Origin of the sequence: Amycolatopsis sp. NPDC049868 (genome assembly GCF_044461365.1) — a bacterium.
Taxonomy (GTDB): domain Bacteria; phylum Actinomycetota; class Actinomycetes; order Mycobacteriales; family Pseudonocardiaceae; genus Amycolatopsis.
This window is the reverse complement of the sequence record NZ_JBITKV010000009.1, coordinates 115344-172807: the sequence shown is the minus strand read 5'-3', so window position 1 is coordinate 172807 and position 57464 is coordinate 115344. Positions and strand designations below refer to the sequence as shown.

50 protein-coding genes and 1 riboswitch (2 of these 51 cut by a window edge) are annotated in these 57464 nt (G+C 69.3%); of the genes, 23 read left to right on the top strand and 27 right to left on the bottom strand.

Features of this window, described 5'->3' with window-relative positions:
- On the bottom strand, positions 1-3651 hold the 5' portion of the coding sequence (locus ACIBTM_RS31680; RefSeq protein WP_395880817.1) for an SDR family oxidoreductase. It extends 2658 nt beyond the left edge of the window; 3651 of the gene's 6309 nt are visible here — the first part of the coding sequence; it begins with the start codon at positions 3649-3651; the stop codon falls past the left edge of the window.
- 303 nt (positions 3652-3954) lie between these two features.
- On the opposite strand from ACIBTM_RS31680, the gene ACIBTM_RS31675 reads away from it, so the two are divergent.
- Entirely contained in the window at positions 3955-4755 is an 801-nt protein-coding gene (locus ACIBTM_RS31675) for an SDR family oxidoreductase (RefSeq protein WP_063274361.1), read from the top strand.
- Between the two features lie 2 nt (positions 4756-4757).
- Positions 4758-5723, top strand: a complete 966-nt coding sequence (locus ACIBTM_RS31670; RefSeq protein WP_395880816.1) for an aldo/keto reductase — start codon at positions 4758-4760, stop codon at positions 5721-5723.
- Positions 5724-5804: 81 nt separating this feature from the next.
- Here ACIBTM_RS31670 and ACIBTM_RS31665 read toward each other — a convergent pair whose 3' ends face one another.
- A complete protein-coding gene (locus ACIBTM_RS31665) occupies positions 5805-8381 on the bottom strand; it encodes a glycoside hydrolase family 3 protein (RefSeq protein WP_395880992.1) in 2577 nt (858 codons plus the stop codon).
- A gap of 159 nt (positions 8382-8540) precedes the next feature.
- On the bottom strand, positions 8541-8756 hold the full coding sequence (locus ACIBTM_RS31660) for a hypothetical protein (protein WP_378370682.1): 216 nt from the start codon (positions 8754-8756) through the stop codon (positions 8541-8543).
- A gap of 141 nt (positions 8757-8897) precedes the next feature.
- Between ACIBTM_RS31660 and ACIBTM_RS31655 the strand changes: the two genes are divergently transcribed.
- A complete protein-coding gene (locus ACIBTM_RS31655; RefSeq protein ID WP_395880815.1) occupies positions 8898-9704 on the top strand; it encodes an NmrA family NAD(P)-binding protein in 807 nt (268 codons plus the stop codon).
- On the opposite strand, the gene ACIBTM_RS31650 is transcribed toward ACIBTM_RS31655, so the two are convergent.
- Positions 9694-10644 carry an Lrp/AsnC family transcriptional regulator gene (locus ACIBTM_RS31650; RefSeq protein ID WP_395880814.1) on the bottom strand — a complete coding sequence of 317 codons (951 nt, stop codon included), beginning with the start codon at positions 10642-10644 and terminating at the stop codon, positions 9694-9696. The genes ACIBTM_RS31655 and ACIBTM_RS31650 overlap by 11 nt on opposite strands.
- A 67-nt stretch (positions 10645-10711) precedes the next feature.
- Between ACIBTM_RS31650 and ACIBTM_RS31645 the strand changes: the two genes are divergently transcribed.
- Positions 10712-12022, top strand: coding sequence for an MFS transporter (locus tag ACIBTM_RS31645; protein WP_395880813.1), 1311 nt, complete (start codon positions 10712-10714; stop codon positions 12020-12022).
- On the opposite strand, the gene ACIBTM_RS31640 is transcribed toward ACIBTM_RS31645, so the two are convergent.
- Complete coding sequence (locus ACIBTM_RS31640; protein ID WP_395880991.1) at positions 12003-12479, bottom strand: RrF2 family transcriptional regulator; 477 nt, start codon at positions 12477-12479, stop codon at positions 12003-12005. The genes ACIBTM_RS31645 and ACIBTM_RS31640 overlap by 20 nt on opposite strands.
- A 113-nt stretch (positions 12480-12592) precedes the next feature.
- Here ACIBTM_RS31640 and ACIBTM_RS31635 point away from each other — a divergent pair, with 113 nt between their 5' ends.
- Positions 12593-13324, top strand: a complete 732-nt coding sequence (locus ACIBTM_RS31635) for an SDR family oxidoreductase (protein ID WP_395880812.1) — start codon at positions 12593-12595, stop codon at positions 13322-13324.
- 74 nt (positions 13325-13398) lie between these two features.
- Here the strand turns inward: ACIBTM_RS31635 and glpD are convergent, their stop codons facing one another.
- From glpD to ACIBTM_RS31620, 3 genes are read right to left on the bottom strand one after another with little or no spacing between them, the layout of a single operon-like run.
- A complete protein-coding gene (gene glpD, locus ACIBTM_RS31630) occupies positions 13399-15111 on the bottom strand; it encodes a glycerol-3-phosphate dehydrogenase (protein ID WP_395880811.1) in 1713 nt (570 codons plus the stop codon).
- Between the two features lie 5 nt (positions 15112-15116).
- A complete protein-coding gene (gene glpK, locus ACIBTM_RS31625) occupies positions 15117-16634 on the bottom strand; it encodes a glycerol kinase GlpK (protein ID WP_395880810.1) in 1518 nt (505 codons plus the stop codon).
- 12 nt (positions 16635-16646) lie between these two features.
- The gene (locus tag ACIBTM_RS31620; RefSeq protein ID WP_037339527.1) at positions 16647-17468 is read right to left on the bottom strand and encodes an MIP/aquaporin family protein; all 822 of its coding nucleotides are present in this window, start codon (positions 17466-17468) and stop codon (positions 16647-16649) included.
- 151 nt (positions 17469-17619) lie between these two features.
- On the opposite strand from ACIBTM_RS31620, the gene ACIBTM_RS31615 reads away from it, so the two are divergent.
- The 5 genes from ACIBTM_RS31615 (at position 17620) to ACIBTM_RS31595 (ending at position 23522) form a co-directional block, all read left to right on the top strand.
- Positions 17620-18387, top strand: coding sequence for an IclR family transcriptional regulator (locus ACIBTM_RS31615; protein ID WP_016335197.1), 768 nt, complete (start codon positions 17620-17622; stop codon positions 18385-18387).
- Between the two features lie 13 nt (positions 18388-18400).
- The gene (gene glpK / locus ACIBTM_RS31610) at positions 18401-20353 is read left to right on the top strand and encodes a glycerol kinase GlpK (RefSeq protein ID WP_395880809.1); all 1953 of its coding nucleotides are present in this window, start codon (positions 18401-18403) and stop codon (positions 20351-20353) included.
- 159 nt (positions 20354-20512) lie between these two features.
- Entirely contained in the window at positions 20513-20782 is a 270-nt protein-coding gene (locus tag ACIBTM_RS31605) for a hypothetical protein (protein WP_395880808.1), read from the top strand.
- Between the two features lie 306 nt (positions 20783-21088).
- The gene (locus ACIBTM_RS31600) at positions 21089-22636 is read left to right on the top strand and encodes a purple acid phosphatase family protein (protein ID WP_395880807.1); all 1548 of its coding nucleotides are present in this window, start codon (positions 21089-21091) and stop codon (positions 22634-22636) included.
- 142 nt (positions 22637-22778) lie between these two features.
- A complete protein-coding gene (locus ACIBTM_RS31595; RefSeq protein ID WP_395880806.1) occupies positions 22779-23522 on the top strand; it encodes a hypothetical protein in 744 nt (247 codons plus the stop codon).
- On the opposite strand, the gene ACIBTM_RS31590 is transcribed toward ACIBTM_RS31595, so the two are convergent.
- On the bottom strand, positions 23479-24114 hold the full coding sequence (locus ACIBTM_RS31590) for a MerR family transcriptional regulator (RefSeq protein ID WP_395880805.1): 636 nt from the start codon (positions 24112-24114) through the stop codon (positions 23479-23481). The two genes, ACIBTM_RS31595 and ACIBTM_RS31590, sit on opposite strands and share 44 nt — an antisense overlap.
- 345 nt (positions 24115-24459) lie before the next feature.
- Here ACIBTM_RS31590 and ACIBTM_RS31585 point away from each other — a divergent pair, with 345 nt between their 5' ends.
- The 4 genes from ACIBTM_RS31585 (at position 24460) to ACIBTM_RS31570 (ending at position 27475) form a co-directional block, all read left to right on the top strand.
- The gene (locus ACIBTM_RS31585) at positions 24460-25323 is read left to right on the top strand and encodes an alkaline phosphatase family protein (protein WP_395880804.1); all 864 of its coding nucleotides are present in this window, start codon (positions 24460-24462) and stop codon (positions 25321-25323) included.
- Between the two features lie 91 nt (positions 25324-25414).
- Complete coding sequence (locus ACIBTM_RS31580) at positions 25415-26404, top strand: TolB family protein (protein ID WP_395880803.1); 990 nt, start codon at positions 25415-25417, stop codon at positions 26402-26404.
- A 9-nt stretch (positions 26405-26413) separates the two neighbouring features.
- Complete coding sequence (locus ACIBTM_RS31575) at positions 26414-26962, top strand: cysteine hydrolase family protein (protein WP_395880802.1); 549 nt, start codon at positions 26414-26416, stop codon at positions 26960-26962.
- A 12-nt stretch (positions 26963-26974) separates the two neighbouring features.
- Positions 26975-27475 carry a VanZ family protein gene (locus ACIBTM_RS31570; RefSeq protein WP_395880801.1) on the top strand — a complete coding sequence of 167 codons (501 nt, stop codon included), beginning with the start codon at positions 26975-26977 and terminating at the stop codon, positions 27473-27475.
- Here ACIBTM_RS31570 and ACIBTM_RS31565 read toward each other — a convergent pair.
- From ACIBTM_RS31565 to ACIBTM_RS31550, 4 genes are all read right to left on the bottom strand, one after another.
- Positions 27439-29130, bottom strand: a complete 1692-nt coding sequence (locus ACIBTM_RS31565) for an NAD(P)/FAD-dependent oxidoreductase (protein ID WP_073844227.1) — start codon at positions 29128-29130, stop codon at positions 27439-27441. The genes ACIBTM_RS31570 and ACIBTM_RS31565 overlap by 37 nt on opposite strands.
- Positions 29127-29882, bottom strand: a complete 756-nt coding sequence (locus tag ACIBTM_RS31560; RefSeq protein WP_395880800.1) for a carbon-nitrogen hydrolase family protein — start codon at positions 29880-29882, stop codon at positions 29127-29129. The genes ACIBTM_RS31565 and ACIBTM_RS31560 overlap by 4 nt, the downstream gene beginning before the upstream one ends.
- Positions 29883-30000: 118 nt before the next feature.
- Positions 30001-32037 carry an acyltransferase family protein gene (locus tag ACIBTM_RS31555; RefSeq protein ID WP_395880799.1) on the bottom strand — a complete coding sequence of 679 codons (2037 nt, stop codon included), beginning with the start codon at positions 32035-32037 and terminating at the stop codon, positions 30001-30003.
- A 190-nt stretch (positions 32038-32227) separates the two neighbouring features.
- Positions 32228-32791 carry a DinB family protein gene (locus ACIBTM_RS31550; RefSeq protein WP_350585257.1) on the bottom strand — a complete coding sequence of 188 codons (564 nt, stop codon included), beginning with the start codon at positions 32789-32791 and terminating at the stop codon, positions 32228-32230.
- Positions 32792-32883: 92 nt separating this feature from the next.
- Here ACIBTM_RS31550 and ACIBTM_RS31545 point away from each other — a divergent pair, with 92 nt between their 5' ends.
- Complete coding sequence (locus ACIBTM_RS31545) at positions 32884-33831, top strand: helix-turn-helix transcriptional regulator (RefSeq protein WP_395880798.1); 948 nt, start codon at positions 32884-32886, stop codon at positions 33829-33831.
- Positions 33832-33976: 145 nt separating this feature from the next.
- On the opposite strand, the gene ACIBTM_RS31540 is transcribed toward ACIBTM_RS31545, so the two are convergent.
- Complete coding sequence (locus tag ACIBTM_RS31540; protein ID WP_395880797.1) at positions 33977-35794, bottom strand: NAD(P)-binding domain-containing protein; 1818 nt, start codon at positions 35792-35794, stop codon at positions 33977-33979.
- A 158-nt stretch (positions 35795-35952) separates the two neighbouring features.
- Between ACIBTM_RS31540 and ACIBTM_RS31535 the strand changes: the two genes are divergently transcribed.
- Entirely contained in the window at positions 35953-37155 is a 1203-nt protein-coding gene (locus ACIBTM_RS31535) for a transcriptional regulator (RefSeq protein WP_395880796.1), read from the top strand.
- A 54-nt stretch (positions 37156-37209) separates the two neighbouring features.
- Here the strand turns inward: ACIBTM_RS31535 and ACIBTM_RS31530 are convergent, their stop codons facing one another.
- The 3 genes from ACIBTM_RS31530 to ACIBTM_RS31520 form a co-directional block, all read right to left on the bottom strand.
- Positions 37210-37719 (bottom strand): SRPBCC family protein, encoded by a 510-nt coding sequence (locus tag ACIBTM_RS31530; protein WP_395880795.1) that lies wholly within the window; start codon positions 37717-37719, stop codon positions 37210-37212.
- Between the two features lie 85 nt (positions 37720-37804).
- Entirely contained in the window at positions 37805-38263 is a 459-nt protein-coding gene (locus ACIBTM_RS31525) for a hypothetical protein (protein ID WP_395880794.1), read from the bottom strand.
- A gap of 3 nt (positions 38264-38266) precedes the next feature.
- Entirely contained in the window at positions 38267-40609 is a 2343-nt protein-coding gene (locus ACIBTM_RS31520) for a molybdopterin oxidoreductase family protein (protein WP_395880793.1), read from the bottom strand.
- A 193-nt stretch (positions 40610-40802) separates the two neighbouring features.
- Here ACIBTM_RS31520 and mptB point away from each other — a divergent pair, with 193 nt between their 5' ends.
- Entirely contained in the window at positions 40803-42242 is a 1440-nt protein-coding gene (gene mptB, locus ACIBTM_RS31515) for a polyprenol phosphomannose-dependent alpha 1,6 mannosyltransferase MptB (RefSeq protein ID WP_395880791.1), read from the top strand.
- Here the strand turns inward: mptB and ACIBTM_RS31510 are convergent.
- Complete coding sequence (locus ACIBTM_RS31510) at positions 42146-42691, bottom strand: SRPBCC family protein (RefSeq protein ID WP_395880790.1); 546 nt, start codon at positions 42689-42691, stop codon at positions 42146-42148. The genes mptB and ACIBTM_RS31510 overlap by 97 nt on opposite strands.
- Positions 42692-42750: 59 nt before the next feature.
- Here ACIBTM_RS31510 and ACIBTM_RS31505 point away from each other — a divergent pair, with 59 nt between their 5' ends.
- A complete protein-coding gene (locus ACIBTM_RS31505) occupies positions 42751-43332 on the top strand; it encodes a TetR/AcrR family transcriptional regulator (protein ID WP_395880789.1) in 582 nt (193 codons plus the stop codon).
- 2 nt (positions 43333-43334) lie between these two features.
- On the opposite strand, the gene ACIBTM_RS31500 is transcribed toward ACIBTM_RS31505, so the two are convergent.
- Positions 43335-44237: a LysR family transcriptional regulator gene (locus tag ACIBTM_RS31500; RefSeq protein WP_395880788.1), complete on the bottom strand. Its 903-nt coding sequence runs from the start codon at positions 44235-44237 to the stop codon at positions 43335-43337.
- A gap of 81 nt (positions 44238-44318) precedes the next feature.
- Here ACIBTM_RS31500 and ACIBTM_RS31495 point away from each other — a divergent pair, with 81 nt between their 5' ends.
- Positions 44319-45530 carry an MFS transporter gene (locus tag ACIBTM_RS31495; protein WP_395880787.1) on the top strand — a complete coding sequence of 404 codons (1212 nt, stop codon included), beginning with the start codon at positions 44319-44321 and terminating at the stop codon, positions 45528-45530.
- 79 nt (positions 45531-45609) lie between these two features.
- Positions 45610-45678: riboswitch (guanidine-III (ykkC-III) riboswitch) on the top strand.
- 11 nt (positions 45679-45689) lie between these two features.
- On the top strand, positions 45690-46004 hold the full coding sequence (locus ACIBTM_RS31490; protein WP_360091863.1) for a multidrug efflux SMR transporter: 315 nt from the start codon (positions 45690-45692) through the stop codon (positions 46002-46004).
- A gap of 179 nt (positions 46005-46183) precedes the next feature.
- Here the strand turns inward: ACIBTM_RS31490 and ACIBTM_RS31485 are convergent, their stop codons facing one another.
- Both ACIBTM_RS31485 and ACIBTM_RS31480 read right to left on the bottom strand, forming a co-directional pair.
- Positions 46184-47509, bottom strand: a complete 1326-nt coding sequence (locus tag ACIBTM_RS31485; RefSeq protein WP_395880786.1) for an alpha-lytic protease prodomain-containing protein — start codon at positions 47507-47509, stop codon at positions 46184-46186.
- Positions 47510-47642: 133 nt separating this feature from the next.
- Entirely contained in the window at positions 47643-48626 is a 984-nt protein-coding gene (locus ACIBTM_RS31480) for a LysR substrate-binding domain-containing protein (RefSeq protein ID WP_395880785.1), read from the bottom strand.
- Positions 48627-48788: 162 nt separating this feature from the next.
- Between ACIBTM_RS31480 and ACIBTM_RS31475 the strand changes: the two genes are divergently transcribed.
- A complete protein-coding gene (locus ACIBTM_RS31475; RefSeq protein WP_395880784.1) occupies positions 48789-50099 on the top strand; it encodes a hypothetical protein in 1311 nt (436 codons plus the stop codon).
- A gap of 7 nt (positions 50100-50106) precedes the next feature.
- Here the strand turns inward: ACIBTM_RS31475 and ACIBTM_RS31470 are convergent, their stop codons facing one another.
- The 4 genes from ACIBTM_RS31470 to ACIBTM_RS31455 form a co-directional block, all read right to left on the bottom strand.
- Positions 50107-51294: a cation:proton antiporter gene (locus ACIBTM_RS31470; RefSeq protein ID WP_395880783.1), complete on the bottom strand. Its 1188-nt coding sequence runs from the start codon at positions 51292-51294 to the stop codon at positions 50107-50109.
- Between the two features lie 90 nt (positions 51295-51384).
- Positions 51385-53661, bottom strand: coding sequence for a protein translocase subunit SecD (gene secD / locus ACIBTM_RS31465; RefSeq protein WP_395880782.1), 2277 nt, complete (start codon positions 53659-53661; stop codon positions 51385-51387).
- A gap of 54 nt (positions 53662-53715) precedes the next feature.
- Positions 53716-54102: a hypothetical protein gene (locus ACIBTM_RS31460; protein WP_395880780.1), complete on the bottom strand. Its 387-nt coding sequence runs from the start codon at positions 54100-54102 to the stop codon at positions 53716-53718.
- A gap of 29 nt (positions 54103-54131) precedes the next feature.
- Positions 54132-54707 (bottom strand): TetR/AcrR family transcriptional regulator, encoded by a 576-nt coding sequence (locus tag ACIBTM_RS31455; RefSeq protein WP_395880779.1) that lies wholly within the window; start codon positions 54705-54707, stop codon positions 54132-54134.
- Between the two features lie 81 nt (positions 54708-54788).
- Here ACIBTM_RS31455 and ACIBTM_RS31450 point away from each other — a divergent pair, with 81 nt between their 5' ends.
- Positions 54789-55118 (top strand): rhodanese-like domain-containing protein, encoded by a 330-nt coding sequence (locus ACIBTM_RS31450; protein ID WP_016335231.1) that lies wholly within the window; start codon positions 54789-54791, stop codon positions 55116-55118.
- Here the strand turns inward: ACIBTM_RS31450 and ACIBTM_RS31445 are convergent.
- Positions 55109-55759 (bottom strand): maleylpyruvate isomerase family mycothiol-dependent enzyme, encoded by a 651-nt coding sequence (locus tag ACIBTM_RS31445; protein WP_395880778.1) that lies wholly within the window; start codon positions 55757-55759, stop codon positions 55109-55111. The two genes, ACIBTM_RS31450 and ACIBTM_RS31445, sit on opposite strands and share 10 nt — an antisense overlap.
- Positions 55760-55865: 106 nt before the next feature.
- Here ACIBTM_RS31445 and ACIBTM_RS31440 point away from each other — a divergent pair, with 106 nt between their 5' ends.
- Positions 55866-56285 (top strand): RidA family protein, encoded by a 420-nt coding sequence (locus ACIBTM_RS31440; protein ID WP_395880777.1) that lies wholly within the window; start codon positions 55866-55868, stop codon positions 56283-56285.
- A 108-nt stretch (positions 56286-56393) separates the two neighbouring features.
- On the opposite strand, the gene ACIBTM_RS31435 is transcribed toward ACIBTM_RS31440, so the two are convergent.
- A protein-coding gene (locus ACIBTM_RS31435; RefSeq protein WP_395880776.1) for an Ig-like domain-containing protein crosses the window boundary here: on the bottom strand, positions 56394-57464 show its 3' portion. It continues 5301 nt past the right edge of the window; only the last 1071 of its 6372 coding nucleotides appear in the window; the start codon falls outside the window, past its right edge; it ends in the stop codon at positions 56394-56396.

The window sequence follows — 57464 nt, the reverse complement described above, 5'->3', positions numbered from 1 at the left end:
GAGCGCCACCAAGGTCGGCGTGTCGAACGCGCCCGCCACCGACAGCGCGGTCAGTTCGCCGTAGCTGTGCCCCGCCAGCAGATCCGGCCGGACACCGAGATCGGCGAGCAGGCGGCAGACCGCCGATTCGACGAGCCCGAGCGCGGGCTGGGCGACGCGCGTGTCCTTGAGCGCCTCCTCCTGCGCGGTGCGGGCGTCCTCGGTGAAGGCACGCGGCGGGAACGTGGTCGCGGCGACGTCGGGCGCGAGCCCCAGGACATCGGTCAGCTCGGGGAAGTGCACGAACAGCTCCGCCAGCATCCCCGTCCGCTGGCTGCCCTGGCCGGGGAACAGGAACGCGACCGCGCCGGCCTCGGTGTCTTTCGCGACGAACCCTCCGCCGTTCTCGGCGGCGTCACGGAGTTCGGCGACGTCGCTCGCGACGACCGCGAGGCGTACGGGCTCGGATCCGCCTCGTTCGGCGGCGAGAGCGGCGATCTCCCGCAACGGACGTCCTTCGTTGGCCGTCAGCAGATCCCGCAGCGCGGTACGAGCGGTCTCCACGTCCGGGCCGCGGAGCAGGACCAGCTCGGCGTCCCAGTCACGCGGGCCGTGCCGCCGTCCCGGCGGGACGCCCGGGGCGGCGAGCACCGCGTGGAAGTTGGTCCCACCGAACCCGAACGCGCTCACTCCGGCGAACTCGCGGCCACGCGGAACCGGCGTCGGCCGGGCGCCGGTGGAGAAAGTGAAGGGACTGCTCTCGGCGTCCCAGGCGGGGTTCGGCCTGCTCAGGTGCAGCGTGGGCGGCACGACCTCGTGCCACAGCGCCAGCGCCGCCTTCATCAGGCCCGCCAGCCCCGCGGCGCATTTCGTGTGCCCGATCTGGCTCTTCACCGAACCCAGCGCGCACGTGCCCGGCGCGGCACCCGCGGCGAGGAAGAACTCGGTGAGCGTGGTCAGTTCGGTGGCGTCGCCGACGACCGTGCCCGTGCCGTGCGCTTCCACCAGCGAGACGTCCGCCGGTGACACCCCGGCGTCGCGATAGGCCCGCGCGAGAGCCCGCCGTTGTCCCTCGGGACGCGGCGCGGTGAGGCCCAGCGCCTTGCCGTCGCTGGCGGCGCCGACACCCTTGACCACGGCGTAGACCCGGTCGCCGTCGCGTTCGGCGTCGGACCGCCGCTTGAGCACGAGGCACGCCACGCCCTCGCCGAGCGCGATCCCGTCGGCCGACGCGTCGAACGGGCGGCACCGGCCGGTGGGCGACAGGGCACCCGCTGAGGTGAACATGAGGTAGTCGTTGACCCCGTTGTGCAGGTCGACGGCACCACACAGGACCATCGAGCTCGTGCCCGACCGCAGTTCCTTCACCGCGAGGTCCAGCGCGGCCAGCGAGGAGCCGCACGCGGCGTCCACCGTGTAGTTGGTGCCGCCCAGGTCGAGCCGGTTGGCGATCCGGCCGGAGATGACGTTGGCGAGTGTGCCGGGGAACGAATCCTCGGTCAGCTCCGGCAACTGCGCGAGGAGTTCTTCCGGGACGTCTTCGAGATAACTCGGGAGCAGCGCGCGCAGGACACCGGCGTTCGCCAGGTCTCCCCCGGCTTCGGCGCCGAAGATGACACTGGTGCGCTCGCGGTCGAAGCCGCCGTCGCCGTAGCCCGCGTCTTCGAGGGCACGGCGCGCCGTCTGCAGGGACACCAGCTGGGCCGGATCGATACTGCCCATCGACTTGGGCGGGATGCCGTACGCGAGCGGGTCGAACCGCACCGGCGGAAGGAAGCCGCCCCATTTCGACGTCGACTGGTCCGCGTAGATTTCCTTGTCCCAGCGCTGATCCGGCACCTCGGTGACGGCGTCCGCGCCGTGCAGGACGTTCGACCAGAAGGCCGGGAGGTCGGGTGCGCCGGGGAACACGCAGGCCATCCCGACGATCGCGATATCACCGTCCACAACGGACTCTTCGACGGGGGTGCGGGCGGCGAGCAGTTCCGCCGCGCCTTCGGTGACTTCCCGGTGCAGGGCGGCGATGTCGGTGCGATCCTCGCGCAAGACGGTCACCTGCCCCGCCATGTACATCCCCTCGGCGAGCTGACCGAGCGTGTCGACCTCGACGAGCGCGTCGCCTTCCCGCCGGATGCCCTTGCTGGCGATCCGCAGCCGTCCGGTGTTCAGTTCCTCCAGCCGTTGCCATGCCTCCTGTGGCGGGACGCCGTCCGCGCGGAGCCCGGCCTTCAGCGCGGCGAACTCGTCGGTGTACGGGCTGGGCAGGCAGCGGGTGAGGTGGCCGGGCGCGGTTTCGAGGGTGACCGTGGACCCGGCGTCGAGCACCCGGTCCTGGAAGGTCTCGGTGATGGCGCCGTGGGCCACGGCTTCTTCGGTGAACAGGTACGCGGTGCCCATCAGGACACCGATGCCGATGAGCGGCTCCGCCATCGCCGAGACCATGGCGGCGGAGCGGGCGTCGTGGATCCCGCCCGCGAACAGCACCTCGACGTCCTCGGCGCCGTGTTCGCGCAGGACGTCCAGTTGCTGTTCCCACAGCACGAAGCTCGATCGCGGGCCGATGTGCCCACCGCATTCGGCGCCCTCGAAGACGAACCGGCGGATCCCGGCGTCGAGGAACTGACGCAGCAGGATCGGTGACGGCACGTGGAGGAAGGTCGCGATGCCTTCGGACTCCAGCGCTTTGGCCTGGGCGGGTTTCCCGCCCGCGATCAGCACGCAGCGCGGGCGCGCCGCCCGGATCGCCGCGAGCTGCTCGGTGCGCAGGTCCTCCGGAACGAATCCGAGGATGCCCGCTCCCCAAGGCCGGTCACCGAGCGCTTCGGCGGTGCGGCCGAGCAGTTCGGCGGTCTTGGCACCGTTCGCGGTGGCCACCGCGACGAACGGGAAACCGTCGTGCGCGGCGACCGCGGCGGCGAAACCGGGCTGGTCGCTCACCCGCGTCATCGGTCCCTGCACGACCGGCAGCCGGGTCCCCAACGTGCGGCACAGCCGTGCGCCTTGGTCCGCGGGGATCGCGGACGGCGCCGCGAGCGACCGCACGACCGAACGGACAGCGCTTTCCGCGTCCTCGAAGCGATTCGCGAACAACGCGCTGAGCCCGTCGTCCGACCTGGCGAGTTCGTTCCGGCCCGCCGCGGGTACGTCGGCCTCCGGGAACAGGCCGAGTCCGTCGAGCACCACACCCGCCGCGCCACCGGCGATCGCGGCCACCGCCGTGCGCGGCCCGATACCGCCGAACGCCCACACCGGGACGTCCTCGCCGAATCGCTCCAGCAACCGCTGCAGCAGGACGAACGTGGTGAGATCGGAGCCGCCCGCTTCGGCGCCCTTCGCCACCAGACCGGAGGCGCCGGCGTCGAGCACTCGGACGGCCTGCTCGACACCGGTCACCTCGGCCAGCACGGGGAGGTCGGCCCTGCCCCGCCAGACCGCCCCCTCGGCCAGCAGCACGAGCCCCGCGCCGCTTTCCCGCACTTCCTCTTCCCGTATGGGCCGGCCGGCCGGGATCCGGACACCGAACGGGAACCTTCCGTCCACTGTAGACGCTGTGGAGCTGATCTCCACGATCCCGAGGCCTCCGCCCCTGGCGACGGCGGCCGCCAGCCCCGGATCCGGACGTCCGAGCGGGTTGACGCCGAGTACCCGCGTGCGCGCCGTCGCATGACTCACCGGCGGACCTCCTGTTCGGCTGGGGCTGGTCGAACCTCGCCGGGTTCGGCGATCTTTCAGCGGGATTCCCAAGAAATAACCTACTTGCCGCAGAGAGCGCAATACTCTCGTGTGAAAACTCGGAAAACAAGGGAACGCATGCTAAAGTCCGGCGCCGGAAACAAATATGTCGACACCTTCAGAACAAGTCTCTGACCTGCACTTTTATCACGGTCGTCGGCGATTTGAACAACGCATTGCTCACCGGCATGACAAAACAGAAGAATTGTCATCGAACGCAGAATCGATAACCATGGAGCGCATGTGGAAGTGACAGGACGGGTTGTCGTGCTGACCGGCGCGGCACACGGTATCGGCGCCGCCATGGCCAGGCGGTTCGCCGCCGAGGGTGCCGCCGGGGTGGTGGTCTCCGACCTCGATCTCGAGGGCGCGGAAGAGGTCGTCGCCGGGATCACCGCCGCGGGCGGCACCGCGATCGCGCGCCACGCCGACGCTTCGTCCAAAGAGGACTTGAAGATGCTGGTGACCGAAGCCCGCGCGGCGTTCGGCCCGGTGGACCTCTTCTGCTCCAACGCCGGTGCCGCGTTCGGGACGGGGGTGCACGCCGCGGACGAACAGTGGACGCGGTCGTGGGCGATCAACGTCATGCAGCATGTGCACGCCGCACAGGTCGCGCTCCCCGCGATGCTGAGCCGGGGCCACGGATATCTGCTGATCACGGCCTCGGGCGCGGGTCTGCTGGGCACCCCCGGCGACGCGCCGTACTCGGTGACCAAGCACGCGGCCGTCGGGCTCGCCGAATGGCTGGCCATCACCTACCGCCCGCGCGGGGTGCGGGTCAGCGCGCTGTGCCCGCTCGGCGTGCGGACCGCGCTATTGGAACCGGGTATCGCCGCCGGTCACCCCGCCGCGCTCGCGATCGCCGCCGCCGCGCCCCTGCTGGAGCCGGAGGACGTCGCGGAGTCCGTCGTGCACGGGCTGGCGTCGGAGGAGTTCCTGATCCTGCCGCACGAATCGGTGCGGGAGACCTACGCCCGCAAGGCGGCCGGGCTCGACGAATGGATCGACCGCACCATCCTCGAAACCGGCGCACGGAAGAGGTGACCATGGAGTACCGCAGGCTCGGCGCGAGCGGGCTGTCCGTCAGCGAGATCTCCTACGGCAACTGGCTCACCCACCCCGACGGCGGGGAATGCGTGCAGGCCGCGCTCGACGCGGGCATCACGACCTTCCACACCGCGGCCGCCTGGGACGGCGGTGCCGCCGAAGAGAACCTCGCCGCGGCGCTGCGCCACGCGCGCCGTGACGATCTCGTCCTGTGCACCGGTGTCTTCTGGCCGGAAGGTCCGGGCGTCAACGACGCCGGCCTCAGCCGCAAGCACCTGGCCACGTCGGTGAACGGCTCGCTCCGGCGCCTTGGCACCGACTACATCGACGTCTACCAGTTGCTACGCTTCGACTACCGCACACCGCTGGAGGAGACGTTCCTCGCGCTGTCGGATCTGGTGCGGCAGGGGAAAATCCTCTACGCCGGCACCGCGGAATGGACGGCGGAACAGCTGCTGGAGGCGCGGCCGATCGCCGAGCGGCACGGCGTCCCGCTGGTGGCGAACCAGCCGCACTACTCGATGCTCTGGCGGGTCGCCGAGGCGCAGGTCATGCCGGTGTGCGAACGGTCCGGGATCGGCCAGTTCGCGTCGGTCCCCCTCGCTCAGGGCGTGCTGACCGGCAAGTACCGGCCGGGCGAGATCCCGCCGGGCTCACGCGGCGCGAAGGCCGTCGAGACGCGGCCGTTGCTCCTACCGGACCTCCTCGAACGCGTCGGCATGCTGCGCGGCGTCGCCGACGAGGCCGGGCTGACCATGGCCCAGCTGGCGCTCGCGTGGACGTTGCAGCACAACACCGTCGCTTCGGTGGTGATGGGCGCGAGCACCGCCGCGCAGGTGACCGAGAACGCGAAGGCGGCCGGGGTGGTGCTGGACCTCGACGCGCTGACCCGGATCGATCACCTGCTGGGCAGCTTCGTGCAGACGGATCCGCGGCTGACCTGGTCACCTCCCGCAACCACCTGACGTGTGCTTCCCAAGTACATGAAGGCCCCCTTCCTTGCGCTAGACGCAAGGAAGGGGGCCTTCATGTACTTCAACAGCGGGTCAGCTCAGGCTGGAGCAAGGCCTAGCGTCAGGATCCTGCGCACCCTTGGGCACCCACCGCACGTTCGCGAACGAAGCCGAGAACCGGCCGTCGGTGTACACCAGGAACGGCGTGTTGACGTTCTCCAGATCCAGACCGTTCGCGAAGCACGACACCGGGATCTTCACCGTCGACTTCGGCGCCCCCGCCAGGTCGGTGAACAGCTTGGTCGCGTTCACCTCGGAGAAGCACGGGTAGACGCAATGCATGCTGATCACCGTCCGGTTGGCAGGCGCCTCGTGCACGACCGTGTCGAACTCCAGCGCCGCGTCGGCGTTGAGGTAACCCCGCAGATCGTTGGTACCGGCCGGGTTCTGGAAGTAGATCTGCGCCGGGCCGGTGCCGGTCCAGGTCGACTTGAGCCCGTCCTGCTGGACGTTCACATCCGACTGCACGACCGCGATCTCGGCATGTGCCGCGGTGCCGTCGGGCCCGATCTCGGTGCCGCCCCAGTTCTCCGCGGAACCGATGAAACCCTTGTACGGCGCGACATCGGTGCGGTTGAACACCTCTAGATCCTCGGTCGCGGTGCCGCCGCCACCGGTCGAGCCGCAGGTCACCGGCCCGGCCGTCTCGTCCAGCCGCCCGACGGTGACCCGCTGCCCGGTCTTGAGGCCGTAGCCGAGTTTGAACAGCGGGTCGTAGTCCGCCGAACCCGCGTTCAGCGGCGTCTGGCACGCGCTCTTCGGCCACGAGTACGGCAGCGTGCCCTTGAAGCCGCCCTTGACCAGGACATCGGCGACGCCGCCGCCTTCGGTACCCGGCAGCCAGGCCGCGACGAACGCGTCCGAGCGGTTGATCTCCTTGTTCATGTACAGCGGGCGTCCACCGACGTAGACGGTGACGACCGGAGCGCCCTTCCCGTGGACCTTGTCCAGCACGGCCAGGTCCTCGGGGTAGAGCTTCGAAGCCTCCAGGGTCTTGCGCGTCAGGTCGCCGACGCCTTCCGCGTACGGGGTCTCGCCGATGACCGCGATGACCGCGTCGTAGCCCTTCGGGTCGGCCTCGCCCTTCTCGTCGAAGGTGACATTGACGTCGCCGAGCTGCTGCTTGAGCCCGGCGAGGATCGACGTGGCGTTCGGGAAGTCGGCGTTGGTGTTGCCGGTCCCCTGCCAGCTCAGCGTCCAGCCGCCGGTCTGGTTCTGGATGCTGTCCGCGCTCTTGCCGACCACGAGGACCTTCGACTTCGGCTTGAGCGGCAGCACGTTGCCGTTGTTCTTCAGCAGCGTCTGCGAGGAGCGCACCGCGTCACGCGCCAGCCAGGTCTCCTTCAGCGCCTCGTCGGAGTTGGCGTAGGACCGGTCCGACGGCTTCTGCGACTCGTACAGCCCGGAGCGCAGCTTGACACGCAGGATCCGGGTCACCGCGTCGTCGATCCGCGCGAGCGGGATCTGGCCGCCCTTGACCTGGTCGACGGTGTTGGTGATGAACGCCTTCCAGTCGTTCGGCACCATCACGATGTCGATACCGGCGTTGATCGCCTGCGGGCAGGAGGCGTTGGTGCAGCCGGGAACCTGGCCGATGCCGTTCCAGTCGGACACGACGAGGCCGTCGAAGCCCATCTTGCCCTTGAGGATCTGGTTCAGCGCCTTGTCGCTGCCGTGCAGCTTGCCCTCGCCGATGCCGAGTTCGGCGTTGGTCCAGCTGTTGAACGACACCATCACCGTCTGGGAGCCCGCGGCGAGCGCGCCGTAGTAGCCCTGACCGTGGACGTTGATCATCTCGGCCTCGGACGACGGGTTGACGCCCTGATCCTGCCCCTTGAGGGTGCCCCCGTCACCGATGAAGTGCTTGGCGGTGCCGATCACGCCGTTGTAGCCGATGCGTTTGGCCGCCCCGTCCTGGAGACCGTTGATCGCCTCGTAGCCGTAGGCCCTGGTGATCCGCGGGTCCTCGGAGAACCCTTCGTAGGTACGTCCCCAGCGGTCGTCCTTCACGACGGCCAGCGTCGGCGCGAAGGCCCAATCCTGGCCGGTGGCGCGGATCTGCCGGGCCGTCGCCGCGGAGATGTCGCGCACCAGGCACGGGTCGTGCGCCGCGCCGAGCCCGATGTTGTGCGGGAAGACGGTGGCCCCGTACACGTTGTTGTTGCCGTGCACGGCGTCGATGCCCCAGATCACCGGGATCTTCGTCCTGCTGCTCTTCGCGGCGTCCCAATAGGAATCGGCGAGCTTCAGCCAGTCCTGCTGGGAGGCGTGCTTGTCCTTGTTCGGCCACGAGCCGCCGCCGTTGAGGACCGAGCCGATCGAGTACTGCCGGACCTCGTCGGGGGTGATCGCGGCGATCTCGGGCTGCGTCATCTGCCCGACCTTCTCTTCGAGGGTCATTCCTTCGAGGATCCGGGCGATCCGCTGTTCGTCACCGGCCTTGCCCTTGAACCGGCTCTCGACCTTCGGCCAGTCGGCGAGCGTCGGCAGGCTCTTCTCGATGCGGGCGCAGCCGTCCCGGTCGAGCGCGGGTTTCCCGATCACCGGCTGCTCGGCGGCGACGGCGGCGGGCGTGGCCACCACGGCCCCGCCGAGCAGGCTGAGACTCATCAAGGCGATCAGCGGACTTCGGCGCGCACGAGCACGTCTTGCCATGGTCTGGTCCATTCTGCGGGAGGCGGGGACCGGCCGATCCTCACCGGCCCCGGCGGCGGCGTCAAGAGTTTCCGGCCGATATGCCGACTGTTAATTTTTGCCGTAAACTAAGACTCACCCGGCCACCCGTCGCCGATTGCGCCGCTTGGCGGTGTACGGCAGCGCGAACAGGTAGAGCCCACTGAACATCAGCAGGAAGAGCGGCGGCAGTGGCGTGTACAGCACCCATTCCGCCGGGTCGCCCTGTGCCACCACGACGAAGCAGACGATGACGGTGGCGACGAAGACGAGGGACGTCCACCGGTGGAACGTCCGAATCCGCTTGCTCACGAGAACCTCCTGGAGTCGTTTTGCCTGTGGCGAAGACGCTAGGGATCCCGTGGGCACCATCGCTTCTCGATTCCTGATCGGTCCGCTTGACCTCCACATTACTTGAGCTTTTACCTTCACGGAGAACGAAGGGAAGCACTCATGACCGTCTTGGTAACCGGGGCCACCGGGAACACCGGCCGCCACGTGGTGGCCGAACTCCTCCGCCGCGGCGAACACGTCCGGGCACTCACCAGGAACCCCGCCGAAGCCCGGCTTCCGGCGGGTGTCGAACTCGCGGAAGGCACCCACACCGCGCCCGAGACCCTGACCGAGGCCTTGGCAGGCGTCACCAAGCTGCACATCACCGTCACCGCGGGACTCGCCGACGTCGGCGCCGATCTGGTCAAGCGCGCCGTGGACGCGGGCGTGCGCCGGATGACCATCGTGTGGGGCGGTTACGTCGGGCCGACGGAACAGGCCATGGCCGAATCCGGGGTGGAATGGACACGCCTGGAGCCGCAGGAGTTCATGTCCAACGCCCTGACCTGGGTCGACTCGGTCCGCGCCGAAGGGGTGATCCGCGAGCCGTTCGACCTGCCGAGCGCCGTGGTGCACGAGGGCGACATCGGCGCCGTCGCGGCGACCGCGCTCGCGGAGGACGGACACTCCGGCAAGGTCTACAACCTCACCGGTCCGCAGGCGCTGACCACGAGCGAACGGATCGCGATCCTCGGCTCCGCGGTCGGCCGTGACATCACACTGGAGAAGATCACGCGGCGGCAGGCGATCGACCGGCTGCTCGCCGAAGGTGTCTCGGTCGCGGACGCCGAGTACGTCGTCGGCTGGCACAGCGATCCGCCCGTGGAGGCGCGCACCGTCGTCGACACGATCGAGAAGGTGACCGGACGGCCTGCCCGTACGTTCGCGCAGTGGGTCGCCGAGCACGCCGAGCGGTTCAGGGCGTGAGCGGTCCGACCGCCTTCACGATTTCCAGCACCGGCGCGGTGTGCACCGTGTGGATCGCCCGCAGCGCGCCCAGCCGGTGCGTGAGGTAGTGGTGCAGCGCGGCGGGATCCGGGCACAACGCCTGCGCGGCCAGGTTGGTGGGCCCGGTCGTGGCGACGACGACGGCCAGTTCCTCGTGAGTGGCCAGCGTCGTCGCCACCTCGTCGAGATCCGCCGGCGCGACGGCCATCCACAGGAACGCCTGAGTGGTCACGCCGTACAGGGCCGCACTGATCTCGACGTCGAAGAAGAGCGTGCCCCGTGCGCGCAGATCCGCCAGCCGACGGGCCGCCGTCGCCGGGGCCAGGCCCGCCGCGGCGGAGAGGTCCGCGATGCTCGCCCGGCCGTCGTGCCGGAGGGCGGCGATCAGCGCGTGGTCCGCCGCCGTCGGCTGGCTCTCCTCGCCAACGGATTCCGGCGGTCGCAACGCTTTCTGCTGTTCCTCGGTCAGCGCGGCCACCCGGCCGCGCCACGCCGTCGGGCCGCCGAGGTAGGTGTGCAGGATGAAATGCGCGGACACCGCCGTGACACTCGCGGCGCGCGGGATGTCGTGCAGCAGCATGGCGCTCTGCGCGTGCCGCGGCGTGTGCGCGATCGTCACGATCTCCGTGCCGCCGGAGGTGAGCTTGACCCACGACGTGTCCGGCCGCCGGGCCAGCGAACGAGCGAGCGTCCGTGCGGCCGCGGGCTGCGCGCTCAGGCGGACGAGCCACTGCGTCAGCCCCGTCCGGTCGGGATCGGGCAGACCCACCACGCGTAACCCGGCTTCGGCCCGGAGCCGCTGATAGCGCCGAGCGATGGTCTGGGTCGAGACACCGAGCACCGCCCCGATCCGGCTGAACGGCGCACGGGCGTCGATCTGCAACGCGTGGAGCAAAGCACGGTCTATGTCGTCGAGCATGGAATATTTCGTCCATTCGAGCCGGTCTTCGGGGAACAAAAGTCATCTTCGCCGCACCATCCTGGTCATGCAACTGACGAAGACCAGAACCGTTCCGCTCGCCACGCTGCTCGCGGCGGAGGCGATGAACGTGCTGGACGCGACGATCACCCAGGTCGCCGGTCCGGCGATCCACGCGGACCTCGGCGGCCCCGCGTCCGCCATTCAGTGGTTCGGCGCCGCGTACACGCTTCCGTTCGCGGTACTCCTCATCACCGGCGGCAGGCTCGGTGACCTGCTGGGCCGCCGCCGCGTGTTCCTGTCCGGCGTCGCGGTGTTCGCGCTGGCTTCCCTGTGCTGCGCGCTCGCGCCGGGCACCGGCGTGCTCATCGGCGCGCGAGCGGTGCAGGGCATGGCGGCGGCACTGGTGATCCCGCAGACCTTCGGATTGATCAAGGCCTTGTTCTCCGGCCCGACGCTGGCGGCGGCTTTGGGCTGGAACGGACCGGTGGTCGGCCTGTCCGCCGTGAGCGGACCGTTGCTCGGCGCCTTGCTGACGGATCTGGTGTCGTGGCGGGCGGCGTTCCTGGTGAACGTGCCGATCTCGATCGCGGTGCTCGTGGCGGGACGACTGCTGCCGGAGGACCGTGCCGAGCATCCGGTCCGGCTGGACGTGCCGGGCACCTTGCTCGTTTCGCTCGGCGTCGGGCTGCTCGTGTACCCACTGATCGACAGGTGGAATTGGGGTCTCTTCACCGCCGGCGCCGCCACGCTGGTGTTGTTCGGGTTCCATCAGCGGAACCGACGTCATCCGCTGGTCGAGCCGAGCCTCTTCGAGCACCGCGGTTTCCCCGCGGCGCTGGCGGCGTCGACCCTGTTCTTCGCCGTGATGAACGGGGTGATGCTCGTGGTGGTCCTGCACCAGCAACTCGACGAGGGTCTCGGCGTGCTCACGTCCGGGCTGACACTGCTGCCGTGGTCGGGCGGGCTGGCGCTTTCTTCGTGGGTGGCAGGCCAATGGCTCGTTCCCCGATTCGGATCCCGTGTCGCCTTCGCCGGTCTGGCACTGCTGCTCGCGGGAATCGTGCTCGCGATGACGGGCCCGCTGCCGCTCGCGCTCGGGATCGGCGGGCTCGGCCTGGGGCTGTTCACGGTGCCGTTCTTCACCGCGGCGCTGTCCGTCGTCCGTCCACAGGAGACCGGATCCGCGGCGGGCCTGCTGAACGCGGTGCAGCAAGTCGGCGCGACGCTGGGCATCGCGGTGTTCGGCACCGTCTTCCTGCACGGCCATTCCGTGGTGCGGGCGTTCACGCTCGCGGCGGTACTGGTGGTGGCGACCATGGCCGCGACCGCGCTGATGCCCCGAACCGGCTCGCTCGCTAACCCTCGGCGGCCTTGAACCACGCACCGATCCCGGCGAGCGCGCCCGGACCGTAGTCACCCCGGACGTCGTCGGCCAGGTCCGCGATGGAGACGGCGCGCAACGCCGCCCGCCATTGGATTTCGGCGTTCGCCATCGCGCGGCTGATGGCGCACGGCGTCGTGCACGCCTCGGGCGGCGTCGCCATCGGGCCGCGCTGCCGGATCTCGGTGCAGACGAAGGCAGGGCCGGGTCCGTCGATGGCCTCGACGACGTCGAGCACCGTGATCTCCGAAGGCGGCCTGGTGAGGACGTAGCCACCGGCCTTCCCCTGCACCGACCGGATGAGACCGGCCCGGGAAAGGGCCTGGAGCTGCTTCGCGAGGTAGCTCGGCGAGACGTCGTGCAGCTGCGCCAGGCGCGCGGCGGGCGCGGGTTCGTCGACGGAGGTCAACACGACACAGCAGTGCAGGGCCCACTCGACCCCACCGGACATCTTCACCCGGGTGACTCTAACCCGGCTCTTGACTCGGACACAATATGTCCGAGTATTATCTCGGACACGAGGTGTCCGGGTTTGCGGGCGCCGCCGACGAAGGGCATTGGGTCATGAAATTCGCGATCATCGGCGGGACCGGGCTGATCGGCTCGCAGGTCGTGCGCATCCTGAACGAGGCAGGGCACGAGGCGGTGCCGCATTCGCCGTCCACCGGGGTCGACCTGCTCACCGGCCAGGGCCTGGACAGCGCGCTCGACGGCGCCGACGTGGTCGTCAACCTCACGAACTCGCCAACCTTCGACGACGCCTCCCCCGCGTTCTTCCGGATGTCGATGGACAACCTCGTCGCGGCCGCGAAGAAGGCGGGCACGGGGCATTTCGTGATCCTGTCGATCGTCGGCGTCAACCAGGTGCCGGACCTCGACTACTACCGGGCGAAGACCCTGCAGGAGGACATCCTCAAGGAGAGCGGTGTCCCCTACTCGATCGTCCGCGCCACCCAGTTCATGGAATTCGTCGGCGCGGTGCTGTCCTGGACGTCCGACGAGACCGTCGTCCGCCTGCCCAGCACGCCGATCCAGCCGATCGCCGCGGCGGACGTCGCCGCCGCCGTTTCCGAGGTCTCGGCGGGAAAGCCGTTGAACGGAACCCTCGACGTGGGCGGCCCGGACGTCTACCCGCTCGACGAACTGGGCCGGATCACCTTGTCCGCCAAGGGAGATACGCGTCCGGTGACCGTCGACGAGACGGCGGGCATGTTCTCCGCGGTCAAGGGTGACGTGCTCACCACGAAGGACGGGGCGCGCATCGCCGCGACCCGCTACCTCGACTGGCTGAAGTAGCGGCGAAGCGCGTGAAGGCCCCCTTCCCTCGACTGAGCCGAGGGAAGGGGGCCTTCACGCGCTTCAGCCCGCGGTCAGCTGGGCAGCAGCGCCGGAGCCGCGAGACGGCTGGCGTTCGCCGCCTCGTCGTCCGGCTGGGCCTGCGCGGAGCGTTCCGCCTCGACCCGCGCGAGGTAGTTGGCGACCTCGCGTTCCTGCTTGTGCGAGTCCCAGCCCAGCAGCGGCGCCATCAACCCGGCCACCTCCGGCGCCGCGGTCACGCCGCGATCCCGCTCCTCGATGGAGATCCGTGTGCGTCGCGTCAGGACGTCCTCCAGGTGCAGCGCGCCCTCGTGGGAGACCGCGTAGACGACCTCCGCCTTGAGGTACTCCGCCGTCCCCGGGATCATCTCGCCGAGTTCGGGTCGTTCCGAGATCGACTCCAGGATGTCCTCGATCGCCGTGCCGTAGCGCTGGAGCAGATGCTCGATCCGGCCGATCGGCAGGCCCGCACGCTGGGCGAGCGAGTGCCGCGCTCCCCACAGCTCGTGATAACCCGTCGCGCCGACGATCGGCAGCCGCTCGGTCCACGACGACGGCGCCGGGCGGCCGAGGTCCTCCACCGCGACGTCGACCGCGTCGGCGGCCATCACGCGGTACGTCGTGTACTTGCCGCCGGCCACGATCACCAGACCAGGCACCGGATGCGCCACGGCGTGCTCCCGCGACAGCTTCGTCGTCGACGTCGCCTTCGCGGCCAGCAGCGGCCGAAGCCCGGCGTACACGCCTTCGATGTCGTCCGCGGTGATCGGCGTGCGCAGAACCGCGTTGAGGTGGTCGAGCACGTAGTCGACGTCCGCTTGGCTGGCCGCGGGGTGCTCGCGGTCGAGGTCCCATTCGGTGTCGGTGGTGCCGACGATCCAGTGCCGTCCCCACGGGATGACGAACAGCACGCTCTTCTCGGTGCGCAGGATCAGCCCGGTGTCCAGGTCGATCTTCTCGCGCGGCACCACCAGGTGGATGCCCTTCGAAGCGCGCACGGTGAACGGCGCGGGGATGCCCGCCGCTTCGGCCATGTCATCGCTCCACACGCCGGTGGCCGCGACGACCGTCTTCGCCCGGACCTCGATCTCGGCACCGCTCTCGCGGTCGACGACCTTGGCTCCGACGACGCGTTCGCCGTCGCGGATCAGCGACGTGACACGGGCGCGAGTAAGGACGGAAGCGCCCTGTTCCGCCGCCGTCCGCGCGATCGTCATCGTGTGGCGGGCGTCGTCGACCTGCGCGTCGTAGTACTGGATGGCGCCGATCAGGGCGTCGTCCGCGAGGCCGGGAGCCACCTTGCCCGCGCCGCGTTTCGACAGATGCCGGTGCCGCGGCAGGGCGCGCGCTCCGCCGAGGGTGTCGTAAAGCGTGACACCCGCGCCGATGTAACCGCGTTCCCAGACGCGGTGCTTGAGCGGCACCAGGAACTTCACCGGCCGGACCAGGTGCGGCGCGAGGGTCTGCAGGAGCAGGCTGCGTTCCTTCAGCGCCTCGCGGACCAGCTTGAAGTCCAGGTTCTCCAGGTAGCGCAGCCCACCGTGGATCAGCTTCGAAGACCGGCTCGACGTCCCGGCGGCGAAGTCGCGGGCCTCGACGAGCGCGACGGACAGTCCGCGCGACGCCGCGTCGAGCGCGACGCCGGCCCCGGTCACTCCCCCGCCGACGACCAGCACGTCGATCTCCTCACGAGCGAGCTTGCGCAGCGTCTCGGCACGGTAGACCGGGGAAAGCGGTACGGATGTCACCTTGTTCCTCCTGTTCATCGGGCTCACTCGACCTCGACCCAGTCCAGCGTGCGGCCGACGGCCTTCTGCCAGCCCGCGTAGCCCTCGGCGCGCTGTTCGTCCGTCCACGACGGCTCCCAGCGCTTGTCCTCGTTCCAGTTCTGTTCCAGCTCGTCGGTGCTCTTCCAGAACCCGACGGCGAGCCCGGCCGCGTAGGCGGCGCCGAGCGCGGTGGTCTCCGCGACGACCGGCTTCGACACCGGCACGCCGAGGATGTCGGCCTGGAGCTGCATGCAGAGTTCGTTGGCGGTCACGCCACCGTCCACACGCAACACGTCGAGCGTGACGCCGGAGTCGTTCTGCATGGCCTCGACGACGTCGCGGGTCTGGTAGCAGATCGCTTCGAGGGTCGCCCGCGCCAGATGCGCGTTGGTGGTGGCGCGGGTGAGGCCGACGATCGCGCCGCGCGCGTCGGAACGCCAGTACGGGGCGAAAAGCCCGGAGAACGCGGGGACGAAGTAGACGCCGCCGTTGTCCTCGACCTGACGCGCGAGGCTCTCGCTCTGCGACGCGCCGCTGATGATGCCCAGCTGGTCGCGCAGCCACTGCACGGCGGAACCCGTGACGGCGATGGAGCCCTCCAGCGCGTACACCGGTTTCTCGTCACCGAACTGGTAGGCCAGCGTCGTGAGCAGCCCGTGCTTCGAGCGCACGACCTCGTGCCCGGTGTTGAGGAGCAGGAAGTTGCCGGTGCCGTAGGTGTTCTTGGCCTCGCCGGGGCGGAAGCACACCTGGCCGACGGTCGCCGCCTGCTGGTCGCCGAGCACGCCGGTGATGGCGACCTCGCCGCCGAGCGGGCCGTCCGCGCGGGTCACACCGAAGCGGCCGTTGTTCGAAGACGGCGCGATCGACGGCAGCATCTGCTTGGGGACGCCGAAGAACGACAGCAGTTCGTCGTCCCACTCCAGCGTTTCCAGGTCCATGAGCATGGTGCGCGACGCGTTGGTCGGATCCGTCACGTGCACGCCGCCGTCGGGTCCGCCGGTGAGGTTCCAGATGAGCCAGGAATCCGTGGTGCCGAAGAGCGCGTCACCCTTTTCGGCGTCTTCGCGGACACCGTCGACGTTCTCCAGGATCCACTGCAGCTTGCCGCCGGAGAAGTAGGTCGCGGGCGGGAGACCGGCCTTGCGGCGGATGACGTCGCCCTTGCCCTCGCGTTCCAGTGCCGAGGCGATCCGGTCGGTGCGGGTGTCCTGCCACACGATGGCGTTGCAGTACGGGCGGCCGGTGCGGCGGTTCCACACGACGGTGGTCTCACGCTGGTTGGTGATACCGAGCGACGCCAGGTCGGCGGCGGTCAGTTTCGCCTTGTTGAGCGCGGTGGCGATGACCGAACGGGTCCGCTCCCAGATCTCGGTCGCGTCGTGTTCGACCCAGCCCGGCTTCGGGAGGATCTGCTCGTGTTCGAGCTGGTGGCGGGCGATCTCGTTGCCGCCGTGGTCGAAGATCATGAAGCGCGTGCTGGTGGTGCCCTGGTCGACGGCGCCGATGTAATCAGACATGGGTTTCTCTCCTTAGGAAACGCGCTCGATGTCCTTGGCGGGCAAGGCTTCCGGTGCCGGTTCGGCGGGCAGGTAACGCTCGATGAAGAACTTGTAGATCGCCCCGCCGATGACCGCACCGATCACCGGGGCCACGATCGGGATCCACCAGTAGGGATAGCCGTACTGGTCGGTGAACGCGGTGTCGTAGCCGGTGAGCCAGGACATCAGGCGCGGACCGAAGTCGCGGGCGGGGTTGATCGCGTAGCCGGCGTTGGTGCCCCAGGCCATGCCGATCGCGACCACCAGGAAGCCGACGACGACCGGGGCGAGGTTCGCGGCGGGCGCGGTGTTGCGCAGGTCGGTGATGGCGAAGATCACCAAGGCGAGGATGGCCGTTCCGATGATCTGGTCGCGGAAAGCGCCCCAGTCACCCACGGGCAGGGTTCCGTTACCCGGAAGAGTGGAGAACACGCCCTGGGTCTTGATCGTCAAACCGGGGTCCGCGGCGTTGAGCACCTCGGTGTAGTTCCAGCGCACCAGCAGCGCGGCGAGGAACGCGCCGGCGGTCTGCGCCAAGGCGTACGGGGCGACCTTGCGCCACGAGAAGCCCTTGAACACCGCGAGCGCCACGGTGATGGCGGGGTTCAGATGCGCGCCACTGATCCGTGAAGCCACGTAGATACCCAGCGTGACACCGATTCCCCACGCCCACGCGATGCTGTCGTGGTCCCCGATGCCCGCGGCGACGACTTGAGCCACCACCCCGCAGCCGAACAGGATGAGGATCATCGTCCCGACGAACTCCGCCGCCAGTTCGCCCGCCAGTCCGCGAGCTTTGAGGTTTCGCACCATTGCTTCCTCCACAAAGGACACCGTTGCCCTGTTGAGGCCGAAGTTAAGTTCGCGGAAACGCGGGGTCAACGGACACCGGTCGGCATTGTCGAACGTCCGAAGACGATGTTCGACATTGTCGAATCAGGGCCGGTCGGGCTACGGTTGAGCCGTGCCCGGTCCGATCCAGTCCATCGAGCGCGCCGCCGCGATCCTGCGGCTGCTGGCGCGCGGTTCAGGCCGTCTCGGGGTCGGCGAGATCGCCGATTCCCTCGAACTCGCCAAGGGAACGGCGCACGGGATCCTCCGCACCCTGCAGGGGGTCGGCTTTGTCGAACAAGACCGTGACACCGGGAAATACCAACTGGGCGCGGCGCTGCTCCACCTGGGCACGAGCTACCTCGACGTCAACGAACTCCGCTCCCGCGCGATCAACTGGGCCGACGCGCTGGCCGCGCGCAGCGGTGAAGCCGTCCGCATCGGCGCGCCGCTGGAGGGCCGGGTCCTGGTGGTGCACCACGTGTTCCGGCCCGACGACAGCCTGCAGACGCTCGACGTCGGCACGCTTCTGCCGCTGCACGCGACGGCGCTCGGAAAAGTCCTTCTGGCCTATGACACCGGTCTCGTGGCATCGTTGCGCACCGGCGGACCGGAGGCCTACACCCGCCGGACCCTGGTCACCCAGACCGCGATCAAACGCGCCTGCGGCAAGGTGCGCGAGGCGGGCTGGGCGAGCGAGAACGGCGAGATGATCACCGGCGAGGCCGGGATAGCCGCGCCGATCCGCGGCCACGGCGGCATCGTGGTCGGCGCGATCGGGGTCTCCGGCGCGGCGGAACGGATCTGTGAAGCCGACGGCAGCCCGATCCCGCGGCTGCTCGGCCACGTGCGCGACGCGGCACGGGCGGTCTCCCGCGATCTCGGCGCGTCCCGATGGTGATGGAGGTGCTCGCGTGGTCCAGCGCTACGTGATGTCGATCGACCAGGGCACCACTTCGACGCGGTGCATCCTGTTCGACGCGCGCGGCAGGCTGGTGTCGGTCGCGCAGCGCGAACACCAGCAGCATTTCCCGCGGCCGGGCTGGGTCGAACACGACGCGACGGAGATCTGGCGCAACGTCGGCCGGATCGTGCCGCAGGCGCTGGCCGACGCCGGCGTCGAGGCCGCGCAGGTGGTCGGCCTCGGCATCGCGAACCAGCGCGAGACGACGGTGCTGTGGGACAGGCACACCGGCAACCCGGTCGGGCGAGCGATCGTCTGGCAGGACACCCGCACCGACGCGATGCTCGAACACCTCGCCCGCGAGCCGGGCGCCGACCGCGTCCGGCGGCTGTGCGGGCTGCCGCTGGCCACGTACTTCTCCGCGCCGCGCATCCGGTGGATGCTCGAACGGACCCCTGGCCTGCGGGAACGCGCCGAACGCGGCGACGTCCTGTTCGGGACGGTGGAGAGCTGGCTGATCTGGAACCTCACCGGCGGTCCCGAGGGCGGCGTCCACGTCACCGACGTCACCAACGCCTCGCGCACCATGCTGATGAACCTGCGCACGCTGTCCTGGGACGACGAACTGCTGGACTTCTTCGACGTCCCGCGCGCCATGCTGCCGGAGATCCGCCCGTCGACCGAGGTGTACGGCACGACGTCGCGGGTCGTTCCGGGTATCCGGATCGCGGCGGCGCTCGGCGATCAGCAGGCGGCGCTGTTCGGCCAGACCTGCTTCGCGCCCGGCGAGGCGAAATGCACGTACGGAACCGGCAGCTTCCTGCTGCTCAACACCGGCCCGACGCCGGTGCTTTCGACCCACGGCATGCTGACCACCGTCGGCTTCAAGATCGGCGACGAACCCGCCGTGTACGCGCTCGAAGGGTCGATCGCGGTCACCGGCTCGCTGGTGCAGTGGTTCCGCGACGGGCTCGAACTGATCGGCAGCGCGCCCGAGATCGAGACGCTGGCGCGGACGGTGGAGGACAACGGCGGCTGCTACATCGTGCCCGCCTTCTCGGGCCTGTTCGCGCCGCACTGGCACAGCGAGGCGCGCGGCGTGATCGCCGGGCTGACGTCGTACATCACCAAGGGGCATCTGGCCAGGGCCGTGCTGGAGGCGACGGGCTGGCAGACCCGGGAGGTGGTCGACGCGATGAACGCCGACTCCGGGCTCGCGCTGTCGACGCTCAAGGTGGACGGCGGGATGACCGCCGACAACCTGCTGATGCAGTTCGTCGCCGACGTCCTCGACGTGCCGGTGGTGCGTCCGATGGTCGCGGAGACGGTGTCGCTTGGCGCGGCGTACGCGGCCGGATTGTCGGTCGGTTACTGGCCTGACCTGGAGGGGCTGCGCCGGAACTGGCACCGCGCCGGGCAGTGGCTGCCGACGATGGACCCCGCCCGCCGCGACAGTGAGTACTCGCATTGGCGCCAGGCCGTGGAGCTGACGTTCGGCTGGATGCGCCCCGGCCCGACGGCCGCTCCCCCGGGTTCCGACCTGGTCGAGGTCGTCCTGGCCGATCACCGCCGGATCGAACAGCTGTTCCGCGACCTCCGCAACGACGAGGCCGACCGGCAGGCGCTGATCGCGGAGCTCTCGGCGTCCTTGGTCGCCCATGCGATCGCGACGGAACGGATCGTCCGTCCCGATGCGACGGAGAACGGCCTCGCGGACGAGCTGCTGGCCGTACTGGAGTCCACTGACTCCGAGAAGGCCTTGGTGGCACTGGAGAATTCGGTGGACGCGCATATCCGCGCGGAGGAACGCGGGTTGCTGAACGAACTCCGGCGCACACTGTCCACTTCGGATCGCACCGGCCTCGGCCGGGCGTTCGTGGCCGAGCGGCAGCGGCAACTGGACCTCGGCTGCGGGTCCGTGGCGCACGTCCGCGAGCAAGGTTCCCGGCTGCGCCTCTCGTGACGTGCTAGCCTGTCGCCGTGCGCCGCTTGAACCGACTCGTAGTCAAGCGCGCCGGCTGAACCAGGTCGCCGGCGCGCATTCCGGCGACCCCTCGATACGGGGCATCTCCCGGGACCTGGCCCTCCATGGCCTGTACGTTCCCCGCCTTTGGAGACCACGATGTCGATCACCGCTTTCCAGGTTCCCGCCCCTCGCTCGTCCATGCTGGTCCGCCGCCGGATCGCCACCTATTTCGTCGGCGGCGTCGAACAGATCCCCGGCCTGCTCGCCGCGCTCGGCTGCCTGGTCCACGACCTGTCCGTCGACGTCCGCGACGGCGTCCGGGAAAGCACCATGACCTGCGCCGTCCTGATCGACGCGGCCGAGGTCGAACCCCTGCTGGCCCGGCTGCGGGGACTCTCCTCGGTCGTCTCGGCCGAGCTGGTCTGACCGCCGCGTGATCAGAGCCGGAACTCACGTGATTGCACGGCGATCTCGCGTGATTGAGCGGCGATCACGATGATCGCCGCCTGATCACGCATGATCGCTGTCCAATCACGCGTGTGCGCTGTCTGATCACGCGTGATCGCCGTTCGGGCACAAAGTCCCCTATGCCCGGAGTCACTTGCACAGTTCCGTGCAGCCGGTCATCGGATGGCCATACATCTCTTGACTTAGTTAAGAAGCCTTCTTAACTTCGATTTCATGGCCGAAACTTCTCGAAACAGCAGGTCCGAAGCCTATCGTCGGCTCAGCTTGGCCGAGAAACACGACAAGTTCGTCAATAAGTACTCGCGGCGGACCCTGTTCCGGGTGGGCGCGGTGAGCGGCGCGGCACTCGCCGCCGGCGGCGTCCTGCTTCCGGGCGCGGCCGCGGCCTCCCCCGGGCCGACGGTGCTGCTCAACGCCGACAAGGTCGCCGGTTCGGCGCTGCGCCCGTTCGGACGGCACCTCGCCTACGGGGCCGACCCGTCCCAGCAGGTCGTCGTCTCCTGGCAGGTACCCGCGGCGGTGACCGCGCCGTTCGTCCGGATCGGCACGGTGCCCGGCGACTTCAGCCCGCCGATCCCGGCCGAGGTCCGGGCGCTGACCAGCCAGATGTCCTGGCAGCATCCGGTCGAGGAGGTTCCGCCGAACAGCCCGAAGTCGATCACCCAGTACTACCTCCACGCCCGGATCGACCGCCTCCTGCCCAACACCACGTACTACTACGTCGTCGGCCACGAGGGCTACGACCCGGCCACCCGGCTCGGTGAGATGGCGAGTTTCCGCACCGCTCCCGCCCCGGGCGGCGACGGCACGTTCTCCTTCACCGCTTTCGGCGACCAGGGTGTCGGCTACAACGCCGTCGCGACCAGCAGCCTGATCGCGGGCCTCGATCCGGCCTTCCACCTCGCCATGGGCGACCTGAGCTACGCGCTCGAAGGCGAGGGCGGGCACCCGGAGGAAGACAAGTACGACGCACGGCTCTGGGACTCCTTCTTCGTGCAGAACGAACCGGTCACCGCCGGGATCCCGTGGATGATGGCGCTCGGCAACCACGAAATCGAGGGCTGGTACTCCGAGGACGGTTACGGCGGCGTGCGGGCGCGCTTCACCATGCCGGACAACGCCTGGGACGGCTCCACCTGCATCTACTCATGGCGTTATCAGAACGTCGGGATGATCAGCCTGGATGGCAACGATGTCTGCTACAACAGTCCGTCCAATCTGGACTACACCAAGGGCAAGCAGCTCAAATGGCTCAGCAGGACACTCGCCGCCTTTCGCGCCGATCCCACGATCGACTTCATCGTCGTCTACTGCCACCAATGCACGTATTCCACCTGTCATTCCAACGGTGCCGAACTCGGCGCGCAGACGGATTGGGCACCGCTGTTCGACAAGTACCAGGTCGATCTGGTGCTCAACGGCCACAACCACATCTACGAACGCACCGACCCCATCCGGGCGGGCAAGGCCGTCAAGAAGGTGCCCTCGCGTGGGACCACCGACCCGGTCAAGGACGGGACCACCTACATCACGGCGGGCGGCGGTGGCGGGAGCGTCTCCGAGTTCCCCGCGCCCGACACGTACCTTGGCCATGAGACACCCAACGACTCCCCTGTCCCGATGAAGTACTCCGAACGGGACGGCCAGGATCGCACCAAGAAGGTCACGTGGTCCCGTGTCCGGTTCCGCGGCTACAGCCTGGTCGCGGTCGACGTCGTCGCGGGCACGGGCACCACACCGCCCAAAATGGACGTTCGCGCGATCAGCGCCGACGGCACCCTCGTCGACCAGATCATCGTGCGGCGTTCCTGACCGGCGGCTTTTCCTCTCGTTACAGAGTCATGACAAGAACAAGACGGGGCCACGATGATCGTCTCTGAACATCGGCACCATGTTCGACCAACGAACCAGGCCCATCGCAGTGCCCGGGGCGAATCGGCGACCAGGACTTCGCGTGACGATCCTGATCGCCTTCCCGGTGATCGCCGCGATCCTCGGCTACGTGATCTTCCAGTCCGTCGCGGACGGCGAGACCGCTCCGGAGAGACGCGACGCCACCGTCGTCTTCGACCGCAAGTCGGGCGAGCAGGTGATCGGCGACCGCGGCTCGGAGAAATTCCGTACGGCGTCGGTGGTGAAACTGTTCATCGCACTGGACGCCGTCACCCGCAAGGCGAGCAAGGCCGACGAAGCCCAGCTCCACCGGATGCTGGCGAAGAGCGACGACGCCGTCGCCAACACGCTCTGGACCAGGAACGGCGGCCCCGCGATAGTCACCAGGACGGTGGCGGTGGCGGGCCTGAAGAACACCATCCCGCCCGCCGACGCGGGGCGCTGGGGCGACACACTGTCCACAGCGGACGACATCGCCGCGGTGTACCGCCACATCCTCGGCCTGCCGAAGACCAAGAGGAACGTGATACTCAAACCGCTCCGGGAAGCGGCCCGTACCGCCGCCGACGGGTTCGACCAGCACTTCGGCATCCCCTCGGCGTTCGGCGACCGGCCGTGGGCCGTGAAACAGGGCTGGGCCGCCGGGCGGGGCTCGGTGGACGCGCATACGACGGGGCTCGTCGGTGAAGGCGACCGCTACATCGTCGTCATCCTGTCCGGTTCCGCCGAAGGCACCGACCTCGACGCGGCGACGGCCGCGGTCACCTCGATGGCCAGGTCCCTGGCTCCCCGACTGGGAAAGTGACTTCGGCCGCGTTCTCCACAGCGATCTTGAAAGCGCTTACAAGAAGGTCGGCGAAACAGGTTCGGGGAGCCGCCGAGTCCCCTCCTGTCTGGGCTTTCAGCGTGGCCAGCTGCTCGCCGGCCAGCGGCGCGACCCGGTCCATGAACTGTCCGAGGAACCGCAGGGCGGCGACGGGCGGGATCCCGGCCACGGCGAGGTCCGCCACCGCGCGCGAAACGGACGGGCGGACGACGGCAGGGGCTCCCGTGCCGTCCCTGCCGAGCACACCGTGGCGTTCCAGGCACCGGGCGACGGCGGGCTGGTCGCGGGCGATATCCGCCATCGCCGCGTCCAGCTGCTCGGCGCGGTCCACTGTGGTCGTTCCGAGCATCGCGGCGATGGACACCAGGTTGAAGCCCTGTTTCTGCAGCATCGTGATACGCCGCAGGCGCCGCAGATGGGCCGGGCCGTAGTAGGCGGACCTGCCGTGCCGGACCGGCGGGGCGAGCAGGCCCCGCGTCTGATGGGCCCGGATATTGCGCGCCGACATGCCGACGATCGTGGAAAGTTCTTCGATCGTGTATCCGGCCGGCCTCGGCGAAAAGGACTTCACGCCGACAGTTTAACCAATGGTCGGATGAGTACACCACAGAGCCGGGGTAACGGCGGCATCACCGTCAACCGGCTGAATCATCGAGTTGCCATAAGTTCATCGGTTCCAGGCGTCGAGCGCAAGGTCAACGGCCGAGTTACATGGTTTCGTGTCAAGCAATGCCGGTTTTGGGGCGTTCCACAGTGCCCGGCTACTCCAGTCAGGCGATCTTGATGGGCTGGCGACTTCTTTGCCGTTTAAATGCACCCGAGACATCAGATGTCTCAACTCTGTCGACGTCCGCGGAGCGCCGCTGAACCCGATGGTTGGTCGTCAAAGTTTCAACCTTTTTCCCAGGAGGTTCCCATGTTCTGGAAACGGATCGCGGTCGCGGCCGTGGCCGCGACCGGGTTGGCCACGGCGCTGGTGGTGTCCCATCAGGACACTCCCGCCGCCGCGATAGAGCCCGTCGCGGCGAAAGTGCCCGCGTTCGACCACATCGTCCTCGTGATGTTCGAGAACAAGGATTACAAGGAGATCAGCGGCAGCTCCAAGGCACCGTACTTCAACAAACTCGCCTCGCAGGGCGCCAAGTTCACCAAGGCGTACGGGACGACGCATCCGAGCCAGCCGAACTACATCGCCCAGTTCGCGGGTTCGACGCACGGTGTCGACAGCAACAAATGCCAGGATCTCGGGAACAAGGAGAACATCGCCTCCCAGTTGGCGGGGATCGGCAAGAAGTTCGTCGGCTATGCCGAAAGCATGCCTTCCGACGGCTACACCGGCTGCACGAAGGGCAAATACGCCCGCAAGCACAACAGCTGGGTCAGCTTCAGCAATGTCCCGTCGTCGGCGAACAAAAGGTTCTCGTCGTTCCCGAGCGACTTCACCAAGCTGCCCCACGTCGCTTTCGTGACCCCGGACCTGTGCAGCGACATGCACGACTGTTCGGTCGACACCGGCGACAAATGGCTGAAGAACAACCTCGACGCCTACGCGCAGTGGGCCAAGACGCACAACAGCCTGCTGATCGTCAATTTCGACGAGGACAGCGGGACGTCGGTGAACCAGATCTTCACGACGTTCGTCGGCGCCCACGTGAAGCCGGGCAGCTACAGCGAATCCATCAACCATTACTCGATCCTCCGCACGATGGAAGCGTCGTTCGGCCTGCCGGGCATCGGCAACGCGGCAGGCAAGTCCCCGATCACGAGCGTGTGGCAGTAGCCGGGTGAACCCGCGGGCGTGTCCACTGTGGACGCGTCCGCGGCACGCCGCCACCTTCGTTCTCTCGACTCCACCGCAGGAAGGCACGACCGTGAACACCCGCACCCGCGTCCTGATCGCCGTCACCGGAGTACTCACGCTGACCGCGGCCGCCGTGATCTACGTCGGGGTGGCGGGCGCGCGCAACCAGGACACCGCGTCGGCTGGCACCAGCGGCGCCGTCACCCTCGAAGGCGGGCGTTTGCTCTTCCGCAGCACCGCCGACGCCGACCGTGGGCACGTGTCCAGCGTCAGCGCCGCCGACCCCGGCGGCGCACGCGCGGTGTCGACCGTGTCCTGCAGCCGGGTCTACGCGGCGGGCGGCACCGGGATCTGCCTGCGCCCGGAGACCGGCCTGACCACCTACCAGCTCGCCGTGCTCGACGACCGTCTCACGGTCAAGCAGGAGATCCCGCTGGTCGGACTGCCCAACCGGGCGCGGGTCTCGCCGGACGGGCGGCGGCTGGCGTGGACGGTGTTCGTCACCGGCGATTCCTACAACGGCGGCCGGTTCTCCACCCGCGCCGGCACCCTCGACCTCACCACCGACAGCGTCGAGGGCACGCTGGAGGACTTCGCCGTGACCGTGGAAGGCAAGCCGTACAAGGCGGCCGACTTCAACTTCTGGGGCGTCACGTTCACCCGGCAGCCGGGCCGGTTCTACGCCACCATGTCGACCGGTTCCCACCGGTACCTCGTCGAAGGCGACTCGACGGCCCGGACCGTGAAGACCTTGCGGGACAACGTCGAATGCCCGTCCCTCTCCCCCGACGAGACCCGCGTCGCCTACAAGGCCGCCATCGACGGCGATCCCGCGAAGGGCTGGCGGGTGTCGGTGCTCGACCTCGCGAGCGGCACCGTGACGCCGCTGGCCGAGACCAGGAACGTCGACGACCAGCCCGCGTGGCTCGACGACCGCACCGTCGCCTACGCCCTCCCCCGCACCCAAGGACATTCCGACGTCTGGGCCGTGTCCGCCGACGGCTCGGGCGCGCCGCGGCTGCTCATCCCGGAGGCCGACTCGCCCGCCGCGCTGTCCTAGGCTCTCGGCATGAGGGCCGCGCTGCTGATCGTCGACATGCAGGAAATGCTCGTTCCCCTGGTCTGGCGTGGCGAGGAACTGGCGGCCCGGATCGCCGCGCTCGCGCGCCGGGCCAGGTCGGAAGGCGTTCCGGTGATCGCGCTACGGCAGATCGGCGCTCCCGGCACCGACTTCGACCCCGCGTCGCCGGGCACCCGGATCAGCGCGCTGCTCGGCCTCGAACCGGTCGACGTGGTGGTCGACAAGACGGCGACGGATTCCTTCTACCGCACCGGGCTGGCGGGGCTGCTCGTCGACCGGGCCGTCGACACCGTGGTGCTGACCGGGCTGGCCACCGACTACTGCGTCGACGCGACCGCCCGGTCCGCGCAGAGCCACGGCCTGGACGTCGTGCTGGTCGGTGACGGCCACGCTCCGTCGGCCGACGGCGACCCCACCACCGGGCTGACCGCCGAACAGGTCGTCGCCCGGCACAATCTGCTGTTGAGCACGGCGATCCACCCCGGCGGGCGGCTGCGCGTGGTGCCGTCGGCGGAGGTCGAGTTCACCGGACCGTAGGATCGGCCCGCCATGATCACGAACTTCCTGCTCGACCACTCCGCCCTCGTGCCGGTGGCGATCCTGCTGGTCGCACTCGTCTGCGCCGTTCTCGGCCACCTGTTCGCGGGCAGGCGACGAGTCCTCTGGGCGCTCGCGGGAGTGGCGCTGGTACCGGTCTTCGCGCTGACACTGGTGCCCACCCGGCACACGATCGACGAGATCCTGTGCACGGTCCAGTTCTCCCTGCCCACGCTCGGCTCGGTGGAGCTCCTGGCCAACGTCGCGCTGTTCCTGCCGCCGGTCTACTTCGCCGCGCTGGCGTCCCGGCGCCCCGTGACGATGCTCGCGGCAGGCTCGGCGCTGTCCGCGGTGATCGAGGCCCTGCAGGCGTTCGTGCCCGCGATCGGCCGCGCGTGCGACACCAACGACTGGCTGATGAACACCATCGGCGCCCTCCTCGCGGCGGGCATGGCGTGGCTGATGAGCCGCCGTGTTCAGTCGGGCAGCTCCACGGGCGCGATGTCGTCGTAGACGTCGCCGGGCCCCGGGTTCGCCGGATCCGTCTCGCCACCGAAGTGGTGCAGCACGCCCCACACCGCGTTGAGCGCCGTCTGAACGGCGCCTTCGGCCCAGCCCGCCGTCCACGAGACGTCGTCGCCCGCCAGGAAGAGGCCGCGGTGACGCTCCTCCAGCCGGTCCTGTTTGAAGTGGGTGAACAGCCGGTGCTGGTAGCGGTAGTGACCGGGCAGGTTGGCCTTGAACGCACCCATGAAATGCGGTTCGGCCTCCCAGGACACGGTCACCGGGTCGCCGATGATATGCCGCCGGACGTCGACGCCGGGGTAGATCTCCTTCAGCGACTGCAACATCACCTCGACCCGCTCGGACACCGAAAGCGGCAGCCACTTCAGCGAATCGTCGGCCCAGGTGTAGGACAGGCAGATCACCGCGGGCGCGTCCGGATCGTCGCCGAGCAGGTACGTGCCGCGCGGCATGCGGTCGGTCAGCGTCATGCTCATCGTGTCGCGCCCGGTCTCCGGGTCCTTGTCCAGCCAGAACGGCCGGTCCACCGGGACGAAGACCTTCGAGGACTCCATGTAGTGCGTGCGCTCGATCGCCGTCCAGTGGTCGATCGGGAACAGCGCCTCGTCGCATTCGATCTTCGACAGCAGCATCCAGCTCTGCGCGGTGAACACCGCCGCCGGATAGGTGCGGATACGGCCTTCGGTGTCGGTCACGGTGATGTTGTTCGGCGCGGTCCGGTGCAGCCGGGCGACGCCGGGGTTCGGGCTCCCGCCGTGCAGCGAACTCAAACTCGTTCCGGCGGGCCAGAACGCGATGTCCTCGGGTGCGTGTTCCCACAGCCGCAACGGAAGCCGCCTGCTGCCGCCGACGATGCTGCGGTGCTCGTCGTCGGCGCCGGTGTAGACCACCCGCAGGATCTCCAGGATGGAGTTCGGGAAGTCGGTGTCCCAGCCGCCGGTGCCGAAGCCGACCTGCCCGAAGATCTCGCGGTCGCGGAACGAGGCGAACGCGGGCGAATCGCAGAGGAAACCGTAGAAGGTCTGATTGTCCAGCTTCGGGACGAGCTCGTTCCACAGCCGCTTGATCGTCTTCACGTCGCGGTCGCGGATCGCCTTCTGCATCTCGGTGAACGCGGCCTGCTCGGACAGCGTGCTGTCCCACGCGGCCGCGACCTTGCCGAAGACGGCGGGAAGTTCGTCCGCCGTGCGCGCGTAGTGGCTCTCCCCCTTGAGATCGACGACGGTGCTCGGCGTACCCGGCGCCAGCGGGTTCGGGAACGGCGTCGTCTCCAGGCCGACCTTGTCGATGTAGTGGAACAGCGCGGTCGATGCCGGCGGGAAACGCATCGCACCCATCTCCGCGACGACGTCGTCCGGACAGCCGGGGAAGTTCACCGTGCGCAGGCGGCCGCCGATCTCGGCGATCTCGTACACGACCGGGCGCAGGCCGAGTTTCATCAGTTCGTACGCGGTGACGATGCCCGAGAGGCCGCCGCCGATCACCGCCACCTCGGTGCCGTGCCGCTCGGCCGGAAGGGAGCCGAGCCCAGCGGGGTGGGCGAGGAAATCGTCGTAGGCGAACGGGAAATCCGGGCCGAACATGGTGATCGGGCGGCCCGCCGGTTCGTCGTGGTGGATCGCGGTCGGGAGGGCGGAGGTCATGCGGAAAGTCCTCGGTAGAGATCGGGCCGCCGGTCGGCCAGGTGGGTGTTCTCCAGTCGCGACGCGACGAGCGCGTCACGGGTGACTTCGGCGCTGATCAGCTCCGGACCGGCACCCGCGCCTGCGAGCACTTCGCCGGTCGGGGCGACGACGCGGGAGCGGCCGCAGTAGGTCAGTTCCTGTTCGGTGTCGCACCGGTTCGCGTACGCGACGAACAGCTGGCTCTCGTAGGCGCGGGCGGGCACCAGCGTCTCCGCGACCAGTTCGTACGGGCTCATCAGCGCGGTCGGCACCACGAGCAGTTCGGTCCCGGCCAGCGCGTGCGCGCGTACCAGCTCTGGGAACTCGACGTCGTAGCAGATCAGCAGGCCGATCCGGAGACCGTCGAGCTCCGCCTGCACCACCGCGTCGGCGCCCGGTTCGAACCAGTCGCGGTCGATGTCGCCGAACAGATGCGTCTTGCGGTAGTTCGCCAGGCGCTGTCCGCCGCGGCCGATCAGCTGGACGCTGTTGTACACGCGGCCACCGTCGGACTCGGGGTATCCGTAGGCCAGTGCGACGCCGGATTCCCTTGCCAGCACTGACATCCGGGCCGCTGTCGGACCGTCGGCGGGCTCGGCGAGCTCATGCGACCGGGCGCCGATGTGGTAGCCGGTGGTGATCATCTCGGCAGCGATCACGAGATCGGCGCCGGACGCCGCGACGGCGGACGGCAGCTCGGCGAACGAGCCCTGATGGACGGCGACCCTCATGCCGACGACGATATCCGCCGCTTCGATGCACCGATAAGGGCGATTCGTTGCGCAGGAGATTGGCAGACCGGCGAGTCAGTGCAGTCTGACGCAATTCAGCGGCGATTTGTTGTCCACGTCACCCGCCCGGCGGCGGTTCCTCCATATGCTCGTCCGCCCAGCCGAGCGCCTCGGAGATCGCCTTCTCCGCGATGGCCGACAACGTCGACATATAGGTACTGCTGACGTGGTTGTCGTCGAGGTAGACGAGCACGTTGCCGATCACCGGCGGGCAGACCTCGGCCGTGCAGAAGTAGTCGCTGAAATCGACGAACCGCACGTTCGGCGGCAGATCCGGCAGCGTCTCGTACGGCGGCTCCGCCGCATAGAGGTCGTAGCGCGGCGTGGCGCACTCGGGCGACTCCGCGCCACGGCTCTCGACGCACGCCGACGGCGACTGGCCGAAGCGCGGGTTGTCCCGCACCGCCAGTACCGGGATGCCCACCTCGTCGACCTTGCGCCACTGCGCGATGTAGCCGGCGGGAACCCGTTCTTCGACACCGACCTTCACGTCCCTCGTGCCGATCGTCATCACCGCGTCGGGGCGGGTCGTGACGATCTCGTCCACCACGGCGGTGTTCCAGTCGATGCAGGACTGGTCGCCCGGCACCGCGTCGGAGTCGGTGGAGAACGGGCAGCCGCCGCGGAGAATCGACGTGACCTCCCAGTTCTTCTTCTCGGCGACCGGCAACAGGGCGCCGAGGAACTGCCCGGCGTGCGAATCGCCGGTGACGACGATCCGGCGAGCGGGATGTCCCGTGGTCTCCGACGTACAGACTTCGAGATCGGCGTTACGCGGCGAGGCTCCGCAACGGGCGGGGTCGATCCCCGCCCAGTCTTCGGACACCGCGACGAACGACGGGACGAGCGCGGCGTCGGCGGCACCCCAGTAGGCGAACCCTTCGGTATGCGCGAGCGCACCGGGATGGTCCGGGTCGTCGACCGCGATCGAGTAGTTCTCCGCCTGGCTCACGCTCACCCACTGCCAGGCGCCCGTCGCGGCGAGGACGGCCGCGAGCGTCGCGGCGCCGAACCGGTAGGCACCCCATCGGTTCCCGGCCCCGATCGCGGACACCCGGACCGGTTTCTCGACCAGGTGGTGGGTCAGCACGGCCAGGACGAACGCCAGCGCGATGATCACCGCGCCGCCGCGCAAGCCGACCTCTTCCCGGTCGCGCGCGACGAGGTAGAACACCAGGACCGGCCAGTGCCAGAGGTAGAGCGCGTAACTCAGGTCGCCAAGGTACTTCAGCGGGCGGCTGCTGAGGAAACGATCGGCTCCGCCGCTGAACGCGGTGTCCCCCGCGAGGATCACCAGCGCCGCCGAAAGCGTCGGCCACAGCGCGAGATACCCGGGAAAGACCGTCCCGACCTGGAGCACCAGCCCGCAGGAAACAAGCCCGGCGACCCCGGCCCAGCCGAACACGACACGCGCCGGCCGGGGCACCTGGATCCGGTCGATGAGCAAGGCGAGCAGACCACCGAGCGCGAACTCCCAGACCCGCGTCAGCGAATCGAAGTACGCCAGCGGCTGATCGACCGCGGTCAGCCACACCGAGTACGCGAGCGACGCCGCGAACACCACGCCGAGGGTGGCAGACAGCAGCGGAAGCACGTTCCGGCCCGCTCGCTTGGCGATCAGGAGCACCAGGCCGACCAGCAACGGCCAGACCACGTAGAACTGCCCCTGGATCGACAACGACCAGAAATGCTGGACGACGCTCGCCGAGTTGTGCTGCGCGAAGTAGTCGGCGGAATCCGCCGCCAGCTGCCAGTTCTCCAGGTACAGCGCGGAGGCGACGACCTCCTTGATCGTCTGGAACCAGCGGTTCTGCGGCAGCAGCACCATGCTCACCGCGACGACGAGCAGCAACACGGTGAGCGCGGCCGGGAACAGCCGCTTGATCATCCGGCCCCACATCGGCCGGTATCCGATCTTCCCGCGCGACGCCGCGCGGTAGAGCTGACCGGTGACGAGGAACCCGGAGATCAGGAAGAACGCGTCGACGCCGCCGGAGATCCGGCCGAGCCACACGTGGTAGACGACCACCAGCACACACGCGAGCGCGCGCAGTCCCTGGATTTCCGGGCGGAACCGCCGTTCCGTCTCGCGCACACAACCACCACCATGATCACCGGCCGCCGACGGGCGGGGACCCTACGGCAGGAAGCTGTGAGCAAGCTATGCCCCCTCGCCGGTCGCCACGCCGGCGCGGCTTCGGCGAGACCCACGCGTGTGTCGCGAAAGCCACTTTCGAGACGTGTGATGTCCCGAAAGTGGCTTTCGCGACACGATCGCACGAGGGTCAGGTCGACTTCTGGCCGTCGATGCTCTCGCGCAGGATGTCGGCGTGCCCCGCGTGCTGCGCGGTCTCGGCGATGACGTGCGCCAGCACCCGGCGCACGCTGCGCACCGCGCCCGGCGGGTTCCAGGGCGCCTCCGGCAGCGGATGCGTCGCGGAAAGGTCCGGGATCGACGAGACGATCTCCGTCGTCCGCGCGGCCACCTCCTCATAGCGCGCGAGGATCCCCGCCAGGGTGTCGCCGGGCAGCATCCTGAAGTTGTTCTGGTGGTCGATCGCCCACTGCGGGAACTCGCGGGCGGTCCCGGCGCCGATATCGGCCCAGGTGACGCCTTCCGGCAGGTCGTAGGTCATCGCGGACGGACCCTCGACCACGAACCGCAGCCACATCTCCTCGATCGAGGCGACGTGTTTGATCAGCCCGCCGAGGCTCAGCTCGCTGACCGTCGGATGCGCGTCGAGCTGCTCGTCCGTGAGTCCCTGGACGGTGGTGGTCAGCGTGGCGCGGACGGTGTCGAGGGCTTCGAGCAGGTCGGCGCGCTCGGCGTCGAGGATGGTGGCGGTCATCGGGCCCTCCGTGTTGTCGTTTTCTGGCACAAGACGACTCTCGCAGGGGTAGAGGACAGGTTGTGGCCGCTACTCAAGGCATCATGGAAAACATGCCGAAGACCTCCGCGCGACTGCTGTCGATGCTCTCGTTGCTGCAGGCCCGTCGCGATTGGCCGGGCGCGCTGCTGGCCGAGCGACTGGACATCAGCCCGCGCACCGTGCGACGCGACGTCGACAGGCTTCGCGAGCTCGGCTACCCCATCGCGACCATCAAAGGGCCCGACGGCGGGTACCGGCTCGATGCCGGGTCCGAGCTGCCGCCGCTGCTGTTCGACGACGATCAAGCGGTCGCGCTGGCCGTCGCGCTCCAGATCGCCACCACCAGCGGCGCGGGCATCGAGGAGGCCGCGATGCGGGCGCTGCACACCGTCCGGCAGGTGATGCCCTCGCGGCTGCGGCGCCGGATCGACACGCTGCGCGTCACCGCCGTCGAATCACCCGCGAGCCGCTCGGAGCCCCGCGTCGACGGCGATGTGCTGTTCGCGCTCGGTGCGGCGGTGCACGCCCGCGAGGTGCTGCGGTTCGACTACGCGGACGAGCGGCGCCGGGCCGAACCGCATCACCTCGTCACCTGGCGCGGCCGCTGGTACCTCGTCGCCTGGGATCTGGATCGCGCGGATTGGCGCACCTTCCGGGCCGACCGGATCTCCCCGCGCACCCCGGCCGGACCGCGGTTCACGCCGCGCGAACTGCCGGCCCCCGACGTCGCCACCTTCGTCGCGAGCCGGTTCCGTGGCTCGTCCGACTCCGGCGAGTGGCCGTGCCGCGGGGAAGTCGTCCTCCACCTCCCGGCGGCCACGGTGTCCCACTACGTCCGCGACCGTGTCGTGGAAGAACTCGGGCCGGATCGATGCCGTCTGGTGCTGGGGTCCTGGTCGTGGGCCGGTCTCGCGGCGAGTATCGGCCGGTTCGACGCCGATATCGAGGTCGTCGGGCCTCCCGAACTGCGGGAGGCTTTCGCCGTCCTGGCCCGCCGTTACGCGAAGGCCGCCCGCTGAACACGGGTACGACGCCGGGCCCGCACCGGGTCTGGGGAACGGTGCCCGACGTCGTCGACCGCCCGTGGTCCGGGGGCGGTGCCCCTCGGCGCCGGGCCCGCCCGAGGTCCGGAGGCGGTGCACGGCGGCCGAGGCCTTGAGGCCGTCACGACTTGTGGTGAACCTCCTGGAGCCCGAACACCGGCGTCGGGATGCCCTCGTAGCGCGCTTTCAGTTGCAGCGCCAGGTATAGGGAGTAGTGCCGCGACTGGTGCAGGTTCCCGCCATGGAACCAAAGACCGTCCTTCTGCGTGGGCTTCCACATATTGCGCTGCTCCCCCTCCCACGGACCGGGGTCCTTCGTCGTCCCGGAGCCCAGGCCCCAGCATTTGCCGACGAGGTCCGCGGTCTCCTGCCCGACCAGATCCGCGACCCAGCCGTTCATCGAGCCGTAGCCGGTGGCGTAGACGACGAGGTCGGCCTCCAGTTCCGTGCCGTCGGACAGCACCACCGCGTCACGGGTCAGATGATCGACCTGGCCATGGGCCAGCTTGATCTTCCCGTCGGCGACCAGTTCCGACGCACCGACGTCGATGTAGTAGCCGGAGCCGCGGCGCAGGTACTTCAGGAACAGGCCGGATCCGTCGTCGCCCCAGTCGTGCTGGAACCCGGCGGCCTCCAGCCGCGCGTAGAAATCCTTGTCCCGCTCACGGATCGCGTCGTACACCGGGATCTGGAACTGCGGCATGATCCGGTACGGGATCGACGCGAAGATCATGTCCGCCTTGTCGGTGGTGATCCCCGAGCGCACCGCGCGTTCCGAGTACAGGTCGCCGAGTCCCAGCTCCATGAGCGAATCCGACTTCACCACATGCGTCGACGACCGTTGCACCATGGTGACGTCGGCGCCGTGTTCCCACAGCGCCGCGCAGATGTCGTGCGCGGAGTTGTTGGAGCCGACCACGACCGCCTTCTTGCCTGCGTAGGAATCCGGGCCAGGGTGCTGGGACGAATGGTGCTGATCGCCTTCGAATTCGTCCATTCCCGGGAACGACGGGAGATTCGGCTTGCCGGACATCCCCGTCGCGAACACGACGTGCCGCGGGGTGAGCACCAGTTCCTCGCCCTCGCGGACGACGGTCACCAGCCACTGCTGCTTCTCCTCGTCCCAGGAGGCCGAGGTGACTTCGGTGCTCGTCCAGTACGGCACTTCCATGAGCCGCGTGTACATCTCGAGCCAGTCGGCGATCTTGTCCTTGGGCGCGAACACCGGCCAGTTGTCCGGGAACGGCAGATAGGGCAGGTGGTCGTACCAGACCGGGTCGTGCAGGCAGAGGTTCTTGTACCGCTTGCGCCACGAGTCGCCCGGCCGCTGGTTGCGTTCCAGGACGAGCGTGGGCACGTCGAGCTGCCGCAGCCTGGCGCCGAGCGCGATCCCGCCCTGGCCGCCGCCGATGACGACGACGTACGGCTGCTGCTCGTAACCGAGCCGGGTCTGTTCCTCCTCGCGTTTCTCCGCCCACGACTTCCGGCCGCGGACGACGCCGTGCTCGACGCCCTTCGGCCGCTGATCGTTGCGACGTTCCTCGAAACCTTTGAGCTCACGCAAACTGGTCAGCAGTGTCCAGGCGCCTTCGTCCTTCAGCCTCAAATGGCCCTTCGCGCGACCGGTCGCGGTTTCGAATTCGAGCCACGCATCGATCACGCCGTCGGCTTCGGTCGGCGTTTCGGTCGTGCGGAACCCGGAAGGATCGATCCGATCCAGACAGTCGCCGAGCAGGCCGGCCACCTCGTCGCGACCTTCGACCGTCTTGATCGTCCAGGTGAAGGCGACCAGGTCACGCCAATAGCTGTCGACGGCGAAAAGGGCGGCGGCGGCTTCGATGTCGCGCTCGGCGAGGGCCGTTTCGAATCGGCTCAGCCAAGCGTCCACCCGAGCCTGCGGCGAGCCCGTCGCCTCGATCCGGTCCACCGTCTGTGTCATGGCCACTCCTGAACGTCGGCGTTCGGCTGTTACCCCGATCACACGCCGCGGCCGGGTGCGGCGGCAAGGGTTGCAGCGAGTTGCAGCGCGGCCTCCTTGGCGCGCCTCGTCCGCCGGACCTATGCTGGTCAGTCGACGCGATGGTGCGGAGGTGGCGTGTGAGCGTGCACAGCTCGGTCCCACCAGGTGCCGACCTGCCGATGCACGCCCGCGACCTGATCCGCATGCACGAGGCCGTGATCGGCGGTGGTCGCCCGCGAGTACGGCCGCGACCGCTGGTGTCGCGCTCGTGGTCACGGATGCTGAGCCTGGGACTGGCCGCCGACGGGGTGAACGCCCGGGATTCGGTGCCGCTCGACGAAGTCACCCGCCGCCGGCGCGCCTCCCCGCTGCGGTTGGTGGTGGACGACCTCGGACAGGTGGTCGGCGCGACGGCCGACACCGCGAACATGCTGCTCGTGGTGACCGACGCCGACGGCGTCATCCTCTGGCGGGTGGGTTCGCCCGCCGTGCGGCGCCGGGCCGACACCCTCGGCTTCACCGAAGGCGCCGTCTGGACCGAGACCAGGGTCGGCACCAACGCGATCGGCACCGCGCTCGCCGAGGCCGCGCCGGTGGAACTGCTCGCCGGGGAACATTTCGAACAAGGCCAGCATCCCTGGTACTGCACCGCGTCGCCGGTGCACGATCCGCGCACTGGCGAACTGCTCGGCGTGATCGACGTCAGCGGTCCCGCCCTGACCTTGCACCCGGCGATCGGCGCGCTGGTGGAGACCGGGCGGCGGCTGGTCGAATCCGAACTCTGGCGGCACCACCAGCAAGGTCTCGACCGGTTGCGCCGGACCGCCGAACCGGTGGTCACCGGCGTGGGCGGCCCGGTGCTGCTCGTGGACGACGACGGCTGGGTGGCCCACTCCGCCGGGGTCGCCTCCGGCGCGCGGATCGCCGCGCCGTCGGAGGGACAGATCCTCGCCGTGCCCGGACTCGGCGCCTGTCTGCCCGAGCGGCTGGGCGAAGGCTGGCTCGTCCGCCCCGCCGACACCGCGCGCCAGGTCCGGCTGGATCTCGAACTGGGCCACGCGCCGATGCTGCGGATGGCCTCGGGTGACGTCGGCTGGGTCCGCACCGTGACACCCCGGCACGCGGAGATCCTGATGCACCTCGACACGGCGGGCCTGTCCGGGCTTTCGGCCGAGGCGCTCAGCAGGGCGCTCTACGGCGACGCCGAACACCTCGTCACCGTCCGCGCCGAGGTATCCCGGCTGCGACGGCTGCTGGGGGCCATTGTGGACACCCGGCCGTACCGGCTGGCCTCGGGTGTCACTCTGACCGTCCATAAAGGACTCGAAGTCGGCGGCTGAACCGCGCCCGGCGCCACTCTCCCGGCCGACACCAGACGGCGGGCCGGGTCCCCGTCAGCGATGCCACTCCCGGCCCTCGAGCCGGGCCTTCACCCGCTGCAACGTGGTGGCGATATTGGCCCGGTTCGTCCCGGCGCGATCCGGCTCGCCGGTGATGAAAATGGCGATCGGGACGAACCACGGCGGCACCCGCAGCCAGTTCGTCACGGTGAGACGGCTGCCGTCGCCTTCGGGGACGATGTCGTACTCCCACCGGGAAATCGGCACGCGGAACGGCGTGCGCACCCGGTACGCGAACCTCCGCCCGGGTTCGGCCTCGGTGATCTCGGCGTGGGTCACCCAGCGCCGCCACCCGTTGCGGTTGCTGCCGGCGAACCAGTTCCCGACGCGTGCCTCCGTCGCGCCGCGGATCCAGCGTGCCTCGCGCAGTTCCTCGGTGCACCGCGCCATCGAGACCGGATCGCTGACGAGCCGGTACACCTGCTCGGGGGTGGTGCCGATCGTGACCTCTCCGGTCGCGATCGGTTCGCTGTAGGTCAGGCTGTCCCTCGGCCTCGTCGCCATCGCGCCTCCCAGTCGACTTCGCCAGCCCACCAGCAGTAGCCGCCCCGGTCAAGCCTGAAGCCGTGAGCACAGCACGGACGCGGAATCATCGTGCGGCGATGAGCGCTTGGGGAGCGGCTTGCTTCATCCGCGTACGAAGCCAGCTCAGTTGCCGCGCGGTCTCCTGTTCGTGCTCCTCGACCAAGTCGAGCAGTTCCCGGTCACGCAGGCCCTGGGCGGCCTGGCCCACGACGGTCCACGTGATGTCGGTGAACGACGAGAGGGCGTAGAGGTCCTGCAGGTCCCTCAACAGACCGACCCCGCCGCTGCGAGTGCCTTCCAGTCCTGCGGCGTGGAGCCGCTCGGGCTCCTCTTCGCGGTCTTCGCCGTACCGCTCGACGATCGGGGCGAGTGCCTCGGTCTGTCGGTCTATCCGCCCGGCGAGCACCAGGCACGTGTGCTCGACGTCGGGCTCCTCGCCGTGGCCGCGGCCGGCCTCCCGGAAGGCGTCGGCGAGGGTGTTCAGCGAAGTGTGCAGAAGCCCGAGGTACGTGGCGAGATGCATGGGTCAGCCCTCCACCTTGCGGACGCGGACGGCACCGATCTTGAACAGCGGCTGCTTGGACACCGGATCCCATTCGGTCATGGTCAGTTCGTTGGCGGCGCGGGGACGACCTTCGCCGCCGGTGTCCCAATAGCCGTAGTGGAACGGCAGGAACACGACGCCGGGACGGACACGGCCGATCCGCGCCGGCACCTCGACGCCGCCCCTGACGGACTCGACCCGGACCAGATCCCCGTCCGTGACACCGAGCTCGGCGGCGTCGGCGGCGGCGAGCTCCGCCCAAGGTTCCGGCGCGGCCCGCCGGAGTTCCGGGGCACGGCCGGTCTTCGTCCGCGTGTGGAAGTGGTACACCGTGCGCCCGGTCGTGCAGACGAACGGATACCGCTCGCCGGGCTCCTCCGGCGGAGATGTGTACTCCGCGGCCTTGAGGAACGCGCGCCCGTCCGGCCGCAGGGCTTTGTGCTCCTGAGGCGAGACCGTTCCGCCGGCGAGCAAGTCGTGACCGAAGTCCTCGCAAGCGTCCGTCCTCGTGGGGAACACACCGTCGGTGTAGAGCCGTTCGGTGCCGTCCGGCCGCTCGCCGTCGCACGGCCATTGGATCCCGCTGCCGCCACGGAGCCCGTCGTACGACAGGCCGCTGTAGTCGCACAACCGGCCCCGGCTGCACTCCTGCCAGGCACGGAAGGCGTCCTCCGGAGTCCGCCAGCCGATCAGCGGATCGCCGTCACGGTCACGGAAATCCATCCGCCGCGCGTAGTCGAGGAAGATGTCCAGATCGGCACGGGCCTCGCCGGGCGGCTCGACGGCCTTCTCCGACAGATGCACCGTGCGGTTGGCGTTGGTGAAGGTCCCCTGTTTCTCGCCCCAGAGCGCGGCCGGGAGGACGACGTCGGCGAATTCGGCCGTCTCGGTCCGGAAACCGTCCTGCACCACGACGAACAGGTCCTCCTTTCCGAGGATCTCGCGGATACGCGGCAGTTCCGGCATGGAGACGGCGGGATTCGTCGCCGAGATCCACAGGAATCGGATCGAGCCCTGTTCGGCGTACCGCCAGATCTGCATGGCGTGCGTCGGCGGTGCCCAGTGCGGGATGGTCATCTCGTCGACGTTCCACAGTTCGGCCAGCTGCCGGACGTGACCGGGGTTCTCCCAGTTGCGGAACCCGGGAAGGTCGCCGTCGGCACCGCATTCGCGGGTGTTCTGCGCGGTGGGCTGGCCGTTCATCTGCAGCACTCCGCCACCCGGCTTGCCGAGCATGCCCCGCAGCAGATGGAGGTTGTTGACCTGGCAGGCCGCGGCGGTGGCCTGATGCGACTGGTAGAAGCCCTGCAGCACGGTCGACAGCACCCGCTCGGACGTGCCGAAGATCTCCGCGGCCCGCACCAGTGCGTCCGGCTCGACCCCGCAGATCTCGCCGACGCGCCCTGGGGTGTACGGCTCGACGGTCTTTTCTAGTTCGGAGAAGCCGAGGGTGTGCGCGGAAACGTAGTCCTCGTCGATCCACTTGTTCACGATCAGTTCGCGGACCAGACCGTTCATCAGCGCCTGATTGGTGCCGGGCAGCGGCGCGAGATGGAGACCACCGGACTCCACCGCCGCCTCGGCGACCTTCGTCCGCCTCGGATCGACGGCGACGACCACGGGCGGCTCCGGCCCGGCGAGCCGGTCGAGGGCCCGGCTCCACAGCACGGTCTGTGTCTCGGCCATGTTGTGGCCGAAGAGGAAAAGCGCGTCGCAGTGGTCGATGTCGGCGTACGTCCCGGGCTGGCCGTCGGAGCCGAAGCTCTCCTTCATCGCGGCGGCGGAGGTGGCCGTGCACAGCCGGGTGTTGCCGTCCATATGCGGTGTGCCGAGGCCGGCTTTGCCGATGACGCCGAGCGTGTAGTACTCCTCCAGGAACAACTGACCGCTGGTGTAGAAACCGTGCGACAACGGCCCGGCCTCGTCCAGTAGTTCCGTGGAGCGCCGCACGATCAGGTCCATCGCGGCGTCCCAGCCGGATTCCACCAGTTCACCGTCGCGACGGATCAACGGCCGCGTCAACCGGTCCTTCCCGCTCCATTGCCACGACCCGTAGAGCCCCTTGGGCCCCATCCGGCCGTGGTTGACCAGGTCGGTCTCACGTCCGCGGACGCCGACCATCCTGCCGTCCTTCACCGCGATGTCGCACGCGCAGCCGTTGCTGCACAGGACGCAGGCCGACCGGACCCAGCGATCCACATCGGATTCCGTGACACCCGCCTCGAGATGGATGTCCGCTCTGCGGGGCCAAGCGGCCCCTCGCGGGAACGGGGTCCGTTCTCCCCAGACCTCGGCGATTCGCTCCGGTACCGCGTCTGCGTTCATGCGGAAGCCGTACCACGCCGCTCACTAGCCGAAACACCGGGCAAAGCGGGCGATCGGTCCACAGTGGACGCTGTGAGCGACCACCACCTCTCCGGCGCGGGGTACACCCTGGCGGACGCGGTCCCGCGGCGCCGGAGGCGGATTCCCGTCCGATCGGCGGAACCACGTTTCGCGCTTGCAGTAGTTTGGCCGCATGCAGAACGTCTTGCCCGCGCCGGAGAAGACCGGGCTGAACATCTCGGCGTTGCACTGGGCGGGTTTCCTCGGAATCGCCGTGCTGGTGCTGGTCACGTCCGGGATCGGCCTGCCCTCGGTGCTGGTGGTGGCGCTGGGCGTCGCCGGGATGGCCACCCTCGTGCTGTCCTGGCTCGGCATCGGGCGGCTCGCCGCCGGGCTGCCCGAGCGGCGGCTGTACTGGATCGCGGTCTCGTGGTGCGCGCCGCTGCTCGTCGCGCGTCCCCTGTTCAGCGGTGACATCAACAGCTACCTGGCGCAAGGCCTGATCGCGGCCAAGGGGCTGGACACCTATCTCGTGGGGCCCGCCGAGGCGCTCGGCGCCGATTCCCCGGTGACGATGGCGGTCAGCCACTACTGGCGGGACACGCCCGCGCCGTATGGTCCGGCGTTCGTCGCGCTGGCCCGCACGATCGCCCAGGTCGCCGGGGACGCCTTCGTGCCGACGGTGCTGCTCCACCGGCTGCTGGGCCTGATCGGCATCGTGCTCATGGCGTGGGCGCTCCCCCGCCTCGCCCGCCGCGTCGGGGTTTCGCCGTCGATCGCGTTGTGGCTGGCCGTGCTCAACCCGCTGGTGCTCTGGCACGTCGTGGCGGGGGTGCACAACGACGGGCTCATGGTCGGGCTGATGGTCGCCGGGCTGGAGCTCGTCCTCATGGGCGCGGCGAAGACCGGCGCGGCCCGGCCCGCCCTGATCGCGGCCGGCGTGCTCACGGTGAGCGCGGCCGCGAACATCAAGATCGTGGCCGTGGCGGGTCTGCTGTTCGTCGGCGTCGACCTGTTCCGCCGGGCGACACCCGCCGGCCGGGTGGCGGTCGCGCTCGGGCTGCCCGCCGGATTCGCCGCCGTCACCGCGGCGATCTCACTCGGCAGCGGGCTCGGCTTCGGCTGGGTCCGCGTGCTGTCCGGGGTGTCGGGCCAGGTCCACAGCTGGATGGCGCCCACCAACGAACTCGGCTTCCTCTTCGGCGGGATCGGCAAGATCTTCGGGGCCGACCTGACCGACAGCGCGATCAAGGTGTTCTCGCTCATCGGAGCCATCCTCGGTCTCGCCGTCGGCGCCAGGCTGCTGTGGCTCACGTACCGGGAGAAGCTGCACCCGCTCCACGGCGGGGGGCTGACCTTCGCCGCGATGCTGGTCTTCGGGCCGGTCGTGCAGCCCTGGTATCTCCTGTGGACGGTCGCGCTGCTCGCCGTGAGCCTGAAGACCGACCGCGCCCGCTGGATCCTCGCCGGGGTCAGCGCCGTGTTCGGTGTCCTGCTCCCGCCCGCGAACGGCGGCGCCGTCTCCTTGGCGCTGGGCTACCTGATCGCCGTGGCACTCATCGGCGCGACCTTGTTCTTCCTGAAGCGCAAGGACCTCTTGCCGGAGATCAGGTTTCGCAGGAATCGGACGTAAGGGCTCCATCGCGCGGGCGTCCGGACCGTGCCGGTGAGTTCGCGCTCGGCACGGTCCAGGCAGTCCTCCAGCAGGGCGTCGTGCATCGGCCGCCACAGCAGCGGATAGCTGAACCACGCGGGACGCCGGAGTCGCATCATGATGAGATGCGCGAGCTCGGTCTCCCCGGTTTCCGCCGCCCGCAGGGTGAATTCGTGGAACCCGTCGAAGCCGCGCGGCGCGGTGAACCGGAACCGCACTGACCTTCCGGGTTCATAGGACTCCACGTGGTACCGCACCGGCCCGTGCCCGCCGTCGGCGCCCACACCGAGCGGCCGGTCGAACCGCATCGGCGGCCACGCGTCGACGGGCCAGAGCCTGTCGTCGTCGGTGGACAGTGTGTCGATGAGCGTACCGACGCGTTCCGGTGCGACGTCGACGATCCGGGAATGCCTGTTCCACACGCGCATCGTTCCTCCTAGTTCTAGAGACCTTCCACTAAAACCATAGTAGAGGATAGTCTCTGAAAATGGGACGACCACCGCGTCACACCGCCGACGACTTCCTCGACGCGGCCGTGCGGCTTTTCGCCGCCGAAGGGGTGGCCGGGGTGACCATGTCGGCCGTCGCCCGCGAGGTCGGCGCGCCGAGCGGGTCGATCTACCACCGCTTCCCCGGACGTCCGGCACTGCTCGCCGCCGTCTGGCTCCGCACCCTGACCGGCTTCCAGCAGGGCTACCTCGAAGCGCTCGAACAGGAACCGGCCGTCGAAGCCGCCGTCGAAGCCGCCGCGCAGGTCGTCCGGTGGTGCCGCGCCCATCCCGCCGAGGCGAAACTGCTCTACGGGGGCGACAGGGCACTCGGCGTCGACGACTGGAGCGCCGAGGATCGCGCCAAGGTCGAGGCTGCCAACCACAGACTCGACACGGCCATCACCAAGGTGCTGCGGAAGCTGCGTCCGCTGACCGGCCGGAGCACCGACGAGCTGATGCTGGCCCTCGTGGACCTCCCCTACGCCGCGGTGAAGAGACACCTCGACCGCGGCGAAGCACCACCGCCACGCACCGTCGACCTGGTGACGAGGACGACCCGCACGCTGCTGACGGGCTGAACTCAGGTCCGGGCGGGGATCACGAGGGAGAACTCCCCGCCGTCGACCAGGTCGAGCAGCAGCCGGGCGGCCCGGCTCGGCGGCCGTTCTCCCCTGATGGCGATGGTCAGCGGCCAGGTGAGGCCGGGCTCGTCGAGCGGGATCGTCCGGACCCCCGCGAGCAGCTTGAGATCGGGCACGACGGCGACGCCGAGCCCTGCCGCGACGTAGGAGGGCACGGCACGCAGGTCGGCGACCTCGACGATGACCCGGCGCGGCGCCCCGAGCGCCTCGAAAGCCCGGTCCAGGGCCACCCGGTTGCCGAAGCCGCGGGGATTGTCCACGAACGACTCGCCCGCGAGGTCCGCCAAGGTCAGCGACCGCCGTCCGCTCAGCCGGTGACCGTCGGGCAGCGCGGCGACGAACGGCGCCGAACCCAGCAGTTTGGTGTCGAGCCCGCCGAGATCGGATTCGGGCAGGCCGAGCAGGGCGACGTCGAGCCTGCCCTGCCGCAGATCCTCGGCCAGCCCGGTGGACCCGGTGATCGACACCGAAACGTGCAGGTCGACCAGCGGGTAGCGGCGGTGGAACGCGCCGAGCAGATCGGGCAGATCGAGATCGCCGACACTGGTCAGGGTGCCGATACGGAGGCTGCCTCGCAGACCGGCGGAAGCGTCGGTGACCACCTCGCGTGCCCTGTCGAAGGCCTCCAACGCGGCCTTGGCCTCGGGCAGGAACACCTTTCCCGCCGGGGAGAGCTCGACCCTTCGCGTGGACCGATCGAACAGCTTGACCCCCAATTCGCCTTCGAGGGCCTGGATCGTCGCCGAGACGGTGGACTGCACCGCGTACAACCGCCGAGCGGCACGAGTGAAGCTGAGCTCCTCGGCGACGGCGACGAAGCATTCGAGCTGACGGGCCTCCACCCTTCGATTATCGCATCCATCGATAACTGTGACCAGGATTGTTCGTTGGACTTGGATGATCCGAAGATTCACAGTGGAGGCATGCTGAACAGCGTCGCCCTCCCCCGTCCCGCGTTCCGGCGGATCAGCCACGGTCGCGGTTTCTGGGTCATCGCGGCGGCCTATGCCGCCTCCCTGGCCTTCTCCACCGTCCCCACCCCGCTCTACGTGCTCTATCAGCAGCGCGACGGTTTCCCGACCTACGTCGTGACCATCGTGTTCGCGGCGTACGCCGTCGGCGTGATGGGCAGCCTGTACCTGGCCGGCCATGTCAGCGACTGGCTGGGACGACGGCGGGTGATCCTCGCCGCGACCTTGACACAGGCCCTCTCCGCGACGCTTTTCCTGATGTGGCCGGACGTTCCCGGGCTGATCCTGGCCAGGCTCGTCGGCGGCGCGGGTATCGGCGCGCTGACCGCGACCGCCACCGCGCACCTGTCCGAACTCCGCGCCGTCGCCCGGCCGCGGGAGGACCACGGCCGGGCGGGACTGATCGCGACCGTCGTCAACATGGGCGGGCTGGCACTCGGCCCGCTGTTCGGCGGCGTGTTCGCGAGCTATTCGGCCGAGCCCCTCACCACTCCGTTCGTGTTCTTCCTGGTACTGCTGCTCGCCGCGGCCGTCGCCGTCGCGCTCGTACCGGAAACCGTGGAGCGCGCCGAAGAACGGCCCGCCTATCGGCCGCAGCGCGTCTCACTGCCGTCGAGCGCACGGCCCGCCTTCTTCGGCGCGGCGATCGGCGCGTTCGCGGCGTTCGCGATCACGGGCCTGTTCATGGCCCTGACGCCGACGTTGCTGGCGCAAGGCATGCACGAGAGTTCGCGGCTGCTGGCCGGTCTCGCGTCGTTCTCCGTGTTCCTCGCGGCGGCCGCGGCGCAGGTGCTCTTCGCCGGCCTGGCCAGGAAAACCCAGCTCCGGCTCGGCCTCGGGCTGATGGTGAGCGGGCTGGTGGCGCTGCCGGTCGCGGTGACGACGTCCCAGCTGTGGCTCTTCGTCGCGGGCGGGATCGTGGCGGGAGCCGGTGTCGGGCTGGGCTTCCGTGCCTCGGTGGCCACCGTCGCCGCCCTCGCCGAACCGCCGGTGCGCGGTGAGGTCCTCGCCGCCCTGTTCCTGGCCGCCTACGCCGGGCTCGTCCTGCCCGTCCTGCTCGTCGGCATCGCGCTGATCTGGCTGCCGAGCGCGTGGGCACTGATCGGTTTCTCGGTGCTGGAACTGGGTTTGCTGGCGTGGTCGGCCCCCAAGGTGCTGACCTGACCGTCCACAATGGCGCGCCCGCGTGGTGACCCTCGTCAAACCGGCGGGCGAGCCACGCGGGCGGTGTGCCATCCTGGTCGAGGAACCTCCTGAACGAGGTCCCCGGACGAGTGGGTGCCGTACCCGGCCAGCGACAAGACGGCGCTCTGGGAGCGCGTCATGTCGTGGCTTGTCCTCGTCGTCTCGGGTGTACTGGAAGCCGTTTGGGCCACCGCCCTCGGCAGGTCCGAAGGGTTGTCCCGGCCGGTGCCGTCGGTGATCTTCGGTGTGACGCTGGTGGCCAGCATGGTGGGTCTCGCTTACGCGATGAAGGATCTCCCCGTCGGCACCGCCTACGCGGTCTGGGTCGGCATCGGGGCTTCGCTCACCGTCGCCTACGGCATGTGGTCGGGCGCGGAAACCGTTTCGGTGGCCCGGATCCTGCTGATCGTGGGGATCGTCGCCTGTGTGGTGGGCCTGAAGGTCCTGCACTGATCCCGGCAAGGTGGTCATGCGTGTCTGAGGGGCCGACACGTGTGATCAGACGGACGACACGCGTGACTGGATGGACGACAACCAACCCGGCAAAAGAGGGACCGCCCCCGGCGCACGGACGACGTCGGGGGCGGTCGGGTCCGGGCGCACCCCTGCGTGTGGCCCGGACGGCTAGGTGGTCAGGCGCGCGCCCAAAGCGCTGGGACGTTCGGGGGCTCCCAACCGACCTGAGCGGTGTGGCCCTGCAGGGCCCGGTACGAAACGCCGTCGTAGGTCACCGTCGCGCCCGCGGCGTAGGTGGTGCCCGCCGCCCAGGTTCCGCCGGGCGGGTTGTTCGACGTCGTGGTGGTCGGTGTCGTGCTGGACGGCGGGTTCGAACCCGAGGTCACCAGGCGGAGGCTGTAGACGCTCAGGATCTCCGAGATCGGCTGGAAGTAGAACGTGCCGCCCGAGCTGCAGTTGCCGGAGCCACCCGAGGTGACGCCCTGCGCCTGGTCGCCCGCGAGCCACGAACCGCCGGAGTCGCCCGGCTCGGCGCAGGCGTTGGTCCGCGTGAGGCCGGAAACGGTGCCCTGCGGGTAGTTCACCGAAGCGTTCTTCTGCTGGATCGTGCCGCAGTGCCAGCCCGTCGTGGAACCGGAGCGGCAGACCGACGCGCCGATCGCGGCCTCCTGCGACCCCGCCACCGGAACGGTGCCCGGGTAGCGGTTCACGAGTCCGCGCGGGGTGTTGCCCGCGTCGACCCGGACCCACCCGTAGTCGTTGCCGGGGAAGCTGGAGCCCGCGACGGCCCCGCTCGGGTTCGAGGTCCGCGTGCCGGTGGTGCCACAGTGGCCCGCGGTGACGAAGCCGCCCTCGACCGAAAAACCGATCGAGCAGCGGCCCGAACCGAAGGTGTAGGCGTTGCCGCCGATGACGTCGATCAGCGGGACCGGGCTTTCGGTGCTGGTCTCGACCCGCACCGCGTCGGCACGCACGCCGGAGGCGGTCGCCCACGACTTCGCGGCGGCTTCGCCACCGGCGTTGGCCAGGACGACGATCGAGTTGGTGGTGGCGTCGACGTACCAGCCGGGCACCGTCTTCGGCGCGCTGGTTCCCTTGGCGTCCAACGACAACTTCGCCGCGTCGAGCTGCGCGGCGCTCCGGGCGACCGTCTTCGGGGTCGCGCCCGCCGCACGGACGACGCCTTCCAGTGCCGCGTCGGTGACCGCGACGGTCAGCGTGGTCCCGGCCGCGTCGAGCCACGATCCCGCGTAGGACGAGCCGAGCCGGGTCTTGAGGTCGGCGTCGGCGCGGGCGGCCTTCTGCTCGACGGCGAGACGGGTCCTTGCCTGATCCGGGCTGATCTTCAGGTCACGCGCCAAGGCGGAGACGACCTCCGGCTGGACCTGGTCGGCCGCCGAGGCGGTCTGGCCGGCGCTGGCGCTCGGCGTCAGCGCGATGGCCGTGACCAGGCCGGCGCCGGTAAGGGCCGCCGCGGCGGCCGCTACGATCTTTCGGTTCATTTCAGGCGTTTCCTCACCGCGTTCCGGAAGAAGATCTCGTCCCAGACCGTACGAGGCACCTGCTACAAATGGTACATACCATTTAGGTCATATCCACCAAGTGGACTGGACCTTTCGACCGCTTCTGCGCTGGTCAGCCCACTCCCGCGTCCGTGTAGTCGACGCCATAACCCGGATTCAACTCCAGGTACTTGGAGTAGGTCGGCCGCCGGTCGATCAGTTCGCCGTACACCGCGCGCGACAGCGCGATCATCTCCGCGGCGAACGGCCCCATCTCCCCGCGCTCCGACCAGCCGACGAGATTCCGCCAGCTCAGCGGATTCCCCGCGATCGGAACCGCGACGATACCCGGGATCTCGTGGAACAGCGGCTGGCACAACACCACCGCGTGCCCCGATTCGACCATCTCGATACAGGTCAGCACATCGGTCTCGTACAACGAACGCGGTGTGAATCCCGACCGCGCGCACGCGGACGCGAAACAGTCGCCGAAGCAGCCATCACCCGGCGTCGCGCACCAACGTTCGTCCGCGAGGGCGGCGAGTTCGACCTCGTTCTGCTGCGCGCGCTCGTCCCGCGCGGACATCAGCACGAACACCGGATGATGCGCGAGCGTCCGCCAGCGAAGACCGGGCTCCGGCGGCGGGGCCGCGTCTCCGCAGACGCCGACGAAGGCGAAGTCCAGCGCGCCCTCGGCGGTCATGTCCGCGAGCTTGTTGGCGGACCACGACGTATGCGTGGCGACGTGGATGTCGGGATGGGTGGTGCCCAGGCGTTGCAGGAGCGCCCCCAGCATCGGCCCCGTCGCCGAGCCGAGCCGCAAGGTCACCGGCTCACCGGTGCCCGCGTGCTGGGCGAGGCGGGCCGCCTCGTCGTGCAGCGACGACACGGCGGGGAGCACCATCTTGGCCCTGTCGAGGACGAGGAGGCCGAGCGCGGTCGGCCTGGTGCCCGTGTGATCGCGCAGGAACAGCTTCCCGCCGAGGGTCCGTTCGATGCGCTTCAGTTGTGCTGTCAGTGCAGGCTGCGCCATTCCGAGCGTGTTCGCCGCCTTGGTGATACTCCCGAGTTCGGCGATCGCGCACATGATGCGCAGGTGGCGCAGTTCCAGCTCCATCCCTCTACGTTAGTAGACATAACTGGACTGGACCAGACAAATGGTTGAGCCAAATGGCTTCGTATCGCTTGGTTCGCGGTATGCCATCGATGTCACCAATCCCGGGCACGCCGGGGCGTCCGGCCGATACTGTCTCCACGCAACCGACGACGAGGGGGTTCAGTGGCGGACGAGCGTGGACGGATCCGGCGATCGCTGGCGCGCGTGATCACCGACGACAACCTGGATCTGTACGTATTGGGCACCGTCGCATTGGCGTTCACCGTCCTGGGCGCGACCGGGATCTCGGACGTCAAGACACTTTCCTCCGTGGTCACGGCACTGCTGGCCCTGCTCGCCTTCTCCCAGATCCGCTCGCGGCGGCTGACCGAACAAGTCCGGGATTCGAATCGCGGCGGCCCCGCGGCGCTCTTCGAACCGGAATTCCCCGCGGATCTCATCTCCCGGCGCGCGGCGGCCTTCGACATCCTGCTCATCGGCCATTCGATGACCAGGACCGTGCAGGGTATGCGCAGCGATATCCGGTCGATCCTCGAAGCGGGCGGACGGATCCGGGTGCTCGTCCTGGATCCGACCGACGAAGCGATCGTCGAAGTCGCCGATCGCCGGATTTCCCGAAGTCACGGACAGGGCCGGATGCGGCTGCGGATCCTGGCCACCTTGGACGAACTGACGTCGTTGAAGAGCAGAGCCGGCGGCAGGCTGGAGATCCGGGTGTCGTCGACGATCCCGTCCGCGGGCTTCAACTGTCTCGACGTCTCGAGCAGGCGGGGCCTGATCTGCGTGCAGCACTACGAACACCGGCCGTCCGGTGAAGCCGCTCCGGTGTTCACAGTGGAACCGAAGGACGCTCCCTGGTACCGGTACTTCGCCGACGAGGCCGAACGGTTGTGGGAGGACGGCACACCGTGGCCGCTGTCCGCCGCGGACCAGGTCGCGCGGGCACGCCGCCCCGTGTTCAGCGAGGACTTCGGCCCCGAGCTCGCCGAGGCGATCGACGGGACGAGCGAACTGCTGGTCACCGGGATGGCCCGCAACACCCTGGTGAACAACAACTACGGCAAGCTCGAAGAACGGTTGCGCGCCGGGGCGAAGATCCGGTTCGTGCTGATCGACCCGCATTCGCCCGCGATCGACACGGCGGCCTCCCGCTACTACGCCGTGCGTTCGCCGGAAAACGCACGAGACCGCGTCCTCCACACACTACGGGCGCTGGCCGAACTGAAGAGCTCGACCGGCGGCGACCTCTCCGTCCGGCTCGTCGCGCACCCCGTCGCCACCGGGGTCATCGCCACCGGCTCGGCACTGTTCGCCGAGTACTACACCTACCAGGCCGCGGGTGAGCCGAAGTTCGTCCTGCAGCCCGCGGACGGCGCGGCGTACCGGACGTTCCTGGGCGAGGCGGAGGCGTTGTGGAACAGCGCCGAACCGTACGACCTGGCCGTGGACGACGTGGAGACCGCGGGCAAGTGACCCGAGGTCAGCGTCTCTTCGACTTGCGGTTCAGGAACGCCGAAGCCCCGACACCGTGCGCGGCGACGCTCGCCAGCACGGTCACCGACATGACGCTCAGCGCGACGTCGGCCGCGTCCCCGTCGAGTGAGTTGAAAGCCAGCAGCCCGAACACGATCGACGCCGCGCCGCGTGGTGCCAGCAGGCCGATGGTCATCCGGTCCTTCCAGCGGAAATCCGTCCGCAGCAAGGTGAGCAGCACCGGGATCAGCCGGGCGACGGTCAGCGCGACGACACTGACGAGCACGATGCCCCACGTGAGGCCGAACGACAGCACCAGCACGGCGGTGCTGCCGAAGACGAACCACATCAGCAGCCCGCACAGGGAACTGACGTCCTCGGCGAGCCCGAGTTCCTCTTCACCGGGGTGCCGGGCGGTCTTGTACGCCATCCCGCAGATGAACGCGGCGACGAAGCCGTTGCCGCCGACCGCGACGGCCGCGGTGTAGGTCAGCAGTGGCAGGGCGACGGCCGCGACCCGCGCGGAATGCCGGGTCGACCAGCCGTGTCTGGCCGTCACGTTCATCACCACCGCCGCCACCGCCCCGATGACGGAGCCCGCCAGCACGGCCAGCAACGCCGCCGGGATCGCGGCCTGCAACGCCTCGCCCGGAGTGTTCGCCTGGTTCTGGCTCCCCGCGAGGGTGAGCGCGAAGATGAAGACCGGCGCGACGACGCCGTCGTTGTAGCCGCTCTCGACGTTCAGCAGATGCCGCACGCGTTCGGGCACGCGGACGTCGTGCACCACCGACGTCGCCGGAGCGAAATCCGTCGGGGCGATGATGCAGGCGATCAGCAGGACCGCCGCCCAGCCGAGGCCCGGCAGCGCCAGCAGGCCGACGCCCATGACGATCAGGATCGTCAGCGGCAGCGCGATCAGCAGCAGCCGCACCGCCGTCTTCGCGTCGTGGCCGAGATAACCGCCCTTGACCGCGGTTGCGTCCACGAACAGCAGCAGCGCGAGGATCAGTTCCGCCGCGTGGAGCGCGATCTCGGTGTTGAGCCCGTTGCCGAGATCGTTGCGGGTGCTGAACCCGATCGCCAGCCCGGCCGCGACCATCGCCATCGGCGCGGTGATCTGCCACCGCTCCAGCCTGGCCGCCGTCATCGTCCAAGCCAGCACGACGACCGCGCCGACGAGCACGCTCTGGATCATCTACCCGCCCCTCGTTCCCGGTGGACTCCCCTGCCACCGGGAACGAGCTTAGAGGCCGGACCGGGTGCGGCGGTCCACAAAGGACGTCGATCACACCACCGCGCCGTTGTCGTCCCGCTGTCGTGTGGGCGACGCCTTCCGGGCCGGCCGTCCGGCCCCGGGCCACCGCTTGTCGAGCAGGATCGCGACGGGCCCCGCCGTGGCCACTGTGGACACTGTGCCCGCGACGAGACCGAGCAGGAGCGCGAGGGCGAAGTCGGCCAGCGATCCGTCCCCGAGGACCAGCAGCGCCCCGAGGACGAACAGCACGCCGATGCCGGTGTTGATCGTCCGTGGCAACGTCTGCAGTACCGCCGTGCCGACGACGCGCGAGAACGGCTCCTTGCGGCGTTGTCCCCGCACTTCCCGCACCCGGTCGAAGACCACCACCGAGTCGTTGACCGAATAGCCGATCACCGTCAGCAGTGCGGCGAGGAAGACGCCGTCCATGGACTTGCCCAGCCAGGCGAAGATCCCGAGGATGATCAGGACGTCCTGGGCGAGCGCGGCCACCGTGGCCAGGCCGAGCCGCCAATCGAACCGCACCGCCAGGTAGATCAGCTGGGCCAGCACCGCGAGGCCGAGCGCGATCACCGCCTTGGTGCGCAGTTCGGCGCCGAGGCTCGGGCCGATCTGCTCGTCGCGGATCTCGGTGGCGTCCCCGGCGACCCCGGCGACGGCGGTCCGGATCCGTTCGGTGGCGTCCTCGTCGATCGGCTCGGTGCGGACCGAGATGTCCTGCTCACCGGACATCTGCATGACGGCGCGGGGGAATCCGGCGTCGGAGACGGCGTCGCGGACCCGCTCGACGTCCGCGGGCGCCGAGGTGCTGTATTCGATGACCCGGCCGCCGGTGAATTCGACGCCGAGGTTCGGCCCGGCCACGAACAATCCCGCGATCGCGGCGATCACGATCGCGCCCGCCACCATCAGCCAGCGCCGGGGTTTCCCGAGGAACTCGGGATCGCGGCGGTTCACCCACCGGCGGACGCGGCCCTCGTGGGTCAGCCCGGACAACCGCGGTCTGCGCGCGACCACGCCTCGCATCGTGAGGTGCAGCAGCAACCGCGTGAGCACCAGCGAGATGAACAACGCGACGACGACGCCGATCGACAGCGTCACCCCGAAGCCGCGCACCGGTCCGGACGCCAGCCAGAACAACAGGCCCGCGGCGAGCAGGGTGGTCACGTTCGAATCGACGATCGCCGACAACGCGCCGCTGAACCCGCGGCTGACCGAGCGTGGCAGCGTGCCGCCCCGTTTGACCGAGTGCTCTTCTCTCGCCCTTTCGAAGACGAGCACGGTGGCGTCGACGGCCATCCCGATGGCCAGCACGAATCCGGCGAGCCCCGGCAAGGTCAGCGTCGCGCCGACGGCGAGCAGCGCGGCATAGGACACGGCCGCGTACGCCACCAGCGCACCGACGGCGATCAGCCCGGCCAGCCGGTACACCGCGAGCAGGAACAGCGCGGTCAGCGCCAGTCCGATCACGGCGGCGCGGGCGCTGGCGTCGATGGCGGCGGCGCCGAGGGTGGGGCCGACGGTGCGCTGCTCGATGATCTCGACCGGGGTCGGCAGCGCGCCGGCGTTGATCAGCAACGCCAGATCCTTGGCTTCGGCCGGCGAGAACCGCCCGGTGATCTGCGTGCTCCCGCCGACGATCCCGACCCCGCACGCGACCTGAGGGCTCACCTGTGGCGACGAGATCACCTTGTCGTCGAGGGCGATCGCCACCCGGCGGGCGGGATCCCCCGGCGGCGAGCAGGCGGCCTGCCCGGTCAGCCGTTCCCAGGCACGACCGGAATCCCCTTTGAAGTCGACCGAAACGAGCCAGCCGCCGCCCTGCGAATCGATCGACGACAGCGCCTCGTCGACGCCTTCGCCGGTCAGGGCGGCGGGTCCGAGAGTGATCGGCTGACCGCTTTCGTCGTCGAGGACACGGGAGTCGCCGGGGGCGGCGCCCGCGGCGAGCACGGGATGGAAGGACAGCTGCGCGGTGCGGCCGATCACTTCGACGGCCTCGCGCGGATCCCGGACGCCGGGCAGTTCGACGATGATCCGGTTGTCTCCCGAACGGGCCAGCATCGGCTCGGCGACACCCAGCGCGTCGACGCGGCGGCGCAGCACCTCCAGTGTCCGGTCGGTGGTCTCCGCGTCGGCGGTGACGGTGGGCGAATCCTTGGTCTCCAGCACGATCTGCGTGCCACCACGCAGATCGAGCCCCAGTCTCGGGGCGGTGGTCAGCAACAGGTACACGGTCGCGGCGAGGACGACCAGCGAGACGACGGCTCGCCCGGTCATGCCTCGCCGCGCGGTTTCGCGCGGCACGAAGTTCTCCTTGTGATTTCCCGGTTCGGGCACGCGAGTACGCGCCCGTGAGCGTCAGACGGCTACCGGGAAAGGAGGAGCGCGATCACCCAGCGCGAGCCGGTTCGCCGCGCGCGAGGGAAGGGTGACGTCGTCGTGGAGTTCGCCGAGGCGGAGCAGTGTCGTCGACGCGGGCCCGTGCGGGACGGCGCCGAAGAGAGGCAGATCACCGTGACCGTGCACACCCAGGAGCGCGGGTTCGGCGGCGAGCCTGCCCGCGGCACGCACCGGCGCGACGGCCTTGGAGACCGAGGAATCGACCGTCGCGTTCACCCCGCGCGACTCGTCCGCCGAAGCGGAACCGCCGGAGTGGAGCGCGAAGAACAGGCCGAGCGCGGTCAGGACGGCGGCGAGCAGCACCGGCACGGCCTGCCTGGCCGTCCTTCGGCTCGCCACCATCATCGACACACTCCTGGGTTCTCGCCGACACCCTACTGGGATCCGGCCTGCCGCCACAGGCGCGTGATCCCGGCGCGGACGCGGTCCTCCCCCAGTTCCGGCAGCAAGGCGGTCAGATGCTCGGCCGCCAGCGGGGCCAGCAGGGCGTGCGCCGCGTGCTCGGGATCGGGGGTGCCGTCGAGCAGGATCGCGACGTGCCGGTGCCAGAACCGGTAGGCCCCGATGCGGTAGCGCGCGCCCGGCGCGGCGGTCTCCGACATCCGCACCAGCGGCAGATGTTCGAGCACGTAGTCGAGGTACGCGCCGGCGAAGGCCACCAGCCGGTCGGCAGGCGGAGCGCCAGGGCCCAGCGGGGGCGGCCCGTGCAGGATTCCTTCCTGGAGCAGGCGTTCCCGCGCGTCCAGCAGCGCGACGGCCAGCCCCGCCTTGTCACCGAAGCGGCGGAAGAGCGTCCCCTTGCCCACTCCCGCGGCCGCCGCCACCTGATCCATCGACACCGCTTCGACCCCGTGCTCGGCGAACAGTGACGCCGCCGCGTCCAGGATCGCGGCCCGGTTGCGGGCGGCGTCGGCACGCTCCTTGGACGGCGGCGTGCGCAGAAGCTCCAACGAGGTTGCAAAAGCGGACTGCGGTCCGTTATGGTCGTGAGGCACATGCGGACTATAGTCCGATTAACTGGAGGTAGCGACATGACCGCACTCATCACCCGTGACGAGCTGAAGGCCGCGATCGACGCGAAGACCGTGACGGTGGTCGACGCGCTGGGTGGCGAGTACTACGCCAAGCAGCATCTGCCCGGCGCCGTTCCCCTCGTCCTCGCCGACGTCGACGCGCACGCCGCGACCGTGCTGCCCGATCGCGGCGCCGCCATCGTCACCTACTGCTCGAACCCCGCCTGCCCCAACAGCGGCCAGGTCGCCGACCGGCTCACCGCGCTGGGCTACACCGACGTCCGCAAGTACCGGGAAGGCATCGAGGACTGGGCCGGCGCGGGCCTGCCCCTCGAATCTCAGGTCTGAGCAGGGACGCGCTCCCGCAGGGTCGGGACCCCGTCGCCGTCGAGTTCGGCGAGGTAGGCCGTCCGTCCGGTCATGGCCATGATCAGTGCCAGTGTCGTGCCCGAGACGAGCGGCCCGGACCCGGCGGTGAAGGGGCCGTCGGTGGCCTGCAACCGCAGCCCGCCGATGCGCCCCTTCGCCGTCACCACCATGTCCGAGCTCCCGTAGTACCCGGCCAGCGCGGTGAGGACGGGGATCGGGTGGTCGCGGCGAAGGCCGAGCGGACGGCGGATGTCCTCGCCGTGCACGATCGCTTCACCCAGCATCGCCATCTTCGGCAAGGGCGGTTTCGTCGTGCTGGTGACCACGCGGCGGAAGCGTTCCAGCGTTTCGGCGCCGTCGTCCCCCAACTGCTCGGCGAGCCGCATGGCGACCTGCTTGTCGAAATCCCACCGGCAGCGGATCACCCCGGCCATCCACCTCGACGGCGTGAGGCTCGCCCCCGCGGTGAGATGCGCGAGCACCTCGCGCACCGTCAGCCCGGCGCACAGCGACGCCGTCTCCCATCGCTCCTCGGTGAGCTCCGCGAGGTCGTCCGCCAGCGCCGCCCGCTCGGTGTGGATCAGCGGCCAGACCTCGGTCTTCGTTCCTGAATCCGTCATCCGGAACCCTTCCAGTCGTCGTTGTCGAAGGTGAGACTCCCGACGCGGCCCGGAATCATCGGTACGTTGGAGGCGATTTCCTCAGCAGACGAGAAAAAGGGGACTGATGATCCAGCGCTGGAATCCGGAGACCGTGGCGGCGCCGATCGGCCCGTACAGCCATCTGGTCCGCGTGCCCGCCGATCACGAACTCGTGGTCGTTTCCGGTCAGATCGGCATCCTGCCCGACGGCGAACTCGCCGGGCCCGACGCCGAGTCACAGACGCGCGCGTTGCTCGCCAACCTCGAACGGCTCCTCGAAGCCGCGGGGGCCGGGCCTGAGCACCTGGTCAAGGTGTTCAGCATGCTGTCCGGCACCGAACACCTCGCCGGGTTCCGCACGGCGATGCGCGAGACCTTCACCCGCTGGTACCCGGAAGCGGATTGGCCCGCCCAGTCACTGATCGTCGTGGCGGCGCTGGCCCGGCCGGAACTCGCCGTCGAGGTGGAAGCGCTGCTCGCGGTACCGGCACTTTCGCGTGATTGAGCGGACGACACACGTGATCAGACGGACGACACCGGCGCGGCCGCGGTCCCACCGTGTGTCGTCCGTCCAGACACGCGTGCCGTCCACCCAGACACGCGTGCCGTCCGGTCAGGACTCCCGGCGCCTCCGTCCGGCGAGGAGCAGCAGCGCGCCGATGGCCAGCATCCCGAACGCCAGCACCGTCATCGTCTTCACCGGTGAGCCGGTCACGGCCAGACCGGGCGGACGTGGGGTGCCCGGCGGCTGCGGGTTCGGCTTCTCCGGCGGCTGCGGCGTCGGCGGCACCGGGGTGTCGGTACCGCAGTCGGGGTTCGCCGAACCCGGCGGGCAGTTGCCGCCAGGCGTGTCCGACGTGACGACGTTGCGGAGGCGGTGGTCACCGGTCGCCGGCTTCCGCACGGTGACCGCGTAGGTGACGGTCGCCTTCTCCCCCGGCTTCAGCTCGCCCTTCCAGGTGAGCTTCGGCGCGGAGTAAGTGACCGTTCCGATGCTCGCCTTCGCGGTGCCGTCGAAGGTCGCGTCGTCCAGCACCTGGCTCAGGTCGTCGGTGAACGTCGCGTCGTCCACCACGGCCTGCCCGGTGTTCTCCACCGTGACCGTGTACGTGACGACCTCGCCCGGCTTCGCTTCCGTCTTGTCGACCGTCTTCTTGATCTTCAAGCTGGACAGCGGTGTCGTCGTGCCGCACTTCGGATCCTTGCTGCCCGGCGGGCAGTTGCCGCCCGGAGTGTCGGACGTGATCACGTTGGTCAGCTTGCCGTCGCCGTCGGTCTTGGTGACCTTGACGCTGTACGTGACCGTCGACGTCTGCCCGATCTCCAGGTCGCCGGTCCAGGTCAGCTTCGGTTCCTCGTAGGTCACCGAGCCGATCGTCGCCGCACCGTCCTTCTGGAACACGGCATCGTCGAGGACCTCGGTGAGATCGTCGGTGAACGTGGCACCGGTCAGCTTCGTCTTGCCCGTGTTGCGCACGGTCACCGTGTACTTCACGACGTCGCCCGGGTTCGCCGTGGCCTTGTCCGCCTTCTTCTCCAGCGAGATCCCGGGCACCGGGGTGACGGTCGAACACGCCGGGTCGTCGGACTGCGGCGGGCAGGTGCCCGGGGTGTTGGTGCTGACGGTGTTCCGCAGTTCGTGATCGCCCGTCACCGGGTTCTTCACCTTCACCGAATACTTCAG

Coding starts and splice junctions, on each gene's coding strand:
- ACIBTM_RS31670 (WP_395880816.1), top strand. CDS start 4,758: ATGGAGTACCGCAGGCTCGGCGCGAGCGGGCTGTCCGTCAGCGAGATC.
- ACIBTM_RS31665 (WP_395880992.1), bottom strand. CDS start 8,381: ATGAGTCTCAGCCTGCTCGGCGGGGCCGTGGTGGCCACGCCCGCCGCC.
- ACIBTM_RS31655 (WP_395880815.1), top strand. CDS start 8,898: ATGACCGTCTTGGTAACCGGGGCCACCGGGAACACCGGCCGCCACGTG.
- ACIBTM_RS31650 (WP_395880814.1), bottom strand. CDS start 10,644: ATGCTCGACGACATAGACCGTGCTTTGCTCCACGCGTTGCAGATCGAC.
- ACIBTM_RS31645 (WP_395880813.1), top strand. CDS start 10,712: ATGCAACTGACGAAGACCAGAACCGTTCCGCTCGCCACGCTGCTCGCG.
- ACIBTM_RS31640 (WP_395880991.1), bottom strand. CDS start 12,479: ATGTCCGGTGGGGTCGAGTGGGCCCTGCACTGCTGTGTCGTGTTGACC.
- ACIBTM_RS31635 (WP_395880812.1), top strand. CDS start 12,593: ATGAAATTCGCGATCATCGGCGGGACCGGGCTGATCGGCTCGCAGGTC.
- glpD (WP_395880811.1), bottom strand. CDS start 15,111: ATGAACAGGAGGAACAAGGTGACATCCGTACCGCTTTCCCCGGTCTAC.
- glpK (WP_395880810.1), bottom strand. CDS start 16,634: ATGTCTGATTACATCGGCGCCGTCGACCAGGGCACCACCAGCACGCGC.
- ACIBTM_RS31620 (WP_037339527.1), bottom strand. CDS start 17,468: ATGGTGCGAAACCTCAAAGCTCGCGGACTGGCGGGCGAACTGGCGGCG.
- ACIBTM_RS31605 (WP_395880808.1), top strand. CDS start 20,513: ATGTCGATCACCGCTTTCCAGGTTCCCGCCCCTCGCTCGTCCATGCTG.
- ACIBTM_RS31585 (WP_395880804.1), top strand. CDS start 24,460: ATGTTCTGGAAACGGATCGCGGTCGCGGCCGTGGCCGCGACCGGGTTG.
- ACIBTM_RS31575 (WP_395880802.1), top strand. CDS start 26,414: ATGAGGGCCGCGCTGCTGATCGTCGACATGCAGGAAATGCTCGTTCCC.
- ACIBTM_RS31570 (WP_395880801.1), top strand. CDS start 26,975: ATGATCACGAACTTCCTGCTCGACCACTCCGCCCTCGTGCCGGTGGCG.
- ACIBTM_RS31565 (WP_073844227.1), bottom strand. CDS start 29,130: ATGACCTCCGCCCTCCCGACCGCGATCCACCACGACGAACCGGCGGGC.
- ACIBTM_RS31560 (WP_395880800.1), bottom strand. CDS start 29,882: ATGAGGGTCGCCGTCCATCAGGGCTCGTTCGCCGAGCTGCCGTCCGCC.
- ACIBTM_RS31550 (WP_350585257.1), bottom strand. CDS start 32,791: ATGACCGCCACCATCCTCGACGCCGAGCGCGCCGACCTGCTCGAAGCC.
- ACIBTM_RS31545 (WP_395880798.1), top strand. CDS start 32,884: ATGCCGAAGACCTCCGCGCGACTGCTGTCGATGCTCTCGTTGCTGCAG.
- ACIBTM_RS31540 (WP_395880797.1), bottom strand. CDS start 35,794: ATGACACAGACGGTGGACCGGATCGAGGCGACGGGCTCGCCGCAGGCT.
- ACIBTM_RS31530 (WP_395880795.1), bottom strand. CDS start 37,719: ATGGCGACGAGGCCGAGGGACAGCCTGACCTACAGCGAACCGATCGCG.
- ACIBTM_RS31525 (WP_395880794.1), bottom strand. CDS start 38,263: ATGCATCTCGCCACGTACCTCGGGCTTCTGCACACTTCGCTGAACACC.
- ACIBTM_RS31520 (WP_395880793.1), bottom strand. CDS start 40,609: ATGAACGCAGACGCGGTACCGGAGCGAATCGCCGAGGTCTGGGGAGAA.
- mptB (WP_395880791.1), top strand. CDS start 40,803: ATGCAGAACGTCTTGCCCGCGCCGGAGAAGACCGGGCTGAACATCTCG.
- ACIBTM_RS31510 (WP_395880790.1), bottom strand. CDS start 42,691: ATGCGCGTGTGGAACAGGCATTCCCGGATCGTCGACGTCGCACCGGAA.
- ACIBTM_RS31505 (WP_395880789.1), top strand. CDS start 42,751: ATGGGACGACCACCGCGTCACACCGCCGACGACTTCCTCGACGCGGCC.
- ACIBTM_RS31495 (WP_395880787.1), top strand. CDS start 44,319: ATGCTGAACAGCGTCGCCCTCCCCCGTCCCGCGTTCCGGCGGATCAGC.
- ACIBTM_RS31490 (WP_360091863.1), top strand. CDS start 45,690: ATGTCGTGGCTTGTCCTCGTCGTCTCGGGTGTACTGGAAGCCGTTTGG.
- ACIBTM_RS31485 (WP_395880786.1), bottom strand. CDS start 47,509: ATGAACCGAAAGATCGTAGCGGCCGCCGCGGCGGCCCTTACCGGCGCC.
- ACIBTM_RS31480 (WP_395880785.1), bottom strand. CDS start 48,626: ATGGAGCTGGAACTGCGCCACCTGCGCATCATGTGCGCGATCGCCGAA.
- ACIBTM_RS31470 (WP_395880783.1), bottom strand. CDS start 51,294: ATGATCCAGAGCGTGCTCGTCGGCGCGGTCGTCGTGCTGGCTTGGACG.
- ACIBTM_RS31460 (WP_395880780.1), bottom strand. CDS start 54,102: ATGATGGTGGCGAGCCGAAGGACGGCCAGGCAGGCCGTGCCGGTGCTG.
- ACIBTM_RS31450 (WP_016335231.1), top strand. CDS start 54,789: ATGACCGCACTCATCACCCGTGACGAGCTGAAGGCCGCGATCGACGCG.
- ACIBTM_RS31445 (WP_395880778.1), bottom strand. CDS start 55,759: ATGACGGATTCAGGAACGAAGACCGAGGTCTGGCCGCTGATCCACACC.
- ACIBTM_RS31440 (WP_395880777.1), top strand. CDS start 55,866: ATGATCCAGCGCTGGAATCCGGAGACCGTGGCGGCGCCGATCGGCCCG.